Raw genomic sequence first — 55117 nt, forward strand, 5'->3', positions numbered from 1 at the left:
GTCGAAGACGGTGACGCCGTCGCGAACCACCTGCATGCGATGGCTCGGGGCGTTGGCGATGACGATCTGGCTGCGGCCGATCGTGAAGTCGGAGGTGAGGTCGGAGTCGCCGTACGCGCCGCCGCCGAGGTCGACGCCGTACAGCTTGGCCGCGACGTGCACGGTGGTGCCGGGGGTCCAGTAGTTCTTCGGCCGCCAGTGCACCCGCGAACCGCCGTCGTCGGGCAGCCACGCCCACGAGCCCTCGGTGCCCGGGTCGGTGGTGACGGTGAGCGCCTTCTCCACCGCTGCCTTGTTCGTCACCGGGCCGGTGAACTTGATGATGATCGGAGCGGCGATGCCGACCTCCTGGCCGTCACCGATATTGATCGTGGCCGGGATCGTGGACTTCGGTGTCAGCGTGCGGAAGGTGCCGTCGATCGGGACGGGCTTGCCGTCGGTACCGATCGCCGTGCCGGTCCAGGTGTAGGTGGCGTCGTAGCCGAGCGGCTCGGTGACCTGGTAGCTCGCGCGATCGGGGCCGAAGGTGCCCGCGACCTGCTTGCCGTTGGCGTTGGTGAGCGCGATCTGGTCGATCCGGCCGCCGTCGACTGTCACCGACACCGGGGTGACCGGCGCGACATCGGTCGCCCCCGCCGCAGGCGTCATGGTGACCCGCGCGACCGGCCCCGCCGGCGCGGCGTCGCCGCCGGACCGGTCGATCGTGCAGCCGGTCAGCACGACCAGCGCCGCCAGCAAGATCACCGCAACCACGGGGCGCCCGCGCCGAACACCCACGCCACCGCTGTCGGCGGCCAACGCGCGCCGGACATGCCGAACTGCCGTCCCGCGCGCACGCAACGAGGCGGTTACCGAAGGTTTGCTCACGGCATCGAATGTACGCCGGGCTACCGACCGCACCGCGGCGCCGCCGGGCTCAGAGGGTGAGGCCGACCGTCACCGGCTCCGGTTCCAGCGTCACGCCGAAACGGTCCTCGACGCCGGCGCGGACCGTGCGGGCCAGCGCGGCGATGTCGGCGGCGGTGGCCGCGCCGCGGTTGGTCAGCGCGAGGGTGTGCTTGGTCGAGAGCCGGGCCGCGGCCTGCTCGCCGGGGAAGCCCTTGGCGAATCCGGCGCGTTCGATCAGCCAGCCCGCCGAGAGCTTGGTGCCGTCGGGCGCGGGGTAGGTCGGCACCGACACCTCGCCGAGGTGCGCGGTGATGGCCGCCAGGACCTGCGGCAACCGGTCCTCGGCGACGACGGGGTTGGTGAAGAACGAGCCGGCGCTCCAGGTGTCGTGGTCGGCGGAGTCGAGCACCATGCCCTTGCCGGCGCGCAGCCGCAGCACCTCCGCGCGCACCGCCGCGGCCGGGCGGGACTCCCCGTCGCCCGCGCCGAGCACCTTGGCCAGTTCGCCGTAGCGCAGCGGCGCGCTCAGCCCGGACGGGTCGAGCCCGAATTCCACCGCCAGCACCACCGCGACGTCACTGTGCTTGAGCACGCTGGTCCGGTAGGCGAAGCCGAGTTCGCCCGGCTCGGCCCAGCGGACCTCACCGGTCGTGCGGTCGAGCAGCCGCACCCGGCGCAGCAGCGTGGACACCTCGGCGCCGTACGCGCCGACGTTCTGCACCGGCGTCGCCCCGGCCGAGCCGGGAATCCCCGACAGGCATTCCAGTCCGCCCAGGCCGGCCGCCACCGTCGCCGCGACGACCTCGTCCCAGTTGGCGCCCGCCTCCGCGAACACACTGTCGGCACCGATCCGCACGTCGGTGGTCGCCACCCGGACGACGACCCCGTCGAAGCCGGCGTCGTCGATGAGCAGGTTCGACCCACCCGCGATCAGCAGCACCCGGATACCGGCCGTGTCCAGCGCCGACACCGTGGCGATCAGCGCCTCCGTGGTGCCGCACTCGGCGACCAGCGCCGGCCCGCCGACCCGCAGGGTGGTCAGTTCGGACAAACGCACCGATTCCCGCACCACCGCGCCGGTATCGGCGAGGAGGTCACGCACCTGATCGGCGGACACCACCTGTGTTGTTCCCACGTTTGAAGACGGTAGCCTGTCGCGCATGGCTACACCTCTGGCGTACACGGCTCGCTACACCAAGCCGGTCGCGGCCGTGCGCGCGGCGTTCTCCGACGAGCAGTACTGGAAGGCCCGTATCGAAGAGGTCGGCGGACCCGGCGCCCGGCTGGATTCCTTCAGCGGCACGGGTGACCAGGTGCGCGTGCAGATGGTCCAGTCGATCCCCGCCGATCAGCTGCCGCCCGCGATCACCGCGGTCCGCCCCGGCGACCTGGTGATCCCCCGCACCGAGAGCTACACCGGCACGACCGGCACCATCGAAGCCCACGTCGACGGCGCGCCCGCGAAGGTCAACGCCACCGTCACCCTGACCGACGAGGGCACCGGCTCGGTCGTCACGATCAGCGGCACCATCGAGGTGAAGATCCCGCTGTTCGGCGGCAAGATCGAGGCCGCGATCTCCGAGCACCTGCTCGAGCTGCTCGGCAACGAGGCGGGCTTCACCGAGCAGTGGCTCGCCACCCACTGACCCGCGCAGCCACCGGCCCGGGGCGCCCGTTTCGAGCGCCCCGGTAACCTGTTCCCTCATGGCACGTCGACTTGACTACTCCGCCCGCTACCCGCTGCACACCACCGAAGAGCTCTACGCGGCGCTGCAGAGCAGGGATTACTGGGAAGCGCGCGTCGCCGAGATGCGGAAGTACTCCCCGCACAACGAGGTGATCAGCCACGAGGTGAGCGACTCCGGCATCGAGGTGGTGCTGGCGCACACCCTGCCGCGCGAGATGCTCCCCGAGATCGCCCAGACGGTGATGCGCAAGGACATGGTCATCACCCGCAAGGAGAGCTGGGGCCGGTTCGACCACGACGAGACCGAGGGCCGCTTCGCCGCGTCCATCCCGGCCGGTCCGGGCAGCCTCACCGGTGACATCCGGCTGTTCCCCACCGAGACCGGCGCCACCATGCGGTTCTCCCCCACCGCCAAGGTGTTCATCCCGATGGTCGGCCCGCGCCTGGAGCAGCTGATGCTGGTGAACCTGGTCGACCTGTTCCGGGCCGAGCAGGAGGAGACCTCGCGCTGGCTGGAAGAGGCCGCCGCGAAGAAGTCGGTCTGACCCACCCGCAGGAGAGACGACCGCCGTGGACCGCAAACGACCGGCACCGGTCGGCACGATCACCCGCGGCACCACCGGCGTCAACCGCCTGCGCCGCAGCGACCGCTGGCTGACCAACGACGACCTGGTGACCGACCGCCTGCGCGCGGCCGCCGATCCGCTGGTCGTCGACCTCGGCTACGGCGCCGCGCCATGGACGACGTTCGAACTGGCCGCCCGGCTGCGCACCGTCCGTCCCGATCTGCGGGTGGTCGGGCTCGAGATCGACCCGGCCCGGGTCGTCGACGGCCGCGACGGCGTGCGCTTCGCCCGCGGCGGCTTCGAGCTGGCCGGGCTGCACCCGGTGCTGGTCCGCGCGTTCAACGTGCTGCGCCAGTATCCGGAGGACGCCGTGCCCGACGCCTGGGCGCGGATCCGGTCGAACCTCGCGCCCGGCGGCCTGTTCGTCGACGGCACCTGCGACGAGCTCGGCCGCCGCTGCGCCTGGGTGCTGCTCGACCGGCAGCGCCCGCTGTCGCTGACGCTGGCCTGGGACCCGTTCACCGTCGAGCGTCCGTCCGATATCGCCGAGCGGCTCCCGAAAGTGCTGATCCACCGCAACATTCCGGGCGAACCGGTGCACGCGCTGCTCACCGCGGCCGACCGCGCCTGGGACCGGGTGGCGGCGCTGGCGCCGTACGGTCCGCGCGTCCGCTGGCGTGGCGCGGCGGAGCTGTTGCGCGAGAGCGGGTTTCCGGTGCGGGCGTACCGGCGCCGGATGCGCGACAACGTGCTGTCGGTGCCGTGGCCCGTGGTCGCGCCGAACGGCTGGTCAGACGCCGGTTAACGCCCGGCGCACCCGGGCGGCCGCGCGCGGGGCGAGTTGCTGTCCACCCCACCAGATCTCGTCGATATCGCAGCGGTGGATGGCGATCGCGTCGGCCACCACCTCGTCCAGCGCCGACTGCGAGATCTCGGTCTCGGCCAGATCGAGCACGGTACGCACCGGCGTGGTGACCAGGAACGGCCCGGCCGATTCGACATCGGGCCCGTCCAGCTTGCGCCGGGTGAGCACCAGGCGCGGCGTCACCGGCGGGCGCCCCGCCGACACCGACAGATGCAGGAACCGCGGCTGCAACCGGCCGATCCCGTGCAGCTCGGCCGCGCTCTGATACGACACCGCCGCGGCGCCGTCGAACCAGGCCGCCCACATCGCGTACTCGTCGAGCGGTCCGGCCCGCCACTGCGCCAGCCGCATCATGCCGACGCCGGCCCTGGTCACCGATCCGTCCCCGAGCGCCGCTCTGACCTGCAGTTCACAGCCGGTTCGCAACACCTGACGGGTCGTGAAGAAGCCCGCGTGCCGACCGGCGAGCCGCCGCAGCACACGCCACCGATGATCCGCCGTCCCCTGCACCCGGCGCACACCCTCGCCAGTCATGGATCAAGGCTACGCCCGGTGAAGTGCTCCAGGTCACACTTTGCTGCGAAGGCTTTCACGCCCTCCTCAGAGCAGACACAGAAAGATCCGGAAGAATCCGATGCCATGACCACGCAGACACCCCAACGCCCCAAGGTAGGTCGGCGCACGCTGGTGATCGCCTTGGTCGTGGTCGCCGCGCTGCTGGTGGCCGCGATCGTGGGCACCGAAGCCTATGCCCGCCATCAGATCTCGCGCTGCATCAGCAGCTCGTTCGAGCAGCAGATGGGCTCGAGCATCGACGTGGGCTTCGGCCCGAAGCCGATGCTGCTCACCTACCTCGACGGCAAGGTCGGCTCGGTCACCATCGACAGCGAGGACAACAAGTTCGGTCCCGCGGTCGGCATGGTGGTGCACGCGGAGTTCGACGACATCGAGCTCACCGACCGCGGGCGCGGCGGCGGCACCATCGGCAGCTCCTCGGCCGAGGTGACCTGGAACAACGACGGCATCCAGCAGACCCTCGGCGGCATGGTCAGCGGCGTGACCTCCTCTCGCACCACCGGCGTGCTCACCCTCGACGTGATCGGCGGCCTGGCCCAGCTGCAGGTGCAGCCGATGGTCCGCGACGGCAATGTCGTGGTGGAGACCAAGTCGGCGCAGCTGCTCGGCATCGGCCTGCCCACCGACCTGGTGCAGGGCATCGTCGAGACCTTCACCCAGAGCCTGCAGAGCTACCCGCTCGGCCTGCGGGCGCAGGAGGTGCGGGTCACCGACGACGGCGTCACCGTGCTGCTCGCGGGCGGCAAGACCACGCTCGAGTCCGCGCCCAACGGTCAGCAGGCCGAATTCACCTGCTGATGGCGTCAGCCGGGGAAACCGTCGAGCACCGCGGCGGACTTGGACAGCCCGAGCCGGGTGGCGCCCGCCGCGATCATCGCGGCCGCGTCCTCGGCGGTGCGGATACCGCCACTGGCCTTGACCCCGAGGCGGCCGCCGACGGTCTCGGCCATCAGCCGCACCGCGTGCACGCTGGCCCCGCCCGCCGGGTGGAAGCCGGTGGAGGTCTTCACGAAATCGGCGCCGCCCTCCTCGGCGGCCCGGCACGCGCCGACGATCGCCTCGTCGGTGAGCGCGGCCGATTCGATGATCACCTTGAGCACCGCGCCGCGATCGGTCGTCGCCTCGCGCACCGTGATGACGTCGGTGAGCACGGCGTTGAAGTCACCGGCCAGCGCGGCGCCCACGTCGATGACCATGTCGACCTCGGCCGCCCCCTGCTCGACCGCGAAACGCGCTTCAGCACCCTTGACGAGCGAATGGTGTTTGCCGGACGGGAAGCCGGCGACGGTCGCGACGACCAGCCCGGGAGCCCGCACCGGCAGCATCGAGGGCGACACGCAGATCGCGTACACGCCGAGCTTGCGCGCCTCGGCGATCAGCTCCTCGACCTGGGCCGGAGTGGCTTCGGGGGCGAGCAGGGTGTGATCGATCATCGCGGCCACGTCGGCCCGGGTCAGCGGTGTCGAGACGGTCATGGACTCGAGCATGACACACCGCAACACGGCGGCCGCCGCGCAGGCCGCCACGTAAACAGCGTTGCGCGGGTCTACCCAAATCCGGGAGACTTAAGCGTGGCGGTTTTCGACCGGCGCCGGCCGCCGAGGATACGGAGACGATTGTGCTGATCCGTCGAGAGACCCCTGCGGACGCCGCGGCCATCGCCGCCATCCACCGCGACGCCTTCACCCCCCACTACGCCGACGACCCGTCGATCACCGAACCACCCGAGGTGGCACTCGTCGACGCGCTGCGCACCGACGAATCGTGGATGCCGACGCTGTCACTGGTCGCCCTCGAATACGAGACGGTCGTCGGGCACCTGTGCCTTACCAGGGCCGGGATCGGCCCGTTCCCGGTGCTCGCGCTCGGCCCGCTCGGCGTCGATCCCGACCATCAGAAGACCGGGGTCGGTTCGGCACTGATGCACGCCGCGCTCGGCGCGGCCGACGCGCTCGACGAATCGGTGGTCGGCCTGGTCGGCAACCCCGACTACTACGCCCGCTTCGGATTCGTGCCCGGCGCTCGGCTCGGCATCGTGCCGGACGAGGCCGACTGGGCCGAGTTCTTCCAGGTGCGCCCGCTGACGGCCTACGACCCGGCCGTCACCGGCGAATTCCGTTACCCGGCACCGTTCTACGACCTCTGAGGACTACTCGAAGACGACCGTGCGGCGGCCGTGCACGAGCACCCGGCCCTCCAGGTGCCAGCGCAGGCCGCGGGCCAGCACGACCCGCTCGATATCGCGGCCCTGCCGCACCATGTCGCGCACGTCGTCGGCGTGGTCGACCCGGATGACGTCCTGCTCGATGATCGGCCCCGCGTCCAGCTCGGCCGTGACGTAGTGGCAGGTCGCGCCGATCAGCTTCACGCCGCGGGCATAGGCCTGGTGATACGGGCGCGCGCCGACGAACGACGGCAGGAAGCTGTGGTGGATGTTGATCGCCCGGCCCGCCCAGTGCTCGCACAGCTCGGCGGGCAGCACCTGCATGAAGCGGGCGAGCACGACGGCGTGCGGATCGTGCCCGTCGACGAGGTCGCGAACCTGCTCGAAGGCCGGGCCGCGCTCGGCCGGGTCCTTCGGGAACGGCACGTAGTGGAACTTCACGCCGTGCGCCTCGGTCATCCCGGCCAGGTCGGGGTGGTTGCCGATGACGGCCTCGATGGTGGCGGGCAGCTCGCCCGCGGCCGCGCGCCCGAGCAGGTCGTGCAGGCAGTGGCCGTCCTTGCTGACCAGCAGCACCGCCCGCCGCGGCGCCCCGGAGTCGTGCAGCTGCCAGTCGGTCTCCGGACCGAACTCGGCGGCCACCTCGGCGAAGCGGGCGCGCAGCTCGTCGATGCCGAACGGCACCGTCGCGGCCTTGACCGCCTGCCGGGTGAAGAACCAGCCGATGTCACCGTCGGAGTGGTAGCCGGCCTCCACGATCGAGCCGCCGAATTCGGCGATGAACGAGGAGATCCGGGCGATGATGCCCGGCCGGTCCGGGCAGCCCAGGGTCAGCACGAACCGGCGGTCATCCGAGGTCACAGGGGCAGAACTCATGCCTTCGCCTCGCTGGCGCTCGGCTTCGGCATTCGCTCCGCGCGCTGGCACATGATTCGCTCGCTGCGCTCACTCATGCGCCCATCCTCGCAGGCGCTCAGCTCACCGCGTACACAGGCTCACGCACGGCGGCCATGACCCCGGCCAGTTCGGCGTTGAAGAGGTCGTGCCGTTCGACGTTGCCGAGATGGCCGGTCGGCAGCACCTTGTGCCCGGCCAGCGTGCCCGCGCGGCGCAGCAGCGTGGCGATGCGCTCGGCGTGCAGCGGCGGGGTGAGGTCATCGCGGTCGCCTGCCAGCACGGTGGTGGGCACCGAGAGGTTGGCGGCCGCGTCGCCCAGGTCGAGTTCGGTGAGGACCAGGCCCCAGCGCGAGCGTGACAGCGACGGACAACCGCGGACCACCGAGAGCGCGTAGTCGAGCGTCTGGCGCGGGGTGTCGAGGGTCATCACCTGGCGGGCGAAGATCCAGCGCACCGGCCTGATCGGCGGGAACAGCACAGGGGTGCCGAGGATGACCTTGCCAAGCCAGTCCGGCGTCGGCAGATGCCTGCCGCCGAGCAGCCGCAGCGGCCGGTTGAGGCCGGGGACCATGGTGGAGACCTCGACGAGCGAGTGCGCGCCGGTGTTGGTGAGCACCACCGCGGCGGCCTGGTCGGCGACGCGCTCGGCGTAGCGGCCCGCCCAGGAGATGAGCGTCATGCCGCCCATGCTGTGGCCGACGAGCACGGCCCGCTGGCCGGGCAGCAGCACGGCGTCGAGGACGTCGGCCAGGTCGTCGGCGAGCAGGGTCTGGCTCGGCTTGGCGTAGCCGTTGGTGCTCTCACCGTGGCCGCGCTGGTCGTAGGCGACCACGCGGTACTCGCCGGCGAAGGCGTTGATCTGGGCGTTCCAGTACTCGATGGAGCAGGTCCAGCCGTGCACCAGCACCATGACCGGCGCGTCGACGGGCCCGTAGGCGTGCACCCGCAGCCGGGCGCCGTCGGCGGTGACCACGGGGATCACCTCGGCGGGCACGGTCGGCGGATCGAACGCCGCGATCCCGTGGGTTCGGGTCCGCAGATCGGCCCGGTGGGCCGCCAGGGTGGTCTTGACCACGAGGGACGCGGAATCGACCAGGTTCAGCAGAGCCGTCGGCAGCTTTGCACGCATCGGCACACTCCTTTGTGTTACTGCCAGATACAGTAACACCGCGTACCGCTAACCGCGAGGGATCGGCGCCGGGAATCCGGCGCGCGTCGTCACCAGCGCGGGCCGCGCTGCACCTCGTCGACCTTGGGGCGCACATCCGCGAGGTAGACACCCGTCGCGATGATCGCGATGAACGAGGTCAGCATGCCGAAGCCGGCGATGCCGAGCAGCAGGAAGACCAGCGCGCCCGCGAGGATCGCCAGCCAGATCGGCTTGGTCATCTTGTCGACCGCCGTGAAGGCGTCCGCGCGCTGCCGCACGGCGTGGATCAGCGCGAAGACCGTCGCGCCGAAGGCCGCCACCCACAGGGCCAGCAGGATCAGCGACGTCAGACCGTTCACCATGTTCACTCCCCCATCATACGAACAGCGGCCCCGCTCACCACTGGTGCGCGGGGCCGCTGTTCGCGGTAGAAGATCAGGCCTTCTTGGGGGCGGCCTTCTTCGCGGGGGCCTTCTTGGCCGGGGCCTTCTTGGCGGCGGGCGCCTTGGCGGCCGGAGCCGGGGCGGGCTCCTCGGTGCTCACGGCGACGACCTCGGCGTCGACGACAGCCGCGACCTCGTCGGCGACGGTCTCGGCCTCGGCCTTGCCACGGCCCAGCAGGTCGGTGACCTTGGCGAGGGCATCCTCGGCACGGGCGGAGGCGTCCTTGTACAGGCTCTCCACGCGGCCGATCTGCTCGTCGACGGCCTGGTTGGCGCGCAGCCGGTCGACGGTCTCCTCACCGCGGACGGCGAGGTCGGCGTAGATGTCGAGCGCCTGGCGGTAGTACTGCTCGGCCAGCTTGCGCAGCTCCTCCGGGGTGAACTTCTCGCGCAGGTCGGCGAGGTCCTCCGGCAGCTCCGACGGCAGGCCGGCGATGCGCTCGCGCAGGGTCTCGAACTGGGCCTGCACGTCGGCGGGCACGTTGGCGATGCGCTCACGGGCCTCGTCGACCCGGGCCTGGACGTCGGTGGCGCCGACGCGACCACGGACGTCGGCGACGACGTCGTTCACGGCGGTGTAGAGGGCGTCACCCGCGCCGACGGTGGCGAACAGCGGCTTGGTCACGGTAGCGGTCTTCTCGGTCATCAGTCTTCGTTCTCCTGGCGTGGCGGAGTGTCAGTTGTCGTGAACGAAACGTCGCTGTCCCGTTCGATCCCCCCTGAGCCGGTTTCTTCCCCGTTTTCCCGGCGAAACGACTCATAGATTTCCAGCAACACCTGTTTCTGCCGCTCGGTCACCGAAGTGTCCGCGAGCAGGGCGTCCCTGACCGGGCTGTGCGGACGCTGCTCGAGATATCCGGCCCGCACATACAACACCTCCGAGGACACCCGCAGCGCCTTGGCGATCTGCGCGAGTACTTCGGCGGAAGGGTTGCGCAATCCGCGTTCGATTTGGCTCAGGTACGGATTGCTCACCCCCGCCAGTGCGGCGAGCTGACGTAAGGACACCTGCGCTGCTTCACGCTGGGACCTGATGAACCCTCCGATGTCTTGTGCCGCGTGCGCTACACGTCCCTCGGGCTGGTCTGCCATCACTCACCTTCTGGCGGTTGTACGGTCAATACTAAATCAGGGTGCTAGCTATTGCAAGCACTTCTGTTAGCACAGGTTCGGCTAACGGTTCGGCTCAGTGGAACAACAACTGCGAGATCGTGTAGATGGCCAGGCCTGCCAGCGCGCCGACGACCGTTCCGTTGATCCTGATGAACTGCAGATCCCGGCCGACCTGCAGTTCGATCTTGCGGCTCGCCTCGTCGGCGTCCCAGCGCGCGACGGTGTCGGTCACCAGGGTCGTGATCTCGGCCGAGTAGTTACCGACCAGATAGCGGGCGCCGCGATCGATCCAGCCGTCCACCTTGCCGCGCATGGCCGGGTCGTCGCGCAAGCGTTCACCGAGCTGCTGCACATTCTCGGCCACCTTGCGGCGCAACGTGGAATCGGGGTCCTCGGCCGACTCCAGGATCAGCCGCTTGGCCGCGCGCCACGTCGCCTCGGCCATGCCGGTGATCTGCTCGCGGCCCATGATCTCGGCCTTGACCTTCTCCGCCTTGGCGATCATCGCGTCGTCGTGCTGCAGGTCGTCGGCGAAATCCTGGAGAAAGCGATCGGCGGCCTTGCGCAGTTCGTGGTCGGGATTCGAGCGCACCTTCCAGGTGAACTCGACCAGCTCCCGGTAGATCCGCTCGGACAGCAACGTGTTGACGAACTTCGGCGCCCACTGCGGCGCGTCCCGCAGCACGATCCGGTCGATCGTCTCCTGCGAACCCAGCGCCCACTGATGCGCGCGCTCGGCCAGCAGATCGATCAGCGGCAGCTGGCGATTGTCGGCGATCATCTCCGAGAGCACCCGGCCGATCGGCGGACCCCACAGCGGTTCGGCGATCCGCTTGACGATGGTGTTGTCGATGATCTGCTCGACGTCCTCGTCGCGCAGCACGCCGACCACCGCGGTCAGGATGGTCGCGCTCTCCTGCGCCACCCGCGCCGCGTGGCCGGGGTCGGCCATCCAGGTCCCGACGCGCAGCGAGATCTGCGCCGAGTCCAGGCGCGCCGACACCACGTCCGGCGCGAGGAAGTTGGTGCCGACGAAGGCGCCCAGGCTCGACCCGAGCTGGTCCTTCTTCTTGCGGATGATCGCGGTGTGCGGGATCGGCAGCCCCAGCGGGTGCTTGAACAGCGCGGTGACCGCGAACCAGTCGGCCAGCGCGCCGACCATGCCCGCTTCGGCGGCGGCCCGCACATAGCCGACCCACTCGCCACCGCCGCCGCGCGATTCGAGCCAGCGGCAGAACAGGTACACGACGCTGGCCACCACGAGGAACCCGGTGGCCAGCGCTTTCATCTTGAAGAGGTCACGTTTCTTGCCCGCCTCGTCGGTCATGACCGCGAAACCCGCTGGTCGCGCGGCGGGCTCGGTGCGCGGCGCGAGAACCGCCGTGTTGCCGGGAGCTTTCTCCATAGCCCCCATTCTGCTGTGCCCGTCGCGAGCGCGCCGCCGCGAACCCGCGTGGCGACCACAGAACCGCCCGGTTTGTCTTACGCGCGGGTAGACCAGCGGTGTGGTAAATGCCGCAACCTCGGCCAAACGAGCGCTACCCCACACCGGCGCGCCTAAGCTGTAGAACCAGAGACGCCACATCGATTAAGGGGGCTGTTCTGTCCACCGAAGACCTTGTCGAGATCGGCGAGCAGACCGGTCGCGCCACCGTACGCGGCGGCGGTCCTGTCGACGGCCGCAAACGGCGGTGGCGGCAGCACAAGATCGACCGGCGCGAAGAGCTGGTCGACGGCACGCTCAACGCCATCCGCGCGCGCGGCAGCCAGGCGGGCATGGACGAGATCGCCACCGAGATCGGCGTGTCCAAGACCGTCCTGTACCGCTATTTCGCCGACAAGAACGACCTCGTGCACGCCACCATGCAGCGGTTCATCGAGACCACGCTGCTGCCCCGCGTCTACGGCGCGATCAACCTCGACGCCGACGAGTACCAGCTGGTGCGCGCCGCGATGACCCAGTACGTCGGCACCGTCGACGACGACCCCGAGGTCTACCGGTTCATCATGAGCAACTCCGCGGGCGACAAGTCCTCGCTGGCGGAGTTCGAACGGCTCTTCGCCGAGGTGGTCGCGGCCGTGCTGGTGGATCGGGCCGGCGCCAAGGGCGTCCGCACCGACGGCGCGATGCTGTGGTCGTATGTGCTGGTCGGCGGCATCCAGCTGGCCACGCACTGGTGGACGACCACCGAGAAGGCGATGCCGCGCCAGGACGTCATCGACTACCTGACCATGATGGCGTGGTCGGTGATCGAGGGTGTCGCCAAGGCCGGCGGGTCGCCCGAATACTTCACCTCGCAGGACCACCAACTCCCCGAGAGCCCCGTTCAGCCCTCCTGACCGGGCGATCCGCGCGTTCGCCGGAGCCGGGCTCGACATCGCGGCTCGGTTCGTTACGCTGAACCGAGCGGGGCGCTGTGGCTTGCGTCACCGCGGGTGGTCGCGCGCGCTGTAGGGGCGGTGACCGCCCTGCGCGTCGGCACCAACGGAGGTACCTCGATGGCGAAAAACGTGCCGACATCCCGGCTTGCTCGCGGGACGAAGCTGGGGGCAGTAGCGGCGAGCTCGGTGATCCGCTCGAAGAAGACCAGGCTGTCCATGCGCGGGCGGTCCGAGGCCGTGCGCGCCCGGATGGCCGAGGAGTCGATGATCCGCACCACCGAGCAGGTGGTCATGGTGCTGGGCACCATGAAGGGCGTGGCCATGAAACTCGGCCAGATGATGTCGGTGCTCGATCTGGACCTGGTGCCGCCGGATCATCGCGACCGGTTCCAGCAGCGGCTGGCCGTCCTGCGCAACGCCGCCCCGACCGTCTCGTTCGAGGCGATGCGCGCGGTCGTCGAGGAGGACTTCGGCCGCCCGCTGACCGAGGTGTTCGCCGAATTCGACCCCGAGCCGATCGCGGCCGCCTCGATCGGCCAGGTGTACCGGGCCACCCTGCACGACGGCCGGGCCGTCGCGGTGAAGGTCCAGTACCCCGGCGTCGACGTCGCGGTGCGCGCCGATCTGAAGAACCTGACCATGTTCCGCCGGGTGCTGGCCTCGGCGATGCCGTGGATCACCCCGGCCGTGCTCGACGAGCTGAAGCTCAACATGGAGGCCGAACTCGACTACGTGGCCGAGGCCGTCACCCAGTCCGAGATCGCGCACCTGTACCGCGACCACCCGTTCATCGTCGTCCCCGACGCGGTGCGCGAGCTCACCACCACCCGCGTGCTGGTCAGCGAGTTCATCGAGGGCACCGGCTTCGAGGACATCCGGAATCTGCCCGCCGCCGAGCGCGATCGGGTCGGCGAGATCATCTACCGCTTCTACGTCGGCTCGCTGTTCACCTTCAACGAGTTCTGCGGCGACCCGCATCCGGGCAATGTGCTGCTGGCCCGCGACGGCCGGGTGGCCTTCCTCGACTTCGGGCTGTTCAACCGCATGGACCCCAAGCTCGTGCACTTCGAGATCCTGTGCCTGCGCGCCGCCGCCGAGGACCGCGCGGAAGACCTGCGGCAGTTGATGATCGACCGTGGCGTGATCGATTCGCCGGACGAGATCGGCGCCGAGGAGTGTCTCGAGTACGTGCTCGCCGCCTCCGAATGGTGCCTGGTCGACGAGGAACTGACCATCACCCCCGAGCTCGCCAGCGGGGCGTTCCTGCTGGCCGTCGACCCGAGGGCCAGCGAGTTCACCGGCATGAAGCAGCAGAACCTGCCGCCGGAGCACCTGTTCTCCCGCCGGGCCGACTTCCTCACCTTCGGCATGCTCGGCCAGCTCGACAGCACCAACAACTGGCACCTGATCGCCCGGGAATGGCTCTACGACGAGCCGCCGGTCACCGAACTCGGTCTGGCCCACCGCGATTGGCTCGCCACCCATCCGCCGAAACCGGCGAAGAAGCCGCGCGCCCGCAAGGCGAGCACTCGATGAAAGGCGCCCCTGTGCCGCAGTCCCGCGAATTCGACCTGATCCTGTTCGGCGCGACAGGTTTCGTCGGCAAACTCACCGCCGAATACCTGCTCACCGCCGCCCCCGCCGACGCCCGGATCGCGCTGGCGGGCCGCTCGGCCGACAAACTCGCCGCCGTGCGCGCCGACCTCGGCCCCGCCGCGGCCGGGTGGGAACTGGTTCTCGCCGATTCGAACGATCCGGCCTCGCTCGCCGCGATGGCCGAGCGGACCAAGGTCGTGGTGACCACGGTCGGTCCGTACCTGCGCTACGGGCTGCCGCTGCTGGGCGCGTGTGCCACCGCGGGCACCCACTACGCCGACCTCACCGGTGAGCCGCTGTTCATCCACGACGCCATCGAGCAGTTCGAGCAGGTCGCCGTGGACTCCGGCGCCAAGATCGTGAATTCCTGTGGCTACGACTCGATTCCGTCGGACCTGAGCGTCTACGAGCTCTACCGCGCCACCGTCGCCGACGACACCGGCGAACTGGAGGACACCACCCTGGTGGCCTACCTCAAGGGTGGGATGAGCGGCGGCACCATCGATTCCGGCCGCGCCATGATGGAGGACATCGCCGCCGATTCCGGCCGCGGCAAGATCCTGGCGCACCCGTACTCGCTGAGCCCCGATCGCTCGATGGAGCCCGACGTGGGCCGTCAGTCCGATCAGGCGCTGGCCCGCGCCGACAGCATCGATCCGAGCCTGGACGGCTGGGTCACCACGTTCATCATGGCCTCGCACAACACCAAGGTCGTGCGCCGCACCAACGGCCTGCTCGGCTGGGCCTACGGCAAGCAGTTCCGCTACCGCGAGGTGATGAACGCGGGCCGCTCGGCGGCGGCGCCGCTGGTAGCGGCGGGTATCGCGGGCGGCATCGTGGCGGGCATGGCCTCGGGCGCGGTGCTCTCGCGGGTCTCGTTCGGCCGCAAGCTGCTCGACCGGATCCTGCCCAAGCCGGGCACCGGCCCCAGCGAAAAGGCCCGCCTCAGTGGCTGGTTCACCATGAAGACCTTCGCCCGCACCAGCTCCGGCGCCAAGTACCAGGCCACCTTCTCCGGCACCGGTGACCCCGGCTACCAGGCCACCGCCGTGCTGCTCGGCCAGGCGGGCCTGAGCCTGGCCTTCGACGAACTCCCGCCGCGCGCCGGCATTCTCACCCCCGCCTCGGCCATGGGCGAAGCACTCACCGAACGGCTGCGCGGCGCCGGCATGACCATCGAGGTCGCGCGGCAGTGAACCTGGCCCGCAAGACCATGAACGCGCCCGCGCTGGCCGCGGTCTACGAGCACGCGTGGCGACCCACGCTGTTCTACCTCGCCAGCGGCCGCACCACCGGCAGCGATCGGCGCGAGGCCGTCGACACGCTGCGGCTCGGCGGCAGCAAGAAGGTGCTCGACCTCGCCTGCGGCCCCGGCAATTTCACCCGGTACCTGAGCGAGTTCCTGGCCGGTGACGGCTTCGTCACCGGCCTGGACTACTCCGAGCCGATGCTGACCAAGGCCGCCGCCGACAACGCCGGCCCCCGGGTCGGCTACGTCCGCGGTGACGCGCGGGTGCTGCCCTTCGCCGACGGAACCTTCGACGCCGTCTGCTGTTTCGGCGCCCTGTACCTGATCCCGGATCCGATCGCGGCCACCCGCGAGATGATCCGGGTGCTCGCGCCGGGCGGCCGGATCGCGATCACCACCAGCTACCGCGAGGACAACCTGTTCGGCCGGGCCAGCACCATGGCCGCGGGCCTGAGCGGGCTGCGGCTGTTCGACCGCGATACCTTCCCGCGCCTGTTCGCCGAGGCCGGATTGATCGAAATCGACCAGCGCGTGCACCGTTTCATGCAGTACGTCGACGCCACCCGGCCCGCCTGAGCCTGATCGGGGTTGCCCGGCGGTAGCCTTCGCCGCATGGACACGCTGAACTCGGTCGTCGTCGATGTCAACGACGTGTTCTGGAACTGGCTGCTGATCCCGCTGGTGATCGCGGCGGGGCTGTACTTCACCGTGCGCAGCGGTGTCGTGCAATTGCGGATGCTGCCGGAGATGCTGCGGGTGGTCGCCGAGAAGGGGCAGCCCGCCGCCGACGGCAAGAAGTCGGTGTCGGCGTTCGGCGCGTTCAGCATCTCGGCGGCGGCGCGGGTCGGCACCGGCAATATCGCCGGCGTCGCCACCGCGATCAGTGTCGGCGGACCGGGCGCGGTGTTCTGGATGTGGGCGATGGCGACGCTCGGCGCCGCGTCGGCCTTCGTCGAATCCACGCTCGCCCAGCTGTACAAGCGGCCGGAGCACGAGCCGGGCACCTTCCGTGGCGGGCCCGCCTACTACATGGAGTACGGGCTGCGGCGGCGCTGGCAGGGCCTGATCTTCGCGGTCATCATCACGGTGACCTTCGGTTTCGTGTTCAACGCGGTGCAGTCCAACACCATCGTGGCGACCACGCGGGCATCGCTGTCGGGCCTGGACGGTGACTGGTTCCCGCTCGCGGTCGGGCTCGCGCTGATCATCCTGCTCGGCGTGGTGATCTTCGGCGGGGTGCGCCGGATCAGCCACATCACCGAGGTGCTGGTGCCGATCATGGCGATCGTGTACCTGCTGCTCGGCATCGCGGTGGTGGTGCTGAACATCGACGATCTGCCGCGGGTGATCGCCGATATCGTCGGCGGCGCGTTCGGCCTGCGCGAGGTGGTCGGCGGCGGGATCGGCGCCGCCATCGCGCAGGGCATCCGGCGCGGCATGTTCTCCAACGAGGCGGGCCTGGGCTCCTCGCCGAACGCGGCGGCCGCCGCCGACGTCTCGCATCCGGTGAAGCAGGGGCTGGTGCAGTCGCTCGGCGTCTACTTCGACACCCTGCTGATCTGCTCGATCACCGCGTTCATCATCCTGACCAGCGATCCCGACCTGTCCGAGCGGCGCAGCGCCGACCTCACCCAGAGCGCCCTGCAGCACAGCCTCGGTACCTGGGCCGGACACGTGCTGACCGCCGTGGTGTTCCTGCTCGCGTTCAGCTCGATGATCGGCAATTTCTACTACGGCCGGGCCAATATCGAGTTCATCACCGACCGGCCGCAGGTGCTCACCGCGTTCCGGGTGGCCGTGCTGGTGGCCGTGTTCGGCGGCGCGCTCGGCTCGGTGAGCCTGATCTGGAACCTGGCCGACGTGTTCATGGGCGTGATGGCGCTGGTCAACCTGGCCGCCATCATCCCGCTCGGCGTCGTCGCGTTCCGGCTGCTGGCCGACTACCGCGCGCAGCGGGCGGCTGGCGCCGACCCGGTGTACACGCACCGGCCCGAGATCGCCGACCCGGCCGGTGTGGCCTGCTGGCAGGCAACGATTGCGTCGAGCTTGCCGGTCGATCGCGCGCAGTAGTGGTAGGCATGGGAAATGGCGAAACACTGGGCCGAACCCGTCACCACCGCGCTGCGGGCCGACGGCCAGCGGATCATCGACCTCGACACCTCGGCGACGCCGGGCTTCACCGGTGACAAGGCCCGCGGCAAGGAGCTGCTGACCGAGCGCGCCGCCGTGCTCTCGGACCTGCAGGAGAAGCTGTTCGCGCACGGCCGCACCGGCGGCAAGCACAGCGTGCTGCTGGTCCTGCAGGGCATGGACACCGCGGGCAAGGGCGGCATCGTGCGCCACGTGATCGGCTCGGTCGACCCGCAGGGCGTCGACCACGCGTCCTTCGGGGTGCCGACCGAGGAGGAGAAGCAGCACGACTTCCTCTGGCGCATCCGCAAGCGCCTGCCCGCGCACGGACAGATCGGCGTGTTCGACCGCTCGCACTACGAGGACGTGCTGGTCGTGCGCGTGCACGACCTGGTGCCGCAGTCCGAATGGGAACAGCGATACGGCCTGATCAACGCCTTCGAACACGAGGTCGCCGACGCCGGAACGACCATCGTGAAGGTGGCCATGTTCGTCTCGCTCGAGGAGCAGAAGCGCAGGCTGCGCGAGCGGCTGGAGCGCCCCGACAAGTACTGGAAGTTCAACCCCGCCGACATCACCGAGCGCGGCTACTGGCCCGAATATCAGAAGGCCTACCAGGCCGTGCTGGAGCGCACCAACACCGATTACGCACCGTGGTACGTGCTGCCCGCCGACCACAAGTGGTACGCGCGCCTCGCGGTGACCGAATTGCTGATCGACGCGCTCAACGGCCTGAAACTGGATTGGCCGCCCGCCGATTTCGATGTCGCCGAGCAGCTGCGCAGGCTCGACGAGTCCTGATCGGATCGTTGAAGAAACTCTCAGGTTCGGCCCGCATGATGTCCCCGGTGGGGAGACCACGAACGAAAGGCGTGTGACGACGGTGAGCACGGGCAAGCAGAATCCGCTGGCGGCGGCCGAAGCAGCCGACAGGAAGCGCAAGATCGCGATCCAGGTCGGCGTCGCCGCCGTCCTAGTGGCTCTGGTGGCGGCGATCGGCATCGGCATCGCCGTCAAGAAGTCCGACTCCGACAGCAGCACCACGTCGGCGGCCCAGCTGCCCGCGACCGGCGGTTCGGTGACCGACTCCGGCGCGGTGCGCATCGGCAACCCGGACGCCAAGGTGAAGGTTCGCGTCGTGGCCGACCTCCAGTGCCCGGCCTGCAAGCAGTTCGAGGCCGCCAACGGCGAGGCGCTGGCGCAGGCCGCGGCCGACGGCACCGCCGTGATCGACTACCAGATCATCTCGTTCCTCGATCGCGCGTCCACCACGCAGTACTCCTCGCGCGCGGCCAACGCCTCGTTCTGCGTGGCGAAGTCGGACGCGAGCAAATACCAGAACTGGCTGCAGACCATGTTCGCCAAGCAGCCCGCCGAGGGCACCGCCGGGCTGAGCAACGAGCAGCTGATCCAGATCGCGACCGAGGTGGGCTACACCGATCCCGCGGTGGCCACCTGCATCAACGACAAGCCGTACAACGACTACATCACCCAGGTCACCAAGGAGACCTTGAACAGCGGCGTGCAGTCGACGCCGTCGGTGTTCGTCAACGGGCAGCTCATCCAGTCCGACGCCCTCTTCACCGAGAACGGCATGGCGTCCGTGATCGCCGACGCGGCCAAGTGATCACCGCCCCCGCCCGCTCGGCGTGGCTGCTGCTGATCGCCGGGCTGGCGGGGTGGCTGGCCTCGTTCACACTGACCGTCGAACGCTTCAAGCTGTTCGTCGACCCGAACTACGTGACCTCGTGCAGCATCAATTCGGTGCTCTCGTGCGGGTCGATCATGAAGACCGACCAGGCCGCGGTCTTCGGTTTCCCCAACCCGCTATTCGGCATCGTCGGTTTCTCGGTGGTGGTGACCCTCGGCGTCCTCGCCGTCGTCGGCGTCGGCTTCCCCCGCTGGATCTGGGGCGGCCTCTGGCTCGGCACCGTCCTCGGCGTCGCCGCCATCTGCTGGCTCGTCTTCCAGAGCCTCTACCGCATCAACGCCCTGTGCCCGTACTGCATGGTCGTCTGGGTCGTCACCCCCCTCCTGTTCGCCGTCACCACCCAGGAAACCTGGGGCCGCTCCCGCGGCATCATGGCCATCCTCGCCGAATGGCGCTGGACCCTCGTCGTCGTCTTCTACGCCGTCGTCCTCCTCCTCGTCTTCCTGAAGTTCCAGGACTACTGGCTGAGCCTGGTCTAGTTCGGGGTGCCTTCGGCGAGGACTACGTCGATGGTGCGGGTGGTGCCGTCGGGGGCGGTGATGTCGAGGCGGATGCGGTCGGCGGGTTTGCGGGTGTTGATCGCGGAGCTGAGGGCTCGGGCGGTGGTGATGGGGCGGCCGTCCAGGGCGGTGATGATGTCACCGGTGGTGATGCCTGCGGCGCGGGCGGGTTGGCCGTAGAAGGCCCAGTTGACCTGGGCGCCCGCGGGTTTCGCGTCGACGACCTGGACGCCGAGGGTGGCGGTGGGGCCGATGTGGACGGTCTCGGTGGGGGTGCCGGAGCGGATCTGGGCGACCACTCGCATGGCCGTGTCGATCGGGACCGCGTAGCCGTTGGCCTGCTTCGGTGGCTCGCCGTCGGGGCGCTCGCCGGAGGCCGCGGTGATCACGCCGACGACCGCGCCCGAACTGTCGGCCAGCGCGCCGCCGGACTGCCCGCCGACGACGGGCGCGGCGATCTGCACCATGCCGCGCAGCGATTTGCGGGTCAGGTCGGCGGAGTTCATCGCGACGATGCTCGCGTCCAGGTCGGTGATCGGCCCGGTGACCGAGGTGGGTGCGCCGCCGTCGCCGCCCGCGTCGCCGATGGCCAGCACGTCCTGGCGGATCCGCAGCTCGGCCGACGACCCGAGCCGTGCGGTCGGCAGGCCGGACGCCCCGGTCAGCGACAACAGCGCGATATCGGCGGTCGAGTCGTACCCGAGCACGGTGGCCGCGTAGACCAGCCCGTTCCCGATATCGGTCACCGAGACCTCCTCGGCGCCTTTGATCACGTGATGGCTGGTCAGGATCTGCCCGTCGGGGGTGAGCACGATCCCCGAGCCTGCGGCGGCGGTCCCGAACAGCGTGGCGTCGACGGAGATATTCACCAGCACGGGCTGCACCTGGGCCGCGACCAGCGCCGGGTCCAGCGGAACCTGCGGCGGCGCCTGCACGACCGCGACATAGTCCTCCGCGTGCGGCTTCCACGGAAGTACCAGGTCACCGCGGTATCCCAGAAACGCGCACACGCCGATCAGCGCGACGACCAGCGTCGCGAACACCCGTCCGACAGCGTGCACGCGCCCGTCCTCTCTCGCGAGCCGACACTTCCATTGTGACCCGGATACACAGTCATCCGGTATCGATCCGGCCGCGCCTGTTGGCAAACGACGCATGCGGCGGTAGGCATGACTCCATGAGTACCGCAGCCGCCTACGCCATCCCCGCCCCCGACGGGTCCTTCGAGAAGGTCACGATCGAGCGCCGTGAACTCGGCCCCGACGACGTCCTGATCGACATCAAGTACGCGGGTATCTGCCATTCCGACATCCACACCGCCCGCGACGAGTGGGGCGGCAGCAAATACCCGTGCGTGCCCGGCCACGAGATCGCCGGCATCGTCGCGGCCACCGGCTCCGCCGTGCGCAAGTACAAGGTGGGCGACCGGGTCGGTGTCGGCTGCCTGGTGAACTCCTGCGGCAAGTGCGTGCCGTGTCTGGCCGGCGAGGAGCAGTACTGCACCAACGGCGCCACCTGGACCTACAACACCCCGGTCCCGGAGTCCGTGCAGCCCGGTGGGTACACGATGGGCGGTTACGCGACCCAGATCGTGGTCGGCGAGAGCTTCGTCGTCGCCATTCCCGAGGGCATCGGCCTCGACGTCGCCGCGCCGCTGCTGTGCGCGGGCATCACCCTGTACTCGCCGCTGCGGCACTGGAACGCCGGGCCGGGCAAGAAGGTCGCGATCATCGGCATGGGCGGGCTCGGGCACGTCGGGGTGAAGATCGCGGCGGCGCTCGGTGCCGAGGTGACGGTGCTGAGCCAGTCGCTGCGCAAGCGCGACGACGGCCTGCGGATGGGCGCGCACCACTACTACGCCACCAGCGACCGGGAGACCTTCCGCCAGCTGCGCGGCTCGTTCGACCTGATCATCAACACCGTCTCGGCGAATCTGCCGATCGACCATTACCTGCGCCTGCTCGCGCTCGACGGCACCCTGGTGATCCTGGGCCTGCCCGATCAGCCGATGAGCGTCACCGGTCGCAACCTGGCCGCGTTCCGCCGGTCGCTGGCCGGCTCGATGATCGGCGGTGTCGCGCAGACCCAGGAGATGCTGAACTTCTGCGCCGCGCACGGCATCGGCGCGGAGATCGAGCTGATCTCGGCCGACGAGATCGATTCCGCCTACGAGCGCGTCGTCGCGAGCGACGTGCAGTACCGCTTCGTCATCGATACCGCGACCATCTGAGCCCCGCGCGCCAGCGCGCGGAAATCGGCGCGTCCTCGGTACCGTGACGTGGTGGCCGACGACGAATCGACTTCTGGTCCCGCCGCACCGGCGACCGGCCCCGCGCTGCCCGCGTTCTGGACGGTCCGCACGCCGCCGCGCTGGCTGCCGCGGTCGCTGCTCTACGCCGCGCTCGCCGTCGCCGGGCTGATCGCGGCGTTCTGGATCCTCGGCAAACTGCAGGGCCTGCTGACCGTGCTGCTGGTCTCGCTGTTCCTGGCGTTCGCGATCGAACCCGCGGTGAATTGGCTTGCCGCCCGCGGTGTTCGGCGCGGCGCGGGCACCGGCGCGGTGTTCGGGGTGCTGCTGCTGGTGATCGTCGCGTTCGTGTGGACGCTGGGCGCGCTGCTGATCAGCCAGGTGACGATGCTGGTCGCCAACGCGCCCGGCTATGTGCAGGACGTGGTCGACTGGATCAACAAGACCTTCGACCAGGACCTCTCCGGCGACGACCTGACCAAGTACGCCTCGGAGTGGAGCTCGACGATCGAGGGCTACCTGGTCGGGCTGGCCGGAAACGTCTGGGGCATCGGCACCGTCGCGATCGGCGCGATCTTCCAGCTGCTCGGCGTCTTGCTGTTCACCTTCTACTTCGCCGCCGACGGCCCGCGCTTCCGCACCTGGGTGTGCTCGCTGCTGCCGCCCAGGCAGCAGAAGCACGTGCTGCGGGCGTGGGACATCGCGGTCGAGAAGACCGGTGGCTACATCTATTCGCGCGCGCTGCTGGCACTGTGTTCGGCGATCGCCCACTATGTCGCGCTGCGGGTGCTCGATGTGCCGTCGGCGTTCGCGCTCGCGCTGTGGGTCGGCGTGGTCTCGCAGTTCATCCCGACCGTGGGCACCTATCTGGCAGGCGCGCTGCCGGTGCTGGTCGCGCTGGTGCACGATCCGATCAGCGCGCTGTGGATCCTGCTGTTCATCGTCGGCTACCAGCAGTTCGAGAACTACGTGCTGCAGCCACGGATCACCGCGACCACCCTGGACATGCATCCGGCGGTGGCCTTCGGCGCGGTGATCGCGGGCGCGGCGCTGCTCGGGCCGACGGGCGCGCTGCTGGCCATCCCGGTGACCGCGACGATGCAGGGTTTCGCTGGCGCCTATGTGCGGCGCTACGAGGTCGCCGAGGACGCCGAGACCCCGGCGCCGCCGAAGAAGAAGCGCAAGTCCAAGCAGCCGGAGCCCACCGACCAGGCCGAGGAGTAGGCCGGTCATGGCGATCCTGCTGTCTCTGGTGTCGATGCTGTCGACGCTGTTCGGCGGCTTCGTCGCCATGCGGATCGGCGACCGCAGGCACCTGGTGCTCGGGCTGGCCGCGGGCGTCATGCTCGGGCTGGTCGCCTTCGACCTGATCCCGGAGGCGCTCGAACAGTCCGCGGGCGAGGTGTACGGCGTGCCGGTGGTGCTGATCGCGGCGGTGGCCGGATTCCTCAGCATCCACATCATCGAGCGCGCGGTCGCGATCCACACCGGCCACGAGAGTGAATTCGGCTCGCACCACCACGGATTCGAGTCGGTCGGGTTGCTCGCCGCGGCCGGCCTGATCTTCCACAGCACCCTGGACGGTTTCGGCATCGGGATCGGTTATCAGGCGGGCGCGACCGTCGGCCTGTCGGTCGCGATCGCGGTGATCTGCCACGACTTCGCCGACGGCTTCAACACGTTCACCATCCCGACGCTGTACGGCAACGCCCGCAAACGTGCCCTCACCCTGCTCGGGCTGGACGCCATCGCCCCGGTCGTCGGCGCGATTCTCGGCACCCTGATCCACGTGCCCGAGGAATGGATCGGCCTGTACCTCGGCTATTTCGCCGGTTTCCTGCTCTACCTGGCCACCGCCGACATCCTCCCCGAGGCGCACGCCGAGCATCCGTCCCGGCTGACCCTGCTGAGCACCGTCACCGGCGTCGCCGCGATGTTCGGTGTCGCCGCGATCAGTCACTGAACCAGGCGCACAACGGCTTCCACCGAGGAATCGACCAGGGCATCGTCGAGCGGCAGGTGACCGAACAGCGCGCGGAAGTAGATCGGCGCGGCCACCACGTCGAGGACGAAGTCGAGATCGATGTCCGGGTCGACCTCGCCGCGCGCCATGCCCGCGCGCAGGGCGGCCGCGGTGCTCGCCCGGCGCGGTTCGAAGACCGTCGCCAGGAAGTGCGCGCGCAGCTCGGGGTCGTTGGCGAGGTCGGCGACCAGCGCGGGCAGTACCCGATCGAGCGAGGTGTCGCGCAGCGCCGCGACCAGATCACGCAGGGCCACGGTGAGATCCGCGCGCAGGTCGCCGGTATCGGGGGTCGGACGCACCCCCAGCGCGTCGGCCACCACCGCGACCACCAGGTGCCGCTTCGACGGCCAGCGCCGGTAGATCGCGGGCCGGTGGATCCCCGACCTGGTCGCCACCTCGCCGATGGACAGGTCGGCGTAGCCGTTGTCGTCGAGCACCTCTCGGGTCGCGGCGAGTACCGCGGTGTCGATCCGATCCTCGCGCGCGCGGCCCGGCATCAGAACACCGGCCGCGGCACGAGCATGACGATCCAGCCGTCCGGATCGGGAAAGGCCATGCCGCCGTTGGCCGCCCAGTACGGGTTCTCGGCCGGAACCGGCTCGGCGCCGAACTCGCCGAGTCGGCGGACCGCGTCGAACATCGCGGACTCACCGTCGAAGTAGAGCACCAGCAGGTTCTCGGCGCTCGGTGCGGCGCCGGGGCTGCCGTCGACGTGGGTGGTGAATTCGAGGTGGTAGTCGGTGCCGGGCAGGCCGAGCATCACCCCGTCGTAGCCCGCGTGGTTCTCGAAGCGGTATAGCTCGCGCAGCCCCAGCCCGTCGACGTAGAAGCGCACCACCTCGTCGAGCCGGTCCGTCGGGCGGGCGATCCGGACCTGCGCGACGCGCAGGGAATCCGGCCAGGTCGTGGCGTCCATGCCAAAACAGTACAGTACGTACCGTATTGAAACCAGGGTTCAGGTCAGATCGTGCAGCAGCTCGGTGAGGGTGAGGCGGAGCTTGTCCATGCGGGAGCGGCTGTAGAGGGCGGTGTCGTATTCGAGCTGGAGGGTGAGGCGGCCCGCGATGGTGAAGACGGTGAGCTTCGGCGGCATGGCCGGGCCCATGGCGAAGACGTCGTCGCGCAGGAAGGCGAGGTCGTCGGGGAACGAATGTGGCCGCAGGCGGCCGATATTGGAGATGGCCAGGGTCGGCGGGGTCGCCAGCAGGGCGGCGGTGAACTCGTCGGCGACCCGCTGGACGGCGAGCGGAAAGCGGGCGGGTTCGCGACGATCCAGTCCGGCGCGCAAGCCGTCGTCGACCAGCCGGGCCAGTTCGAGCGGACCGGCGTCGTCCGCCGCGCGCACGAGCAGGCCCGAGCCCGAGGCGTAGTTGACCATGGTCTCCACCGGCACCGGCGGCCGCACCGCGCCGCGCACATCGGCCGCGTAACCGAAGAACAGCGGCAGCGGGCCCGGCTCCGCGAACCGGGTGCGGACGGCGGCCAAGGCCACGCCGCTGACCACACTGTTCACCGAAACCCCCTGCTCGCGAGCCACTGCCACGAGATGGGCGGTCGCCTCGGCGGTCAGCTCGATGCGCTGCATGGCGAATCGGCCCAGCGGGTCGGCGCCCGTGCCGTCGCCGTCGCGGGGCAGCATGCGCGGGGCGTCGCCGGGCCCCATCGTCGTCGCGCCCGCCCGCAGATCGTCCAGCCACGCCTCCGCGTCGGCCGCCGTCACCACCTCGGCCAATCGGGTGTCCATCGCGGCGGGCAGACGCTGGTCCGGGTCCGCCTGCGGCACAACACCTCCGGTCACATGCGCGGTGTAGTGGCGCCACAGCCGATCCAGCAGCGCGAATCCCGATCTGCCGTCGGAGATGCCGTGATGGACGACGAGCACGATCTGCTGCCGCACCCCGGCTCGCAGCAGATACGCGCGGAACAGCCCGTCGCGCCAGTCCTGCGGCGTGTTGAGCAGCGCGAGGTACTCGGGCTCGTCGCCATCGAGCACATCGAAGCGGGGACGGAAACCGTCGTCACGAACGAGCCGGCCGTCCGCCACCCGGCTGCGCAACAGCGGGTGCGCGGCGGCGAGTTCGTCGAGCACCCGGCGCAGGACCGCGAGGTCCAGCGTGCCGTAGACGGTGGTGCCGAGGAACAGCGGCATGCCCGCGGTGGGCACGGTGCCGAGCGTGGTGCCGGTGCCGAAGTAGGTGGATTCGAGGAAGGAAATCGGGCGCTGAGCGGTCATAACGCCAACATACAATCGTTTCAAACACTTGTCACTGACGTCTGTTTGAAACCGATGTCACAAACAGGCGTATGCCCACCTTGCTATCGTGCCCGGGTGGGAACCCGAGAAGATCTGCTCGACGCGGCCAAGCGCTGCCTCGCCGAACGCGGCTACGCCCGCACCACCGTGCGCGATATCGTCGCCGCCTCCGGCACCAACCTGGCGGCCATCAACTACCACTTCGGCACCCGCGACAAGCTGCTGCAACAGGCGATGCTGGAGTCCAGCGCCGCCGCGGTGCAGCACATCCTGGACTCACTGCCCGCCGACGACCCAGCCGACCCCACCGCCCGCCTCGAGGACTTCTGGCAGCGCCTGATCACCTCGTTCGGCGAAGACCGCGCACTCTGGCAGGCCAACGCCGAATGCCTCAACCAGGCCCTGCACTCCCCCGAACTGCGCGCCGAGCTCGCCACCGCGCAGGAACTGGCCCGCACCGGCCTGTCCCAGTCCTTCGGCGCCGACAGCGATATCGGCGCGGTCCTGCAGACGATGATCGGCGGCCTGCTCCTGCAATGGCTGATCGACCCCGACCACGCCCCGACCCCCACCCAGCTCACCGCGGGCGTACAGGCCCTGCCCCCCCGGACATGACACGGGCGCACCGAATTCCGGCGCACCCGTTCGGTATTCGTCCCATTCTGCGGCGGATCCGGACTCGGCGGCCAGTGCCCGCCTGCGGGCAGTAGATCGCCTGTACCTACCGCCATGTTCGTGGTACCACCCTCATCTATTGACCCACCTTGTCTGTTGCAGCCCCATCCTCGCCGCGTATAGGCTCGCTTCGATGGCGTGAGGTTGGGGGGACGCGTGGCGGGTGAGAGTGATACGCCTGGAACAGTTTTCGCGATGGTTCCAGCCGAGGTGAGCGATGCCGGTGTCTATATCCAGCAGGTCGCGGAGTCGCTGATCAACGGACTCAGCACGCTCGACCGCGAGGTATCGACCGTCCTGGACAACTGGAGCGGTGCGGCAGCGGAGGCATTCGAGGACGGCTGGACTGAGACCAAAAAGGGTGCCACAGACGTACTGAACGCCCTCACAACGATGGGCGAACTACTGGGCACCGCCAGCAAAACCATTGTTGGCCAAGATATCTCGAACTCAGATGCTTTGAGCTCGCTCAACCTACCGCAATTGAACATGTGATGGCCGACGACTCCCGCGACTTCACCTTCGACATCGATGAGTTGGACCAGCTGATCAGCCGCGCCAATGGATTCATCGGCTTCCTCACCGAAAGCCTCGACGCCATCAACGACCGAGTCGCCGCCATGCAGCAGAACTGGCAGGGGACCGCTGCGGAGGCTCAAGAGCAAGCCTACCGAGAATGGGCTACCGGGGCTGCAACGGTATTTGAAGGACTCACCCAGATGTACAACGCCACGGTCACCGCCCGTGACGCCTACAGTGCTGCAGCGGCAGCCAACCTGAGAATGAGCGGTGGCTGACTTCTATGGGGGCAATTTCGCCGCAGTCCTACGAAAGCGCGGCCACGGCGTGCTACGACTTATCGAAGAAATTCCAAACCGTCTACGCAACGCCGCAAACCGTACTCTTGGAAACAAATGCGATGGCCGGCGGCTACGAAGCGGTCAAGGCGTGGTCGAAATCCTACGACGACCGTGCTGCCGCGTTGACAATGGTTGCGACCAACTTCGCGCGAGCGCTGCAACACTACGGAGACATACTGACCGCGTCCAGTTACAACTGGAAGTCCGCAGAACACACAGCCAACCGCGACCCCAACAAAGGTGCCCCACCGTCAGCGCCAACCGGCATCCCGACCGAACTCCCCTACGGCGCGGGAACAGTAGTCGGTATCGCGTCATCAGGAGCCTACACCAACGGACTTCAGACAGACTGGACGGAGCTGCAGGACAAGGTCACAACCCTCGTCACCGGGGGCCAAGTTCCGGACGGAGATACCGACAAGCTCGCACGCGCAGCAACAATGTGGAAGACCTTCGCCAATTCAGACCCTCTTGAATATGGCGTGGCACGACTTCTAACCGTTTCCTCCGGACTGGAACAAGGCTTCGGCACCAAAGTCCCAGAAGACATCCCGAACCATACGGCCAATCTTCGCAAGCTCGCCGAGAAACTCCGCGAGATCCGCACCGCCTCCCAAGACATCGCCAACGCAGTTGAAGCCCACAACACAGCCTTGACGAAAATGCGTTCGGATATCAATACTCAGTTCGCGGCGGTGGTTACCGTCACCGCGATATCAATCGGGCGTTCGGCGGTAGACGTCAAAGAGCAACCAGCGAAGGAAAAGGCGCCGAGCAAGCAGCAGTCGCCCAACGAAAACAAAATCGAGATAGACATCGACTTCCTCAACGACGCCGCCTGGGCCATAGCCGGGCCCGCCAACACATTCCTCACCACCCTCAGCACCCTCAGCTTCTCCACGGCCGAGCTACTAAACGGCGACCTACTGACCATAGTCGGGTTGGAGATTGTGATAAACTCCCCCGATGACGGCACCCTCGGCGGGGATGACCCCGTCACACAGGACGCCGCAAGAAAAATTGCCGAACATGCGAATGGGCGCGCGCAACAAGGAGATGGGACACACTACGTCTCCGGCGTTTCAGCAACAGGGTTGGCCGAGTACGTGCGCAAAGTTCTCGATGGCGAAATAGCAACCGAGCAGAGATATCTCAGAAATGGCCGGACTGCATACTGGGATAACGAAAGGGGTGCGCTGATAATCGAGGACCCACCCGCCGGAACTGTATTCACGCCGACAGATGGCAAAGATGCATTCGATGATCTCAAATAGAAACAAGGATATCGATAAAATGCAATCCGGCTCCAATTTCACCATTGATGCACCGACCTTCGAGATCATCTACCAGCTCACAAAAGAGATTCCCAACTTCCGCAAACCTCTAATGTCCGAGCCAGGTTGGACATCTGAAATCGAGAAGTTTCTATTAGATGTCGTGCGCTCAGTACCCAGGGATCTCGATCCGACGTCACGGGTAAGAATCGCGATCGTCGAGGGCACCGGAACCTTCCCCGCACAGCCGCCCAGGCCGGACCTGCCACTGGCGGCAGGCGAGGAGGCGGTTCGAGACGTTCCCCGGCAGGTCAGTGCGCTGTGGCCACGCCTTCTCGATGTCGTATGGGCAAAATTGGGCCCGTTGGAAGCTCGCTACCGTACCGGCTACCGTGAACCAGAAATAGTCGGCGCTTTAGCGACCTTCACCGCAGGGATCAATTCGGCTTTGGAAAGCTGAACAAGTCGCACACAACGAACGGGCGCACCGGAAACCCGGTGCGCCCGTTGACAGTTCGCGGTTACTCCGCAGCCGCGGCGGATTCCCCTTCGGCGGCCAGGGTGCGGCGGCGCACGCGGCGGGCGGCGGCGACCATGTTGCGCAGCGAGGGCTCGAGCTGCCAGTAGTGGCGGGTCTTCAGGCCGCCGTCGGGGTTGGCCCAGAGCCGTTGCGGGGTCACCGCTTCGGCGGCCTGGGTGAGCAGTTCGTCGAGCTCGTCGATATCGGGGATGCGGGCCGAGCGGCTCTCGTAGACGCCAGGGCCGACGCCGTGGCTGAGGCCGTGGCCGGTCGCGGCGTCCTCGGTGAGGGCCTGCATCACCCATTCGATCGAGCGGGTGGCCACGATCGCGGTGACGTCGGCGTCGAGCTGCTCGATCGCGTCGACCACCTCGGTGCGGCCGGAGTAGCCGATGTGGGTGTGGATCTGGGTGTCGGCCCGCACGCCGGAGGTGGCCAGCTTGAAGGCGGCGACCGCCCAGCGCAGGTACTCCTCGCGGCCCTGCGGACGCGGCGGCAGCAGCTCGCGGATGGCGGGCTCGTCGACCTGGATGATCGCGATGCCCGCCTTCTCCAGGTCCACCACCTCGTCGCGGATGGCCAGGGCCACCTGGTCGGCCGTCTCGTAGAGCGGCTGGTCCTGGCGCACGAACGAGCGGGCCAGCATCGTCACCGGGCCGGTGACCATGCCCTTGACCGGCTTGTCGGTCAGCGACTGGGCGTAGGTGGTCCAGTCGACCGACATCGGCGCGGGCCGCGACACGTCGCCGTAGACGATCGGCGGGCGCACGCAGCGCGAGCCGTACACCTGCACCCAGCCGAAGCGGGTGGTGGCGAAGCCGTCGAGCTGCTCGGCGAAGAACTGGATCATGTCGTTGCGCTCGTGCTCACCGTGCACGAACACGTCGAGGCCGATGTCCTCCTGGAGCCGGATCGTCGCCTCGATCTCGGCCTCGACCTGCTTGCGGTAGTCCTGCTCGGACAGCCTGCCCTGGGCCACCTCGTGGCGGGCTTGGCGCAGCTTGCCGCTCTGCGGGAACGAGCCGAGCGTGGTCGCGGGCACCACCGGCAGGTTCAGCCGTTCCTGCTGGGCGGCGCGGCGCTCGATGTAGGGCTCGCGCTCGCGCATCTCCGGGGTCACCGCGTACACGCGCTGACGCACGGCGTGCTTCTGCTTGAAGTGCACCTCGGTCGGGCGCTTGCGCCAGTTGTCCGACGGGCCCTCGGTGAGCGCCTTGGCCAGCGAGACCACCTCGCCCACCTTCTGCTTGGCGAAGGCGAGCCGGTCGGCGACATTGCCGTCGATGTCGTACTCGGCGAGCACGTCGTAGGGCACGTGCAGCAGCGTCGTTCCGGTCGACACGACCAGGTCGGGGCAGACCTCGGCGATCGAGTTCAGGTAGTTCAACGTGACGAAACGATCGGCACGCCAGACATTGGTGCCGCCGATGACACCGGCGTACAGCCGCTTGCGCTTGATCCCCGGGATCGCGGCCAGCTCCTCCGGCGTCATCCGGTAGGACGCCAGGTCCAGGCCGATCGCCTCGACATTGCTCGCCGCCAGGATGCGCAGCGCCTCACCGAAATCGCCGTACTGGCCGGTGACCAGGATGCGCGGGCGCAGCGGGGCCTTGGCCAGCCGCTGGTAGGCCTTGTCGAAGGCGGCCAGCTCGGCGGCCGAACGCTCGCCGGTGAAGCAGGGTTCGTCGAGCTGCACGCAGGTCGAGCCGCGCTTGGCGAGGATCTCGAACAGTTCCTCGTAGAACGGCAGCAGCTTGTCGAGCAGGCTCAGCGAGTCGAACTCGGTCTCGCCCGGCACGTGACCGGCCTTCGACAGCAGCAGCAGCGACACCGGGCCGAGCACGACCGGGCGCAGCTCGATCCCGCGCGCGATCGCCCGGTCCCACTCGTCGAGCAGGGCCTCGGGGTGCAGCGAGAACGTGGTGTCGGCGTCGAGTTCGGGCTGGCGGTAGTGGTAGTTGGTGCCGAAGAAACGCACCAGCTCCAGCGGCGGCAGGTCCGGGTTGCCGCGGGCCATCAGGAAGTAGAAGTCCAGGGGGTGCATGCCCTCCTGGTGCTCCTTGAACCGCGACGGCACGGCGCCGAACAGCAGCGCGTTGTCCAGGATGTGGTCGTAGAAGGAGAAGGTGTTGCCGGGGACCTGGGTCAGCCCGGTCGCGGCCAGCTCGTTGAACTGGCGCTCCTGGATGTCACGGCCTACCGCGAGCAGTTCCTCGCGCTCCAGCGATCCGCGCCAGTACGCCTCGAGCGCACGCTTGAGCTCGCGGTGCGGACCGATCCTCGGGTATCCGAGAACGCTCGACCCGAATCCATCGGTGACGTTGACCATGACCGGGATACTCCCTTTCGATCACCTGCGCGGTCACCCGGACGCTCGCCGGTCCCCGCGCATTGCTGCGCTCGACATATCGCCGGGCCGCGCTGGCGCGTCCGGCTACAGCAGCTTAGGCCGCGAGCGCGACCCTTCGCTGTTCCCCCTGCAAACACCCCCGAAATGGCCGAAGGCCACCGTCATCGGGTCGTTGGTGATGACGGTGGCCTCCGGGGAGCAAACCCCTACTTGCCGTACTGGTAGAAGCCGGCGCCGGTCTTCTTGCCCAGCAGGCCCGCCTCGACCATCCGCATCAGCAGCGGCGGAGCCGAGTACAGCGGCTCCTTGAACTCGGCGTACATCGAGTCCGCGATCGACTTCACGGTGTCCAGGCCGACCAGGTCGGTCAGCGCCAGCGGGCCCATCGGGTGGGCACAGCCGAGCACCATGGCCTTGTCGACGTCTTCCTTGGTGGCGAAGCCCGACTCGACCATCCGGATGGCCGAGAGCAGGTACGGCACCAGCAGCGCGTTGACGACGAAGCCGGAGCGGTCGGCCGAGCGGACGACCTGCTTGCCCAGGATGTCGGCGGCGAACTGCTCGGCGCGCTTGGCGACCGGCTCGCTGGTCTTGAGGGTGGTGACCAGCTCGACCAGCGGCAGCACCGGCACCGGGTTGAAGAAGTGCAGGCCGACCACGCGCTCGGGGTTCGCCGTGGCGACCGCGATCTTCATGATCGGGATGGAGGAGGTGTTGGAGGCGAGCACGGCGTCGGGGTCGGTGACGACCTTGTCCAGCTCGCTGAAGATGGCCGTCTTGACCTCTTCGTTCTCGACAACGGCTTCCACGACCAGCTGACGGTCGGCGAAGTCGCCGAGATCGGAGGTGAAGCGCAGCCGCCAGGCCGCCTGCTCCCGCTCGCGCTCGGTGATCTTGCCGCTGCTCACGCCACGGTCCAGCGAGCGCAGGATCCGAGCGCGGCCCGCAGCGGCGAGTTCGCGACTGGTCTCGTAGACGAGGACGTCGACGTGCGCGCGTGCGCACACTTCCGCGATGCCCGCGCCCATTTGTCCGGCGCCGATGATGCCGACGCGCTGAATCTTCTCGCTGCTCACGTCCCGCTCCTGCTGTGTGTCTGGCTCTGGGGTGGCTGGGGTGGTCATGACGACCAAGTTATAGGGATGCCCTCCCACGCCGGGGCTGTTCGGCGTGGGAGGGCGTACACCCCTACCGAGGTAGAGGAATGGTGTTGCTAGTCAAAGCAACCCCGGCGGATCAGTGGAACTGACCCTCTTCGGTGGAGCCCTTCAGGGCAGCCGTCGAGGTGTTCGGGTCCACGGTGGTGGCGATGGTGTCGAAGTAGCCGGCACCGACCTCACGCTGGTGCTTCACGGCGGTGAAGCCACGCTCGGCGGCAGCCTTGAACTCGCGCTCCTGCAGGTCGACGAACGAGGTCATGCCGTCGCGGGCGTAGCCGTACGCCAGGTCGAACATGCCGTAGTTCAGCGAGTGGAAGCCGGCCAGGGTGATGAACTGGAACTTGAAGCCCATCGCGCCGAGCTCACGCTGGAACTTCGCGATGGTCGCGTCGTCCAGGTGCGCCTTCCAGTTGAACGAAGGCGAGCAGTTGTAGGCCAGCAGCTGGTCCGGGAACTCGCTGCGGACGGCCTCGGCGAACTTGCGCGCGACCTCGAGGTCCGGCACGCCGGTCTCCATCCAGATGAGGTCGGAGTACGGGGCGTAGGCCTTGGCACGCGCGATGCAGGGCTCGATGCCGTTCTTCACACCGAAGAAGCCCTCGGCGGTACGGGTGCCGTCCAGGAACTCACGGTCGCGCTCGTCCACGTCGGTGGTGAGCAGGGTGGCGGCCTCGGCGTCGGTGCGGGCGATGATCACCGACGGCACGCCGGCGACGTCGGCGGCCAGGCGCGCGGAGGTCAGGGTGCGGATGTGCTGCTGGGTGGGGATCAGCACCTTGCCACCGAGGTGGCCGCACTTCTTCTCCGACGCCAGCTGGTCCTCCCAGTGGACACCGGCGGCACCAGCGGCGATCATCGCCTTCTGCAGCTCGTAGGCGTTCAGCGCGCCACCGAAGCCGGCCTCGGCGTCGGCCACGATCGGGGCCAGCCAGTTGGCGACCGAGTTGTCACCCTCGACCTTGGAGATCTCGTCGGCGCGCAGCAGCGCGTTGTTGATGCGACGGACCACCGACGGGACCGAGTTCGCCGGGTACAGCGACTGGTCGGGGTAGGTGTGGCCGGACAGGTTCGCGTCACCGGCGACCTGCCAACCCGACAGGTAGATGGCCTTCAGGCCGGCGCGGACCTGCTGCACGGCCTGGTTACCGGTGAGGGCACCGAGGGAGTTGATGTAGTCCTCGTTGTTGACGAGGTCCCACAGGATCTCGGCACCACGACGGGCGAGGGTGTGCTCCTCGACGACGTTGCCCTGCAGGGCGACGACCTGCTCGGCGGTGTAGTTGCGGGTGATGCCCTTCCAACGGGGGTTGGTGTCCCAGTCGTTCTGGATCTCCGCAGCGGTCTTCGGGGTGCCGACAGTCGACATCTCTGACTCCACTTCCTCGGTGTGGTCGGTGCTCCTACGGTCCAGCCGTGAAACAACCGGCGGCTTAACGCTTTCGGTTGCGCGACTCGTACTGCTGAAGCAATTTGCAGGCTTGCTAGGACTAGCTAGGGCCTGAGGGGTGTACTTCCACACGATGGCACACCAGGAAATAGCCGTCTACCTGTTGCTTATGTGAATCTCAGCTAGGTTTGCCGCCGCGTTTGCTAACTTTGCGAAATTTGCGGGCTAATTGCAAGCACCCATCCTACCGACCGGTAGCGCTGACCAGGAGTTTTAGCATAACGCCCGTACTGTTAGCGCCGTCCGCCCGGGCACTGCCCGACACGCCCAACTCTCGCACCCTGTGACCTGTTTCACACACCACGCCGGGCAGGAATGGTGTGCGTGTCGTCACTGAATATCGCCCCACCCCGGAAGTAGGGGCAGCCGACGGCGTCCTGGACACTCGTCCGCGAAGACGAGAGGGTGACCCCATGAGGATTTCGAGGATCGCGGCGACGTCGAAGGTCGCGCTGGCGGTGGTCGCGGCGACGGCCGCGGTGAGTCTGGTGCCGACGGCGGCGGGCGCGCAGCCAGGACAGCGGGCCGGGAGTGTCGTCGGCGTCGAGACGCTGTCCGCCGCGGCGACGCTGCCCGGCGCGGCGCGGGCCGAGCGGCTGATCTACCGGTCGACGACGGCGGGCGACCAGCCGACCACCACCAGCGCGGCCGTGTACCTCCCGGCTGGCGCGGCGCCTGCGGGTGGGTGGCCGGTGATCGCGTGGGCGCACGGCACCGTCGGCCTCGGGGACGACTGCGCGTACAGCGTGGCCGGACCCGCCGCGGTCGAGCGCGACTGGGCCTACCTCGGCACCTGGCTGAACCAGGGGTACGCGGTCGTGGCGGCCGATTACGCGGGCCTGGGTGGTCCGGGAGCGCATCCGTACCTGAACGGCGTGGTGGAGGCGCACAACGTGGTCGACGCGGTGCACGCGGCCACCGCGCAGTACCCGGCGCTGTCGAACAAGTGGGCCGTGGTCGGCCAGTCCCAGGGCGGCGGCGCCGCGGTGTTCACCGCCCGCTACGCCACCGAGTTCGGCGGCCCCGCCCTCGACTATCGCGGCGCGGTCGGCACCGGCGTGCCCGCCTACATCGAGGACGTCATCCAGCTGCTCGGCCCCGGCATGCCGCCGATGGCGCTCAGCGCGCACCTGTCGGCGTACGTGCTCTACATCCTCAACGGCCTGCGCACCACGTTCCCGGAGCTCGGCATCGACGGCCTGCTCACCGAGTCCGGCCGCGCGTGGGTCGCGCGCGCCGAGACCGGCTGCATCGGCCCGCTCGGCGACGAACTCGCCGCCGCGAAGCCCAGCCTCGGCAGCCTGTTCGCCCGACCGATGTCATCGATCCCCGATGTACACGGCCTGCTCTCGCGCTACATGGGCCTGCCCGAGTCCGGCTACGACCGGCCCGTATTCCTCGGCCAGGGCCTGCGCGACACCGATGTCGTCACCCCCGAGACCCTGCGCTTCGCCGCGGTCCTCACCGCGAACCGGCAGCCGGTCACCGTCCGCACCTACCCCACCGACCACGACGGCACGGTCAACGCCTCCCTCGTCGACTCCCTCCCGTTCGTCCGCGCCCTCTTCGCCTGAGCACGAGCCCCGGCCCCACCGGTCAGGGCCGGGCCTAGGCCAGCACCGCGCGCACAACGGCGGCATACGCGGCCGGGTGGGTGAGGTTGCCATTGTGGCCGCCGGGGAATTCGACCAGCGGCGTGGCGCGCAGGTCGGCCAGTTCGCGTGCGCATTTGTGGTCGAACACGTGGTGGCCGGTGGTGCGCCCGGTCGCGGGCACGATGCGTACCGGTGAGTCCCGGAGCGCGGCGACGTCGACCCGGTCGGCTCGCACGGCGGTGAAGTCGTGCGCTAGGAAGTACTCGAAGTTGCGCGCGCGGTCGGCGTCGATCGGCGCCAACCGCACGCCCGGCTCGACTTCCTGGTTCGCCGGATCGATGCCGAGCGTGCGCACCATCGGCGCCAGTGCCGCTCGCCAGCCCTGCGCGCGGAAGACCTCCTGACATTCGGCCAGCTCCGCGAGGTGATGCGCGCGCTCGGTCGCGGCGAGCAGCCACGGACTCACCGGCTCGTGGGCGATCAGTGCGCTCAGCTGTCCCGGGTGGGTGACCGCCAGGTGCAGCCCGATCGACGCGCCCATGCTGCACCCGAGCATCGCCACCGGCGCGTCGGTGAGCGCGGCCAGCAGCCGGTGCGCGTCGTCGGCGTGGGTGGCGATCGATCCGCCCGGCGCGCCGTGGATCCGGCTGCGCGAGAGCCCGCGCCGGTCGTAGGTGATGACGGTGAAGTCCGCTTCCAGCTCCCGCACCAGCGCCTCGCTGCGCCGCGCGTCCCCCTCCCCGCTCTGCGAGATCAGCAGTGTCGGCCCGCGACCGCGCACCTCGTAGTACAGCTCGGCGTCCGGAACCAGCAGGGTGTCGGCGTGAATCATGCTCATGCCGTCCACCGTAATTCATCAAATTTGATTCATCAATAGTGATGCATCAACTGTGATGTACCTTGGCGGCATGGATGGAGTCGAACTGTTCCTGCTCGGCCGGACGCTGATGAAGATCGGCGAGGAGGCCCTGCCGACCGAGGGACTCGGCGGCGGGCACCGGCCGGTACTCGTCGTGACCAGCGATATCGTCGCCCATCCGGACAGCACCGTTGGCGAGATCGCGCGCCGCACCGGACTCCCGCAGAGCGCGGTGTCCACGGCCGTCGCCCGGCTCGAGGAAGCGGGCTCGATCACCACCGACACCGATCCGCGCGACCGCCGCCGCACCGTCATCCGCCCGGCCGCGCGAATCTCCGCCCGGGTCGCCCAGATCCGCGCCTCTACCATCGACGCCGCCGTCACCGCGGCGCTCCCCACCGACGACCCGGCCGCGACCGCCGAGGTGCTCAACGCCCTCGACATCCTTGCCCGGCACCTGCGCCCGAGAGCCGCCACAGCGCAATAGAAACGGCACGCCCCGAGTTCGCGACAAAAGACCGGCCGCGCCCCCGAATTCGAGAGCGCGGCCGGACTTCTCACACCATCGGCGGGTGGACCTTGCGCCAGTGTTCGGCGATATCGATCCGCCGGGCGACCCAGACCCCGTCATGCGCTTGCACGTGATCGAGGAACCGCTCCAGCGCCGCCGTCCGGGCGGGGCGGCCCGCCAGTCGGCAGTGCAATCCGATCGACAGCATCTTCGGACTGCCCTCGGCCCCTTCGCGATACAGCACATCGAACGCGTCGCGCAGATGCGCGAAGAACTCGTCGCCGTTGGCGAAGCCGGCCGGGGAGGCGTAGCGCATGTCGTTGGTGTCGAGGGTGTACGGGACGACCAGGTGGTTCTGGCCGCGCACCTCGGTCCAGTACGGCAGATCGTCGGCGTAGGAGTCGGAGTCGTAGACGAAACCGCCGTGCTCGACCACCAGTTCCCTGGTGCTCGGCGAATCGCGCCCGGTGTACCAGCCCAGCGGTGCCGCGCCGGTCAGCTCGGTGAGCACGCGCACCGCCTCGGCCATGTCGGCACGCTCGATATCGCGATCGATGAGCTGGTAGGACTTCCATTGCAGCCCGTGACAGGCGATCTCGTGGCCGAGCTCCCGAAAGGCCGCCACCGCTTCGGGATTGCGCTGCATGGCCCGCGCCACCGCGAAGACGGTGAGCGGCAGCCCGCGCCGCTCGAAGGCGCGCAGCACCCGCCACAGCCCGGCGCGGGAACCGTACTCGTAGAGCGATTCCATGCTCATGTGCCGGTTCGGGAACGCCTCGGCCGGGGTCATCTCGGAGAGGAACGTCTCCGAGTGCGGTGACCCGTCGAGGACGTTGTTCTCTCCGCCCTCTTCGTAATTCAGCACGAACTGCACGGCCACCCGCGCGCCGTCGGGCCACTGCGGGTCCGGCGGATTCGGCCCGTAGCCGACGAAGTCCCGGATATCACTCATGCGCCCAGCTCCCCGAAGAGCCGCAGCCGCGCGAGCCCGCCGTCGGGATAGATGTCGAGGCGCACCTCTTCCACCGAGGCGGCGGCCGGGGCGAGCGCGAAGCGGTGCCTGGTATCGGGCAGCAGGTCGGTGTGCGGCAGCAGTTCGACCTGGGTGCCGTCGTTGGTGAAGCCGGTGAGCGCGGCGGCACCGGGGCTGTTGCCGAGGAAGCAGGAGGTGTCGATCTCGGCGAGCCGGATCGCGCCGGGGCCCGCCAATCTGATGCGCACCCAGTCGTTTCCGTCGTCGCGGCGGCGGGCGGTTTCCCAGCCGTCGCCCATGACCCTGGCCAGGCCGGGGTAGAGCAGCTGATTCGGTGAGCTGTAGAAGCGGTTGGAGCAGTCCAGGACCAGCGCGCCGTTCTCCAGCGCGGCCAGGTCGAGCGGACCGAGGCCGAGCAGCGCCGGGTCCGGCCTGCCCTCACCGTGCACGCGCAGCCGGGCGACGCCGCCGTCCGGGTGCATGGTGAGTTTCACGTGGGTCCAGCGATTCTCGTCGACGACGGCGAAGGGGTTGCGGCTGTCGCCACCGACCTTGACCCGGTCGAGCAGGGTGACCCAGTCGGTGCGGGCGGCGATCTCCTCGGCGGGCGGATAGCCCTCGATCGCCAGTGCCGAGAGCGACACCTCGGGCGGGTAATTACCCTTGAACCAGGCGGTGTCGACCACGACGCCGCGGATCACGCCCGGCACGCCGAGCCGCACGATGGCGCTGTCGTCGCCGGGCCTGCCCCGGTGCCGCCGGGTCTCCCAGCCGTCGTAGACCTGCCCCTTGTGCCCGAACGTGGCGGGCTGGTACTCCGACGGACCCGGGTTGACCAGGTTCTCCTTCTCCGCGAAGAACTCGTCGTTCGCCCAGATCACCGAACCACCGAGCGATCGAACTGCCAGGTCGGGGAGCAGCGTGAAATCGTCGCCGCCGAGGTGTGTGGTCACCGTTGCCTCCTATGCCTCAGGTGCTGCGGGCTCTCGCCCGCCATGGGGGGTTGCTGCCTATGCGTATCGCCGCGCTCGAATCAGCCTCGTGCCGCGGCCGATTCGGTCGCGACATCGACCGAGCCGCATGGCATTGGCCTGCCGATGCCCAGGCACTCCCCGGTGTGTCATCGCGGGTCCGGTGCCGAGTAGGTGCGCGCGGCCAGCGCCTCGAGCACCGGGACGGTGAGTTCGGTGGCCCGCGTGGCGAGTTCGTCGGCGATGACCGCGCCGCAGCGCAGGCCGCGCAGCACGGTGGTGGCGAGCGCTTCGGCGGTGGCCGGCTCGTCGATCACCCCGCCGGAGCGCCGGTCCAGGTAGGCCTGCAAGCGCGGGACGGCGACGTCGGTGGCGGTGCGGAAGAAGTCGTAGGTGGCCAGCCAGCGGGTGACCAGGTGTCCGGGATGCATGTCCCAGCCCTGGTAGTAACCGCGCCGCAGGGCCCGCTCGACCAGGCGGTGGTGATTGCGGAAGGCGCCTTCGGGGTCGGCGTCCGGCACGATCTGGGTGGAGCCGTCGCAGATCCACACCCCGGTCTGGGCGGCCGCGACCTGCATCACGGCCTTGGCGTGGTCGGCCGCCGGATGATCGAGGGCCTGATCGGTGGCGGCGATGCCGCAGGCGGCGGTGTAGTCGTAGGTGCCGAAATGCAGCGCGCTGCACCGTCCGTCGGCGAGGGTGATCATCCGGGAGATCGGCGCGCTGCCGTCGGGCGCGATGATCGCCTGTGGGCTCTCGATCTGGAGTTCGAAGCGCAACGTCCGCTCGGGCAGCCCGTGCACCGCCTCGATCCCGGCGCACAGGTCGACGATCGCCGAGACCTGTTCGGCCGCCCTGATCTTCGGGACAGTGAGCACGAACCCGGGCGCCACCCCACCCGCCGCGTCGAGCACGAGTTCGAGGGTGCGCAGGGCCCGCCTGCGTTCGCCTGCGGCCAGGCCCTTGGTCCGGACGCCGAACGAGGTGGGAGCGCCGGGCCGACCGGCCCAGCTCGCCAGCGCCTTGCCCGCGGCGGTGGCGGCCGCGTCCTCCTCCGCGTCGGCGCGGAAGCCGTAGCCGTCCTCGAAGTCGATCCGCAGGTCCTGCACCGGCTGCTCGGTCAGCCTGCGGCGCACCGCCGACAGCGCGTCGGTGACATCGAGGCCGACGAGGAAATCGGCGTGCCGGTGCAGCAGTTCGAGCGCGGCAGCGCCCCACTCGGCCGGGGTGTCGGCGGTGGCGCGGTCGGCGCCCACGTAGGCGGTGTGCACCGGCTGGATCCGGTCGCCCGCGCCCGGGTAGCGCGTCCGCAGACCTGCGTCGACGGCGTCGAGGGTGGCGTCGATGCGGGCGCGGATATGTTCGGGTAGCTGGGAGTTCACCCGGCGGCTCCTTCCTTGATGATCCGCCACACTCGGTCGGCGGTCATCGGTAGTCGGTCCGGTCGGGCGCCGACGGCGTCGCGGATCGCGTTCGCCAGTGCGGGCGCGACCGGGTTGTAGGGGGACTCACTCATCGATTTGGCACCCAGCGGGCCCAACTCGTCACTGGTTTCGGCGAAATACACCTCGGTGCGGGGCAGATCGGCGAACTGCGGAATGTGATAGTGCCGCAGTGTCCGGGTGGTCACCACGCCCGCGTCGGTACGCATGTCCTCGTAGAGCGCGGTGCCCAGCGCCTGGGCGACGCCACCCTCCACCTGGCCGCGCAACTGCACCGGGTTGACCACCGTGCCCGCGTCCGCCACCTGGATCGATTGCAGAATCCGCACCTCACCGGTGCTCGGCCGGACCGCCACCCGGAACGCGTGCACATTGAAACTCACCGAGCGTGGCGTCCCCGCGTGCGTGCCGTGCGCGACCAGCTCGCCGTCGGGGAGCAGTTGTTCGGCGGTCATGAGGTCGGTGCCGCACCGCACTCCGCCCGCCTCCAGCACACAGTCGCGTTCCGGGTGCCCGCTGACCTTCGCGGCCCTGGCCAGCAGCATCGCGCGCAGCTCCAGGGCGGCCGCGTAGGCGGCCTTGCCCGCGACCATCGTGCCGGTGGACCCGAACGCGCCGGTGTCGTGCCCGACGACATCGGTGTCGGACTGCCGGATCCGGATCCGGTCGGCGGTGGTGGCCAGCGCGGTCGCGGCCAGCTGCGCGTGCACCGTGGTGGTGCCGTTGCCGAATTCGGCGGTGCCGACGCCGATCTCGTAGGTCCCGTCGGCCAGCAGGCGCGCGGTGGCGTCGGCGTGGTGGCCGCGCGGTGGCACGGTGGCGATCATCGCCACCGCCATGCCCTCGCCGATCCGCCACTCCGGCGCCGGCGCGGCGACGCCGTTGCCCCGGCGCAGGGCCCGCTGGGCGGTGTCGAGGCATTGGTCGAGGCCGTAGCTGCCGAAGGTCAGGTCGCCCTCGTCGACCTCGGCGCCGGTGAACCGGTCACCGGGCACGACCACATTGCGGCGGCGGAATTCGAAGGGGTCGATGCCGAGTTCGCGGGCGAGTTCGTCGATGGCCGACTCCACGCCGAAGATCACCTGGCCGAGCCCGTAGCCGCGGAACGCGCCGGAGGGAATGTTGTTGGTGTACACCGCCTGTGCGTCGACCCGCTTGTTCGGGCAGCGGTACACCGCCACGGATTCGCCGACGGCGTGGAACATCACGCCCGCGCTGTGATTGCCGTAGGCGCCCGCGTCGGTGAGCACGTCGACCGCGAGCGCAGTCAGCAGGCCCGCCGCGTCGGCGGCCGCGGTGACCGCCACCCGCATCGGATGACGGCAGGTGGCGGAGGTGAATTCGTCGGTTCTGGTGAACTCGTACTGCACGGGATGCCCGCTCCGCAGCACCGCAAGCGCGATCAGGTCCTCGGCCAGCATCTCCTGCTTGGCCCCGAATCCGCCGCCGACCCTGGCCGCGAACACCCGCACCTCGTCCCGGTCCAGCCCGAACACATGGCACAGTTCGTCGCGCACCAGGAACGGGACCTGGGTGCTCGTGCGGATGACCAGCCTGCCCGCGTCGTCCAGCCAGCCGATCCCGCCGTGCGTCTCCAGATGCACGTGCTGCACGCGCGGCGAATGCCACACCCCGCTGACCACTTTCGCGGCCCGCTCGATCCCCGCCTCGAAATCTCCGACCCCACCGTGGATCTCGGCCACCAGATTGCGTTCCGGGTCGGCGATGCGCGCCGACTCCGGTTTGTCGGCGTGGAGCTTCGGCGCGTCCGCGGCGAGTGCGGCCGCTGGCTCGAAAACAGCGGGGAGCACCTCGTAGTCGACCCGCAGTGCCCGTACTCCGGCGCGCGCGGCGTCGAGCGTCTCCCCCACCACCGCGGCCACCCGCTGGCCCGCGAACCGCACCGTGCGATCGAGGACGAAGGTGTCGTCGGGATCGTCCTCCCGCAGTTCGTGCCGGGCCGTCGAGAAGGCCGTGGTCGGCGCGTCCGCGTGCGTCAGCACCAGCCGGACACCTGGAACAGCCTGCGCCGCAGCGGTATCGATGGTGACGACGCGCGCGTGCGGATGCGGGCTGGCCAGCACCGCCAGGTGCCACGGCGCGGTCGGTGGCATCCGCTCGCCCGCCCCTGGCACCACATCGAGTGTGAACGCCTCGGCACCGCGCACGATCCGCGTGCCCGCCGGTGCCCGCACGCCGTCGCCCATCTGCCCCGGACCGTGCCTACCCCGCATTGCCGCCTCGACCGCCCCCACCGCGGAACCGCTGACCTCCGGGCCCTCCGCCGCCGACACGACGGTGACCTCGGCCTCCCCCAGCCCCGACCGCCCGGCGGACGCCGCGAGCGCGGAGCCAACACCCTGATCGCCAGGAGCCGGAGCGTGCACCGCCGACCTGCGGGGTTCGGGGGTGGACGTAGTTGTGCACAATGCTGCACAGGATCCCGTCAGCGCGTCGGCGATGGCGCGGTATCCCGTGCAGCGGCACAGGTTTCCCTTGAGCAACTCGGCCCGTTCGGCATCGATGACGGCGGAGTGATCGGCCGGTGCCGCGGAGTCGCCATCGCCGGTCCGACCGGCCGCCAGACCCGTCGCCGTCACCACCATTCCTGCAGTGCAGAAACCACACTGGAACCCAGCGTGCTCGACGAAGTTGCGCTGCACCGCGTTCGGTCCGTCGTCGTCGGCCAGCCCGGCGGCCGTGGTGACGCTGCGGCCGTCGGCGCGATGGGCCGGGATCAGGCAGGAATGCACGGCCGCGCCGTCGAGCAGGACCGAGCAGGCGCCGCAATCGCCGGAGTCGCACCCCTTCTTGACCGCGAGTTCGCCCTGGTCGCGCAGCAAGGTGCGCAGGCATTGCCCGGGCCGCGCGGTCGCCTCGACCGCGCGTCCGTCGATCTCCAGTCTCATGAACCACCTCCTGGTGCCGTGGTCAGCACGAGCCGGCCGCGCAGGCCGCCCTCGGCGAGCCGGGTGTGGGCGCGCGCCGCGTGTTCCAGCGGCAGCGTGTCGGCCACGCGCAACGTGAGGTCGTAGGCGGCGAGGGTGGCCAGGGCGGCACCGTCGGCGCTGATCCAGGTGTGGTGAACGCGGATGCCGCGCAACGGGATCGGGTCGGCGCCACCGACGACGGTGACGAAGGAGCCACGATTGCGCACGGCGGCCAGCGCCCTGGTGCTCAGGCCCGCGGTGTCCAGCACGGCGTCGACCCCGCCGGGCACCAGCGCGCGCACGGCCTCGGCCAGGTCGGCGACCTCGCGCGACACCACCCACTCGGCGCCCAGTGCCCGGACGAGATCGGCGTCGGCGGCGCCCACCTGCGCGACCACCCGCACCCCACGCCACCGCGCGGCGATCTCCACCGCGAACCCGCCGACCGCACCGGCCGCGCCGGTCACCAGCAGGGTGTCACCCTCGGTGAGGTCGAGCAGGTCCAGCGCCTGGAAGGCGGTGAGCCCGTTCAGCGGCAGGGTGGCCGCCTCGATCGCGGACCGTCCGGCGGGCGCGGGCGCCACGGCCGACGCGTCGAGCACCAGATAGTCGGCATAGCTGCCCAGCGACCGGTCGAGCAGATCCCGCAGCCCGATCACCCGCTGACCGGCGGCGAACCCGGCCACCCCGGCACCGATCGCGTCGATCTCGCCCGCCACGTCCCAGCCGATCCCGGTCACCGCGCGCGGCGCCATCAGCCCGGCCTCGACCAGGGCTCCCGTCCTGGTCACCGCGTCCACGGGATTCACCGCCGCCGCCGCTACCCGGATCCGGACCTGCCCCGGTCCCGGTGCGGGGACGGGAACGTCGACGAGTTCGAGTGCTTCCGGTCCGCCGAAACTGTGGACGACCACTGCGCGCATGATGCTGTCTCTCTCTTCCGTAGGTACTTGTCGAACCTAGGGAGAGCTACTCTCTATCGGGAAGTACGCACCGCGAAGTGCGTACCGCACGCGAGGGAGAGCGATGACCACACGCACCGCCGCCGAGCGCCGCGCCGAGGCGGGCGCGGCCTACAACGCCTACGTGGCCGAGTGCCCGGCCCGGCAGCTGCTGGACCGGATCGGCGACAAGTGGGTCAGCCTGGCGATCAACGCGCTGGCCGACGGCCCGCTGCGCTACAGCGAGATCAACCAGCGACTGGCCGGGGTGAGCCAGAAGATGCTCACCCAGACCCTGCGCAATCTCGAACGCGACGGCCTGCTCACCCGCACCGTGCTGCCCGAGGTGCCGGTCCGGGTGGACTACCGGCTGACCCCGCTCGGCCTGGAACTGCTGCCGGTCATGCGGACCATCAAGGGCTGGGCCGAGCAGCACATGGATCAGGTGCTGGTCGCCCGCGCCGCCTACGACGCGCGGTCCTGAGGTCACGCCGTCCCCCTGAGTTCGGCGGCCACCTCGGCGGCCAGCAGTCCGGTGACGTGCGCGCGCCAGTCCGGCGCGCCGTGTGGATCGTCGAACCACACCTCCGGTTCCAGCTCGGTCAGCGCGACCGCGAGATCGAATTCGGTGGGGACCGTGTCGAAGTCGAGCACCACCGGCCGCACGGTCGACGCGGTGACGGTGATCGCGCACCGCCCGTCGGCCTCGCGCCTGCCCATCACCACCGCGCCGGAGCGCCCGAGCGGGGCCAGCGCGATCTTGCGGAAGCTGGTGCGCGCCAGCAGACTCGCGGTCGGCACCAGGAAGGACCGCACGACCGCTCCGGCGGCGAGGATATTCTCCCCCGGCCCGGTCACGAAGTCGCGCAGTGGAATCCGCCGTTCGCCACCGCCACGCGGCCAGATGACGGCGGTCGCGTCCAGCGCCACCAGCGCGCCGAGGACCGCACCGGCGGGCAGCGACAGGCAGACGTTCCCGCCGACGGTCGCGGTGCGCCAGATCTTGTGCGAGGCGAGCAGCGCCCGGCAGGACTGCGCGAACAGCGCCGTCCCCGGCCACCCCGGTCGCAGCACGTCCGACCCCAGTTCCCGGCCGGGATGCGCGCCGGCGAATTCGGCCAGCGTGCAGGTCGCGGCGATCTCGAGCCCGTCGCAGCGCTCCAGCAGCGGCGCCCAGCCGAGCGTGGTGATGTCGACGAGCCGATCGAGCCGATCGTGCGGTTCGGAGAACAGGAAGGTGCCGCCCGCCAGCACCGCGCTACCGGCGCCGACCTGTGCCAGGTCGGCGCGGTCACGGGCGAGAACCACCTCTCGAACAGTGTCCAGATCCACGTTCACCTCGCTTACCTCACCGGCCACAGTAGGGGCCGGGAGTTGCCACGATGTTGCGCGAAACCCGCGCCGGATTGCGGCGCGGTTAACCCGGTGTACGTCATCCAGTGTGCGCCGAACTCGGCGTAATCGCAGTTCAGCGCACCGACCGGGGGAACGGCCAGATCTTCGGCCCGCCCGTTCGCGCTCACGCACCGGCCAGCAGCGTCGCCTGCGCCTGGGCGACATCGGCACCGACTGCCGCCTCGTCCACCGTGGTGACGACACCGTCGCGCACCACTTCACGCCCGTTCACCAGCAGCGCGGCCAGCGGCGGCGCCGACCCGAGGACCAGCGCGACGACCGGATCCTCGATCCCCGCGTGCGCGGGCGTGTCCAGCCGCCACAGCGCCAGATCGGCCAGCTTGCCCGGCTCGATCGACCCGATCTCCGCGGCCCGGCCGAGCACCCGTGCCCCGCCCATGGTCGCCAGTTCCAGCGCGGCGCGCACGGTCATCGCGCGCGGCCCGCCGACGGCCCGCGCGTACAGCAGCGCGTTGCGCGGTTCCTCGATCATCGAGCTCGACTCGTTGCTGGCCGCGCCGTCCACACCGAGACCGACCGGCACGCCGGCGGCCACCAGATCCGCGGTCCGCGCGATGCCTGCGCCGAGCCTGCCGTTGGAGGTCGGGCAGTGCGCGACGCCGGTCCCGGTGCGCGCCATCGCGGCGATCGCCGGATCGTCGAGGTGCACGGCGTGGGCGTACCAGACGTCGTCGCCGAGCCAGCCCAGCTGTTCCATGTACTGCGCCGGGGTGCACCCGAAGGTCGACTGACAGAAGTCCTGCTCGTCGATGGTCTCGGCCAGGTGCGTGTGTAGCCGCACCCCCGCAGACCTGGCCAGCGCCGCGGATTCCCGCATCAGGTCGGCGGTCACCGAGAACGGTGAGCACGGCGCGAGCGCGATCCGCACCATCGCGTCGGCGGACGGGTCGTGCCACCGCTCGATCGCCGCGCCGCTCGCCGCGAGGATGTCGTCGATCGATTCGACCACGTCGTCGGGCGGCAGCCCGCCCTTGCTCTGGCCCAGATCCATCGACCCGCGCGCCGGATGGAACCGCAGCCCGACCGCCGCGGCCGCGCCGATCTCGGCGACGAGCAGGTCACCGCCGCCGCGCGGGAAGACGTAGTGATGATCCGACGACGTGGTGCAGCCGCTGCGCGCCAGCGACACCAGCGCGCCGGTGGCGGCCACCCGCACCGACTTCTCGTCGATCCGCGACCACACCGGATACAGCGTGGTCAGCCACTCGAACAGGGTGTTGTCGGCGGCCAGCCCCCGGGTGATCCACTGGTACAGGTGGTGGTGGGTGTTGACCAGCCCCGGCGTGAGGACACACCCGCGTCCGTCGATCCGCGCCACCTCGGGCCCGAACTCCGGCGGCGCGCCCGCGCCGACCGCGTCGATCCGGTTGCCCCGCACCGTGACCCAGCCGTCGCGGTATTCGGTGCCCGCCGCGTCGACAGTCACCACCGCGCACCCGGCGATCAGCAGATCGGGCGCGCTCACGGCTGCCATGCGATCCCCTCCTCCGGTGCGTCCGCGCGCCGCAAGGTCGCGTGGATGGAGCCGTAGGGGCGGTCCGCCGCCCAGAACACCTCGCCGGAGTTCTCGATCCCGAAGCGGGCGAGGTCGTAGTCGAAGTGGTGCTTGTTCGGCGCCGACAACCGGATCTCGGCGAGCACCGGGAACCGTTCCAGCGCCGCTGTTCCCATCGCGTGCAGGGTCTGCTGGAGCGCCTTGGAATAGGTCGCCGCGAACAGTTCGAGCAGCGTGGCCCGGATACCGTCGTAGGTGTGGTCCCAGTCGAATCCGCTGGTCTCGGCGAAGCGCCACTGCACGCTCAGCGAGGTGGCCAGCACCCGGTCGTGGGTGGGTGCCAGGGTCGTGTACTCGTCGGTGAGGAAGTCCGCGAACTCCGACCCGGTGGACTTGAGCACCACCAGGTCCTTGATCCCGCCGATCACCCAGGTTCGCTGGTCGGCGCCCTTGCCCGCCACCGTCACCGCGGCGGTGCGCACCTCCGGCCCCTGCCGCACCCAGGTGTGGTCGTGTTCTTTCCCGTCGATCGATACCCGCTGCCACCCATAGGACTCCACATCGATCCGCGCACTCGACACGGGCTCCACGGTGTCGGTGAAATGCTTCGCCAGCGCGATCGCGTAGTCCTCGACGGTGTCGAGTCCCGGCTGCTTCGCGAAGACGAAGGCCATGTTCTTCTGGGTGTCGGTGGGCAGGACGTGACGCTGGTCACCGTCGGTGTAGGCCGCCGCGAAATCACCACGGAGGGTGGTCGAGACGTTCACATCGCGGATCTCGTGGCGCGCGTTCTCCTTGTAGAAGCGCACCACCCGGTTCTCGGCCTTGCCGTAGCGGTTGTCGACCAGCTCGATCGGACCACTCAGTGCCATCTGGTTGCTCAGCTCCCTCGGTAGGTGGAATAGGCGAACGGCGACAACAGCAGCGGCACATGCAGATGCGGCTGCTCACCCACCGTGAAAGCGACGCAGACCTCGGGATAGAAGGTCTCGACTCCCTGCGCCGCGAAATAGCTGCCGGTATCGAAGAACAGGCGGTAATCGCCCGGATTCAACCCGGCGGCAAGCTCTTTCACCCGGCCGTCGGCATCGGTCAGCGCCTCGGTGAGCCGCTGATCGCCGCGGGTCAGCCAGACGGCGACGCCCGCCGCGGGCACCCCGCGCACGGCGTCGAGCACGTGCGTGCTCAGCCCGGTCACGACGACGCCACCAGTCGGGCGAGCCGAAGCCGATTGATCTTTCCCAGTTCGGTGCGCATGACCTGCCTCTCGGTCGACGGATCGTTGTCCAGCCGCGCCCGCAGGACGGCGAGCAACTCCTCGCCGTCGCGCCCTGCCGCGCAGACCAGATAGATATGGCCGAACTTGGCCTCGTAGTCGCGGTTGCCCGCGGCCAGCGCGGCCTTGACCTCGGCGCCCGCGACGCCCGCCTGCTCGCGGGCCGAGGCCGCCGAGGTCGGGCGATCCCCGATCCGCGGGTGGCCGGCCAGCGCCGCGTCGAGCGAGGCGTCGTCGAGCGCGGCCGAGGCGGCATCGGCCGCCGTGAGCAGCGCGTCCGTGCTGGCGTAGGGCCGCGCGGCGGCGATCGCCCGCGCCCAGCCCGGTGCGGAGCAACAGGCGAGCAAGGCCGCTTCGGCGGCCGCGGCGGAGAGCGCGTTGAACTCCGCCAGGCCGATCGATTCGCTCGTCATCGATCCAGCATCTCCCCATCACCGACCGCGGGCCACCGATGTGCGGTCGGTCACGTCGGCGTGTCGTCGTCCTTGCGCTCCCCTGCTGTAATCGAGCGGCAACATTGCGCAATTACCTTCACCGTCATGCCCCCGATCGACCCTCCCGTGCCGTCGGCGTGCACGGGTGTCGTCCTCGCGGCGGGCGCCGGCACCCGCTACGGCAAACCCAAGGCACTCGCCGAAGACGGCGCCTGGCTGCGCGCGACGATCACCGCCCTGCGCGACGGCGGCTGCGCTCCGGTGATCGTTCTGCTCGGTGCCACCGGCCCCGATCCGGCCGCCGTGCACCTGCCGCCGGAGACCGAGTGGCGGTGGGTCGCGGACTGGGCCACCGGCCTCTCCGCGACCGTGCGCGCGGGCCTGCGCGCGGCCGCCGAGGCGGGCACCCGGTATGTGGCGTTCCTTCCCGTCGACACCCCCGATATCGGAGCCGATGTGGTCGCCCGGGTACTCGCCGCGGCCCGCGCGAGCGAGAGCGGACTGGCTCGTGGTGTGTTCTCCGACACACCTGGCCATCCCGCTGTGATCGAGAACAAGCACTGGGACGCCATTTCGGCGGAAGCCGTAGGTGATGCGGGAGCTGGTTCCTATTTGGGCGCCAGTCAGGATATGGTGTGCGTCACGTGCGACGACTTGGCGACAGGGAACGATCGCGATTTCCCGGTAGTCGGCGCACGGTGATCGGAGTTTTGAGATATGCGCGATATCGTCGATGACCTTCTGCGAGTGTGGCATTCGGGCCGTACCGGCGGCCTCGCCACCGTGGTCCGTACCATCGGCACGAACGCGCTGCCGATCGGGTCGGGAATGCTCGTCACCCCCAATGGCGGAGTCTTCGGATCCATTGCTTCCGGGCGCCTGGAGGAGACGGTCTACGAGGCGGCGCTGGAAGCCGCGCAGACCGGCATCCGGCAACTACGTCGCTACAGCCTGATCACCGGAATGGAATCGGGATCCGACGACGGCGAACTGGTCGATATCTTCATCGAGCCGTTCTCCTGCCGCGATTTCCCGGAATTCCCCGCTATCGCCGCCGATATCCAGGCCCATCGCCGGGTCACCGTGTTCACCGTGGTGTGGAACCAGGATCCCGATGTCATCGGTCAGCATCTGGTCACCGATCGCAAGCACGCCACCGAGCTCGTCGCCCTGCCCGAGTCGGACCTGTTCGTCGCCTCCTACTGCCCGCCGCCGCGCCTGATCATCTTCGGCGCCAACGCCTATGCCGCCACCCTGGCCGCCCAGGCCAGGATGATCGGCTACCGGGTCAGCATCTGCGACTCACGCCCCGAGTTCGCCGATCCCGCGTCGTTCCCCGGCGCCGAGGTCGTCGTGGACTGGCCGCACCGCTACCTCAACACCCTCTCGGCCGCGGGCGAGATCGACAGCAGCACCGGCATCGTGGTGCTGGCCAACGAGCCCCGCTTCGAGATCCCGCTGCTCACCGTCGCCTTACGACTACCCGAGCTGGGCTACCTCGCCGCGCTCGGCTCGCCCGCCGACCAGGCCCGTCGCCTCGACGACCTGCGCGCGGGCGGCTTCGACGAGCCCACCCTGGCCCGCCTGCACGTGCCCGCCGGCCTCGAATCGGGCCCGCGCACGCCGGCCGAGACCGCCGTGTTCGTCACCGCCGACTTCCTCGCCTCGCGCGCGGGCCTGCGCCTGGCGGCCCGCCGCGACTACGGGTCGGCGGCGGTCGGCCTGGCGATCTAGGACTACTTCAACCCGGGGTTCTCCGCGTAGACCTCGCGCAGGATCGACAGGTCGAACAGCTGCTCGGCCTTGATGTCGATCTTCGCCGTGCGCAGCGCGGCGATGTTCTGCTCGATCAGCGAGTCGGTCATCGACAGCAGACCGTCGGTCTTGGTCGAGGCCGAGACGACCAGGTCGTTCTGCGCGATGGCCTCCTTGGTCTGCTCGCCCAGCTCGAGCTTCTGGTCCTTGCCGTACACCTCGACGGCCAGCCGGGCCGACTCGGCGGGATCGGCGACCGCGTCGCGCCAGCCCTTGATCTCGGCGATCAGGAACGCCTTCAGCTTGTCGCGCTCGTTGTCGATGGTGTCCTGGGTGACCGTCAGCGTCTCGGCGACCAGCGGCAGGCCGAAATCGGCGAACAGGAAGTGGTCGTTGGCGAAGCCCTTGGCGGCCAGGGTGATCGGCTCGTTGGTCACGTAGCTGACCCAGCCGTCGACCTCGCCGTTGGCCAGCGGGGTCGGGTCGAACTGCGCGGGCACCACCGTCACCTCGCCCGGCTTGATGCCGTTGGCGGCCAGCAGGGCGCTGAAGATCAGCTGGTTGGTGTCCTGCACGCCGATCTTGCGGCCCTTCATGTCCGCGGGTGACTTGATCGGCTTGCCCGCCGAACTGACGATCGCGAACGGATTCTTCTGATAGGTCGCGCCGACGATCTTGGCGGGCAGTCCCTCCAGGATCGCGGGCGCGGTGGTCTGCGGCGCGGACAGCCCGATCCACACCTTCCCGGTGTCGAGTCCGGCCTCCACCGAGGTACTCGCCGCGCCACCCGCGATGAGGTCTACCGCACCGAATCCCGCATCCTTGAAATATCCCTTCGAATCGGCGAAATACTCACCCGCGAATTCGATGTTCTTCAGCCACGACAACTGCACCGCGACCTTGCCGTATTTCGAGCCGTCGGCGCTCGAACCGTTCGACGAACTCCCCGAACCGCTTCCGCACGCGGCCAGCAGTCCGGCCCCGCCGAGCGCGGCCCCGGTCAGCGCGGAATAGCGGAGAAAGGAACGACGGTCGATACTGTTCATGCGCCGAATGTAGTTTCGGTGCGTTTCGTTCTCTTTGCGTCTGCGTTCCGCCGCTATTCCTTCCCGATCAGGCCCGCCCGGCGCTCGGGCCGAACCGCGCGAGCACCAGATTCTCGACGACGCCGACGATCGCGTAGAGCAGCACCGACACCACCGTCACCACCACGATCGAGGCCCACAGCCGGTTGTACTGGAACATCGGAATGGCGCGCACCAGGCTGGCGCCCAAACCCGTTCCGCTGCCGAGCCATTCACCGAGCAATGCGCCGATCAGCGCGCCCGGCACCGAGACCCGGGCCGCGGCGAACACCGAGGGCAGCGCGGCGGGAACGGCGACCATCCGCAGCCGGGTCCACCGCGAGCCGCCGTAGGCGGTCACCAATTCCATGGCCTGCCTCGGCGCTTGGCTCAGCCCGGTCATGATCATCACCAGCGCCGGGAAGAACACCACGATCGCGGCCAGTACCGCGACACCCACCGTGCCGCGACCGAAGACCAGCACCACGATCGGGCTCAGCGCCACCAGCGGCACCGAGCGCAGCAGCATCGCCACCGGCATGAACGTCTGCCGCACAGCCGAATACAGCACGAACAGCGCGGCCACCCCCAGGGCGCCGAGCATGCCGACGGTGAAGCCGATCGCGGCGTCGCGCAGGGTGATCGCGAGGTCGTCGAGAATCGCCTGGCGGGCCGTTTCGGCACCCGGCGCGGTCACCAGGTAGCGCCAGATGTCCGACGGCGTCTTGCCGACCCGCGGCCCGATCTGCGGGAACGCCCGCAGGAACAGCGACCAGATGACCAGCAGCAGGATCAGCGAGGTCGCCAGCGGCAGCAGGAATCGCCCGATCCGGCGCAGCACGGTGGTCGTCATCGCCGCTCCTCCGTACTCGCCGTCCACGGCGTGATCAGTCGCGCGGCCACCGCGACGAGCAGATAGCCCAGCCCGGCCAGCGCGGCGGCGGCCAGCGCCATGCCCCAGGTGCGCGGCACGTTGTAGGCGGTCTGGGCGGCCGTCAGCGCGACGCCGATCCCGCTGTCGACACCGCCCAGGTATTCGCCGATGATCGCGCCGAGCACCGCTGACGGCGCGGCGATCTTCAAGGCGGCGAACGTATTCGGCAGCGCCGCGATCGCCCGCACCCGGTACAGCCGCTGCCAGCGACCGCCGCCGTAGGCGCGCACCAGATCCAGGCTCGCCGGGTCGGCCGAGCGCAGGCCGGTGACCGCGCCGACCATGGTGGTGAAGAAGCAGTACATGGCGGCCAGGAACACCGTCGGGGTGCGGCCGCCGAAGACCACCAGGATGATCGGGCCCAGCGCCACCAGTGGCGTGCAGTAGCTCAGGATGGCCAGCTGGGTGGCCAGCGGCTCGATCCGGGGGATCAGCATGATCAGGGCGGCGAGCCCGATCGCGAGCGCGTTGCCCCACAGGAAGCCCTGGAGCGCGCCCGCAGCCGTCACCCGGAAGTTCGGGCCGTACAGGCCCCAGCCGTCCGACCACATGGTCGACAGCACCCGCCAGGGCGTCGGCACCGTGCCACCGGCCACGCCAGCGGCCGCCAGCACCCACCACAGCGCGATCAGGGCGGCGACGCCCAACGCGCCCGCCATCCGGTGACCACGGAATCCCCCTCCGAGCCGCGCGCGAATCGCGCGCACCGGCGGCTGCCCGCCCGTTGCCGCCACCGGCGGCCCCGACCCCGCGAGTGCCTCACTCATGCCACACCTCCGCGGCCGAACAGCAGCTCGGACAGGTAATCGCAGAGCTTGTGGAATTCCGGGGTCCGCATCATCTCGGGCGTCCGGGGGCGCGGCAGGTCGATCTCGACCAATTCGAGCACCCGGCCGGGACGCGGGCTCATCACCGCGACCACATCGGAGAGGAATACCGCTTCCCCGATGCCGTGGGTGACCATCAGCGTGGTCGCGGGCTTCTCGGTCCAGATGCGCAGCAGTTCCAGGTTCAGCCGCTGCCTGGTCATGTCGTCGAGGGCGCCGAACGGTTCGTCGAGCAGCAGCACCGACGGCTGCACCACCAGTGCCCGCGCGATCGAAACCCGTTGGCGCATACCACCGGACAACTGCGCGGGCTTGGCCTTCTCGAAACCCTCCAGGCCGACCAGCGCGATCAGCTCGGCGATCCGCTCCGGTTCGGCGGGCAGCCCGGCGACCTGCAGCGGCAACCGGATGTTCGACTCGACGCTGCGCCAGGGCAGCAGCGCGGAATCCTGGAACGCGATCCCGAGCTGATGGCCGCCGCGCAGCCGCTCGGGCGTCAGCCCGTTGATCGTGGCGGTGCCCGCGGTGGGTTCGTCGAGACCGGCCAGAATTCGCAAAACGGTCGATTTGCCGCATCCGGACGGGCCGAGCAAGGAGAGGAATGCGCCGTTCGCGGTCCGCAGATCGACCGAGTCCAGCGCGCGCACGGTATCGCGACCCACCCGGAACGACTTGCTCAACCCGCTGATCTCGATCCCGGCCGACGCGCCGCCGGGGATTTCCTTACCCATGGCCGTCACCATAAGAGCGGCTGGTTGCGGCGGTATTTCCGATTCGCGGGCAGTATTGCGCGGTCGTTAACCGTGCTCGAGGTCACGGCGAATTGTGAACCAGTAACGATTCTGTCCCGCCGGAGGACATAGAGTGTCGGAGGATCTGACAGCCCCGCAGCCGTCGAGCGCGCATCGTTCGGCCAAGGGGGGAAGCACTGCGATGACGGAGCCGACACGGCCCGTGGACTGGAAC

58 protein-coding genes (1 of these 58 only partly in view) are annotated in these 55117 nt (G+C 69.4%); 26 read left to right on the top strand and 32 right to left on the bottom strand.

Translation table 11 applies throughout. The features are described 5' to 3' along the window. Positions 1 to 753 carry the 5' portion of an Ig-like domain-containing protein gene (locus AB0L91_RS09115; protein ID WP_365008493.1) on the bottom strand. 423 nt of this gene lie to the left of the window's left edge, so the window shows 753 of its 1176 coding nt (coding positions 1–753); it begins with the start codon at positions 751 to 753; its stop codon lies beyond the left edge, outside the window. A gap of 163 nt (positions 754 to 916) precedes the next feature. Beyond that, on the bottom strand, positions 917 to 2008 hold the full coding sequence (locus AB0L91_RS09120) for a UDP-N-acetylmuramate dehydrogenase (RefSeq protein ID WP_365011227.1): 1092 nt from the start codon (positions 2006 to 2008) through the stop codon (positions 917 to 919). A gap of 40 nt (positions 2009 to 2048) precedes the next feature. On the opposite strand from AB0L91_RS09120, the gene AB0L91_RS09125 reads away from it, so the two are divergent. Genes AB0L91_RS09125 through AB0L91_RS09135 form a run of 3 tightly spaced genes read left to right on the top strand, consistent with a single transcriptional unit; the run spans position 2049 to position 3946 of the window. Then, positions 2049 to 2534, top strand: a complete 486-nt coding sequence (locus AB0L91_RS09125) for a DUF2505 domain-containing protein (protein WP_365008494.1) — start codon at positions 2049 to 2051, stop codon at positions 2532 to 2534. Between the two features lie 58 nt (positions 2535 to 2592). Further along, positions 2593 to 3120, top strand: coding sequence for a DUF2505 domain-containing protein (locus AB0L91_RS09130; protein WP_365008496.1), 528 nt, complete (start codon positions 2593 to 2595; stop codon positions 3118 to 3120). A gap of 25 nt (positions 3121 to 3145) precedes the next feature. Next, the gene (locus AB0L91_RS09135) at positions 3146 to 3946 is read left to right on the top strand and encodes a class I SAM-dependent methyltransferase (RefSeq protein WP_355274086.1); all 801 of its coding nucleotides are present in this window, start codon (positions 3146 to 3148) and stop codon (positions 3944 to 3946) included. Here the strand turns inward: AB0L91_RS09135 and AB0L91_RS09140 are convergent. After that, positions 3932 to 4540, bottom strand: coding sequence for a hypothetical protein (locus tag AB0L91_RS09140; protein WP_355274089.1), 609 nt, complete (start codon positions 4538 to 4540; stop codon positions 3932 to 3934). The two genes, AB0L91_RS09135 and AB0L91_RS09140, sit on opposite strands and share 15 nt — an antisense overlap. Positions 4541 to 4645: 105 nt before the next feature. On the opposite strand from AB0L91_RS09140, the gene AB0L91_RS09145 reads away from it, so the two are divergent. Next, positions 4646 to 5380, top strand: a complete 735-nt coding sequence (locus AB0L91_RS09145) for a DUF2993 domain-containing protein (RefSeq protein ID WP_365008500.1) — start codon at positions 4646 to 4648, stop codon at positions 5378 to 5380. A gap of 5 nt (positions 5381 to 5385) precedes the next feature. Here AB0L91_RS09145 and deoC read toward each other — a convergent pair whose 3' ends face one another. Continuing rightward, positions 5386 to 6057 carry a deoxyribose-phosphate aldolase gene (gene deoC, locus AB0L91_RS09150; RefSeq protein WP_365008502.1) on the bottom strand — a complete coding sequence of 224 codons (672 nt, stop codon included), beginning with the start codon at positions 6055 to 6057 and terminating at the stop codon, positions 5386 to 5388. A 143-nt stretch (positions 6058 to 6200) separates the two neighbouring features. Here deoC and AB0L91_RS09155 point away from each other — a divergent pair, with 143 nt between their 5' ends. Then, complete coding sequence (locus AB0L91_RS09155; RefSeq protein WP_355274098.1) at positions 6201 to 6728, top strand: N-acetyltransferase; 528 nt, start codon at positions 6201 to 6203, stop codon at positions 6726 to 6728. A 3-nt stretch (positions 6729 to 6731) separates the two neighbouring features. On the opposite strand, the gene purU is transcribed toward AB0L91_RS09155, so the two are convergent. From purU to AB0L91_RS09185, 6 genes are all read right to left on the bottom strand, one after another. Further along, positions 6732 to 7622, bottom strand: coding sequence for a formyltetrahydrofolate deformylase (purU, locus tag AB0L91_RS09160; protein WP_357342490.1), 891 nt, complete (start codon positions 7620 to 7622; stop codon positions 6732 to 6734). 97 nt (positions 7623 to 7719) lie between these two features. Continuing rightward, positions 7720 to 8772 carry an alpha/beta hydrolase gene (locus AB0L91_RS09165; protein ID WP_365008504.1) on the bottom strand — a complete coding sequence of 351 codons (1053 nt, stop codon included), beginning with the start codon at positions 8770 to 8772 and terminating at the stop codon, positions 7720 to 7722. Between the two features lie 89 nt (positions 8773 to 8861). Further along, a complete protein-coding gene (locus AB0L91_RS09170) occupies positions 8862 to 9155 on the bottom strand; it encodes a DUF2516 family protein (RefSeq protein ID WP_342800085.1) in 294 nt (97 codons plus the stop codon). Positions 9156 to 9228: 73 nt separating this feature from the next. Beyond that, positions 9229 to 9882, bottom strand: a complete 654-nt coding sequence (locus AB0L91_RS09175) for a heparin-binding hemagglutinin (RefSeq protein WP_365008507.1) — start codon at positions 9880 to 9882, stop codon at positions 9229 to 9231. Further along, positions 9882 to 10328 (bottom strand): helix-turn-helix transcriptional regulator, encoded by a 447-nt coding sequence (locus AB0L91_RS09180; RefSeq protein ID WP_071932013.1) that lies wholly within the window; start codon positions 10326 to 10328, stop codon positions 9882 to 9884. Before AB0L91_RS09180 ends, AB0L91_RS09175 begins: the two co-directional genes overlap by 1 nt. 94 nt (positions 10329 to 10422) lie before the next feature. After that, positions 10423 to 11754 carry a DUF445 family protein gene (locus AB0L91_RS09185; RefSeq protein WP_355274107.1) on the bottom strand — a complete coding sequence of 444 codons (1332 nt, stop codon included), beginning with the start codon at positions 11752 to 11754 and terminating at the stop codon, positions 10423 to 10425. Between the two features lie 107 nt (positions 11755 to 11861). On the opposite strand from AB0L91_RS09185, the gene AB0L91_RS09190 reads away from it, so the two are divergent. From AB0L91_RS09190 to AB0L91_RS09225, 8 genes are all read left to right on the top strand, one after another. Then, positions 11862 to 12689: a TetR/AcrR family transcriptional regulator gene (locus tag AB0L91_RS09190; RefSeq protein WP_365008511.1), complete on the top strand. Its 828-nt coding sequence runs from the start codon at positions 11862 to 11864 to the stop codon at positions 12687 to 12689. A gap of 159 nt (positions 12690 to 12848) precedes the next feature. Next, a complete protein-coding gene (locus AB0L91_RS09195; protein ID WP_365008512.1) occupies positions 12849 to 14267 on the top strand; it encodes an AarF/ABC1/UbiB kinase family protein in 1419 nt (472 codons plus the stop codon). Next, a complete protein-coding gene (locus AB0L91_RS09200) occupies positions 14264 to 15523 on the top strand; it encodes a saccharopine dehydrogenase NADP-binding domain-containing protein (RefSeq protein WP_357342485.1) in 1260 nt (419 codons plus the stop codon). Before AB0L91_RS09195 ends, AB0L91_RS09200 begins: the two co-directional genes overlap by 4 nt. Continuing rightward, complete coding sequence (locus tag AB0L91_RS09205; protein WP_365008516.1) at positions 15520 to 16152, top strand: class I SAM-dependent methyltransferase; 633 nt, start codon at positions 15520 to 15522, stop codon at positions 16150 to 16152. The genes AB0L91_RS09200 and AB0L91_RS09205 overlap by 4 nt, the downstream gene beginning before the upstream one ends. A gap of 36 nt (positions 16153 to 16188) precedes the next feature. Beyond that, positions 16189 to 17646 carry an alanine/glycine:cation symporter family protein gene (locus tag AB0L91_RS09210; protein ID WP_365008518.1) on the top strand — a complete coding sequence of 486 codons (1458 nt, stop codon included), beginning with the start codon at positions 16189 to 16191 and terminating at the stop codon, positions 17644 to 17646. A gap of 15 nt (positions 17647 to 17661) precedes the next feature. Then, complete coding sequence (locus tag AB0L91_RS09215; protein ID WP_365008520.1) at positions 17662 to 18507, top strand: polyphosphate kinase 2 family protein; 846 nt, start codon at positions 17662 to 17664, stop codon at positions 18505 to 18507. A 73-nt stretch (positions 18508 to 18580) separates the two neighbouring features. Further along, positions 18581 to 19333: a thioredoxin domain-containing protein gene (locus AB0L91_RS09220; RefSeq protein ID WP_365008523.1), complete on the top strand. Its 753-nt coding sequence runs from the start codon at positions 18581 to 18583 to the stop codon at positions 19331 to 19333. Next, the gene (locus tag AB0L91_RS09225) at positions 19330 to 19896 is read left to right on the top strand and encodes a vitamin K epoxide reductase family protein (RefSeq protein WP_365008525.1); all 567 of its coding nucleotides are present in this window, start codon (positions 19330 to 19332) and stop codon (positions 19894 to 19896) included. Before AB0L91_RS09220 ends, AB0L91_RS09225 begins: the two co-directional genes overlap by 4 nt. Here AB0L91_RS09225 and AB0L91_RS09230 read toward each other — a convergent pair. Further along, positions 19893 to 20978, bottom strand: a complete 1086-nt coding sequence (locus AB0L91_RS09230; RefSeq protein WP_365008528.1) for a trypsin-like peptidase domain-containing protein — start codon at positions 20976 to 20978, stop codon at positions 19893 to 19895. The two genes, AB0L91_RS09225 and AB0L91_RS09230, sit on opposite strands and share 4 nt — an antisense overlap. Positions 20979 to 21094: 116 nt before the next feature. On the opposite strand from AB0L91_RS09230, the gene AB0L91_RS09235 reads away from it, so the two are divergent. Genes AB0L91_RS09235 through AB0L91_RS09245 form a run of 3 tightly spaced genes read left to right on the top strand, consistent with a single transcriptional unit; the run spans position 21095 to position 24128 of the window. Next, positions 21095 to 22147 (top strand): NAD(P)-dependent alcohol dehydrogenase, encoded by a 1053-nt coding sequence (locus tag AB0L91_RS09235; protein ID WP_365008530.1) that lies wholly within the window; start codon positions 21095 to 21097, stop codon positions 22145 to 22147. A gap of 51 nt (positions 22148 to 22198) precedes the next feature. Further along, positions 22199 to 23389: an AI-2E family transporter gene (locus AB0L91_RS09240; protein WP_365008533.1), complete on the top strand. Its 1191-nt coding sequence runs from the start codon at positions 22199 to 22201 to the stop codon at positions 23387 to 23389. A gap of 7 nt (positions 23390 to 23396) precedes the next feature. Further along, on the top strand, positions 23397 to 24128 hold the full coding sequence (locus AB0L91_RS09245) for a ZIP family metal transporter (RefSeq protein ID WP_357342471.1): 732 nt from the start codon (positions 23397 to 23399) through the stop codon (positions 24126 to 24128). Here AB0L91_RS09245 and AB0L91_RS09250 read toward each other — a convergent pair. The 3 genes from AB0L91_RS09250 to AB0L91_RS09260 are packed head-to-tail and all read right to left on the bottom strand — an operon-like array spanning position 24122 to position 26421. After that, positions 24122 to 24685 (bottom strand): TetR/AcrR family transcriptional regulator, encoded by a 564-nt coding sequence (locus AB0L91_RS09250; RefSeq protein ID WP_365008537.1) that lies wholly within the window; start codon positions 24683 to 24685, stop codon positions 24122 to 24124. The genes AB0L91_RS09245 and AB0L91_RS09250 overlap by 7 nt on opposite strands. Further along, entirely contained in the window at positions 24685 to 25104 is a 420-nt protein-coding gene (locus AB0L91_RS09255; RefSeq protein WP_365008538.1) for a VOC family protein, read from the bottom strand. Before AB0L91_RS09255 ends, AB0L91_RS09250 begins: the two co-directional genes overlap by 1 nt. 39 nt (positions 25105 to 25143) lie before the next feature. Then, complete coding sequence (locus tag AB0L91_RS09260) at positions 25144 to 26421, bottom strand: hypothetical protein (protein WP_365008540.1); 1278 nt, start codon at positions 26419 to 26421, stop codon at positions 25144 to 25146. A 96-nt stretch (positions 26422 to 26517) separates the two neighbouring features. Between AB0L91_RS09260 and AB0L91_RS09265 the strand changes: the two genes are divergently transcribed. From AB0L91_RS09265 to AB0L91_RS09285, 5 genes are all read left to right on the top strand, one after another. Further along, on the top strand, positions 26518 to 27057 hold the full coding sequence (locus tag AB0L91_RS09265; RefSeq protein WP_365008542.1) for a TetR/AcrR family transcriptional regulator: 540 nt from the start codon (positions 26518 to 26520) through the stop codon (positions 27055 to 27057). Positions 27058 to 27312: 255 nt separating this feature from the next. Then, on the top strand, positions 27313 to 27612 hold the full coding sequence (locus AB0L91_RS09270) for a WXG100 family type VII secretion target (protein WP_365008544.1): 300 nt from the start codon (positions 27313 to 27315) through the stop codon (positions 27610 to 27612). After that, positions 27612 to 27914, top strand: a complete 303-nt coding sequence (locus tag AB0L91_RS09275; RefSeq protein ID WP_365008547.1) for a WXG100 family type VII secretion target — start codon at positions 27612 to 27614, stop codon at positions 27912 to 27914. Before AB0L91_RS09270 ends, AB0L91_RS09275 begins: the two co-directional genes overlap by 1 nt. A gap of 5 nt (positions 27915 to 27919) precedes the next feature. Next, positions 27920 to 29251 (top strand): hypothetical protein, encoded by a 1332-nt coding sequence (locus tag AB0L91_RS09280; protein ID WP_365008549.1) that lies wholly within the window; start codon positions 27920 to 27922, stop codon positions 29249 to 29251. Further along, entirely contained in the window at positions 29229 to 29711 is a 483-nt protein-coding gene (locus tag AB0L91_RS09285) for a hypothetical protein (protein ID WP_365008551.1), read from the top strand. Before AB0L91_RS09280 ends, AB0L91_RS09285 begins: the two co-directional genes overlap by 23 nt. 61 nt (positions 29712 to 29772) lie before the next feature. On the opposite strand, the gene metE is transcribed toward AB0L91_RS09285, so the two are convergent. From metE to aceA, 3 genes are all read right to left on the bottom strand, one after another. Further along, a complete protein-coding gene (metE, locus tag AB0L91_RS09290) occupies positions 29773 to 32100 on the bottom strand; it encodes a 5-methyltetrahydropteroyltriglutamate--homocysteine S-methyltransferase (RefSeq protein WP_365008554.1) in 2328 nt (775 codons plus the stop codon). A 227-nt stretch (positions 32101 to 32327) separates the two neighbouring features. After that, positions 32328 to 33197: a 3-hydroxybutyryl-CoA dehydrogenase gene (locus AB0L91_RS09295; RefSeq protein ID WP_218722035.1), complete on the bottom strand. Its 870-nt coding sequence runs from the start codon at positions 33195 to 33197 to the stop codon at positions 32328 to 32330. Between the two features lie 160 nt (positions 33198 to 33357). Next, positions 33358 to 34647: an isocitrate lyase gene (aceA, locus tag AB0L91_RS09300; protein ID WP_355274148.1), complete on the bottom strand. Its 1290-nt coding sequence runs from the start codon at positions 34645 to 34647 to the stop codon at positions 33358 to 33360. A 494-nt stretch (positions 34648 to 35141) separates the two neighbouring features. On the opposite strand from aceA, the gene AB0L91_RS09305 reads away from it, so the two are divergent. Beyond that, positions 35142 to 36302: a lipase family protein gene (locus AB0L91_RS09305; RefSeq protein ID WP_365008556.1), complete on the top strand. Its 1161-nt coding sequence runs from the start codon at positions 35142 to 35144 to the stop codon at positions 36300 to 36302. 34 nt (positions 36303 to 36336) lie between these two features. On the opposite strand, the gene AB0L91_RS09310 is transcribed toward AB0L91_RS09305, so the two are convergent. Continuing rightward, entirely contained in the window at positions 36337 to 37161 is an 825-nt protein-coding gene (locus tag AB0L91_RS09310) for an alpha/beta fold hydrolase (RefSeq protein ID WP_365008559.1), read from the bottom strand. Between the two features lie 70 nt (positions 37162 to 37231). Here AB0L91_RS09310 and AB0L91_RS09315 point away from each other — a divergent pair, with 70 nt between their 5' ends. Continuing rightward, entirely contained in the window at positions 37232 to 37669 is a 438-nt protein-coding gene (locus tag AB0L91_RS09315; protein ID WP_365008562.1) for a helix-turn-helix domain-containing protein, read from the top strand. Between the two features lie 70 nt (positions 37670 to 37739). On the opposite strand, the gene puuE is transcribed toward AB0L91_RS09315, so the two are convergent. From puuE to AB0L91_RS09340, 5 genes are all read right to left on the bottom strand, one after another. Continuing rightward, positions 37740 to 38645: an allantoinase PuuE gene (puuE, locus tag AB0L91_RS09320; protein ID WP_357342454.1), complete on the bottom strand. Its 906-nt coding sequence runs from the start codon at positions 38643 to 38645 to the stop codon at positions 37740 to 37742. Then, positions 38642 to 39619: an allantoicase gene (gene alc, locus AB0L91_RS09325; RefSeq protein ID WP_365008565.1), complete on the bottom strand. Its 978-nt coding sequence runs from the start codon at positions 39617 to 39619 to the stop codon at positions 38642 to 38644. Before alc ends, puuE begins: the two co-directional genes overlap by 4 nt. A 167-nt stretch (positions 39620 to 39786) precedes the next feature. Continuing rightward, complete coding sequence (locus AB0L91_RS09330) at positions 39787 to 41019, bottom strand: aldolase/citrate lyase family protein (protein ID WP_365008567.1); 1233 nt, start codon at positions 41017 to 41019, stop codon at positions 39787 to 39789. Then, entirely contained in the window at positions 41016 to 43988 is a 2973-nt protein-coding gene (locus AB0L91_RS09335; RefSeq protein ID WP_365008570.1) for a molybdopterin cofactor-binding domain-containing protein, read from the bottom strand. The genes AB0L91_RS09330 and AB0L91_RS09335 overlap by 4 nt, the downstream gene beginning before the upstream one ends. Beyond that, entirely contained in the window at positions 43985 to 44932 is a 948-nt protein-coding gene (locus tag AB0L91_RS09340; RefSeq protein WP_365008573.1) for an NADP-dependent oxidoreductase, read from the bottom strand. Before AB0L91_RS09340 ends, AB0L91_RS09335 begins: the two co-directional genes overlap by 4 nt. A 103-nt stretch (positions 44933 to 45035) precedes the next feature. Here AB0L91_RS09340 and AB0L91_RS09345 point away from each other — a divergent pair, with 103 nt between their 5' ends. Beyond that, entirely contained in the window at positions 45036 to 45434 is a 399-nt protein-coding gene (locus AB0L91_RS09345) for a helix-turn-helix domain-containing protein (RefSeq protein WP_365008575.1), read from the top strand. Between the two features lie 2 nt (positions 45435 to 45436). Here the strand turns inward: AB0L91_RS09345 and AB0L91_RS09350 are convergent, their stop codons facing one another. The 5 genes from AB0L91_RS09350 to uraD all read right to left on the bottom strand — a co-directional run bounded on the left by AB0L91_RS09350 (position 45437) and on the right by uraD (position 49550). Further along, positions 45437 to 46282 (bottom strand): FAD binding domain-containing protein, encoded by an 846-nt coding sequence (locus tag AB0L91_RS09350; RefSeq protein WP_365011229.1) that lies wholly within the window; start codon positions 46280 to 46282, stop codon positions 45437 to 45439. 187 nt (positions 46283 to 46469) lie between these two features. Next, entirely contained in the window at positions 46470 to 47840 is a 1371-nt protein-coding gene (locus AB0L91_RS09355; RefSeq protein WP_365008578.1) for an 8-oxoguanine deaminase, read from the bottom strand. After that, positions 47828 to 48733 (bottom strand): factor-independent urate hydroxylase, encoded by a 906-nt coding sequence (gene pucL, locus AB0L91_RS09360; RefSeq protein ID WP_365008580.1) that lies wholly within the window; start codon positions 48731 to 48733, stop codon positions 47828 to 47830. The genes AB0L91_RS09355 and pucL overlap by 13 nt, the downstream gene beginning before the upstream one ends. Positions 48734 to 48741: 8 nt before the next feature. Continuing rightward, positions 48742 to 49059 (bottom strand): hydroxyisourate hydrolase, encoded by a 318-nt coding sequence (uraH, locus tag AB0L91_RS09365; RefSeq protein WP_357342443.1) that lies wholly within the window; start codon positions 49057 to 49059, stop codon positions 48742 to 48744. Then, positions 49056 to 49550, bottom strand: a complete 495-nt coding sequence (uraD, locus tag AB0L91_RS09370) for a 2-oxo-4-hydroxy-4-carboxy-5-ureidoimidazoline decarboxylase (protein ID WP_365008584.1) — start codon at positions 49548 to 49550, stop codon at positions 49056 to 49058. Before uraD ends, uraH begins: the two co-directional genes overlap by 4 nt. A gap of 126 nt (positions 49551 to 49676) precedes the next feature. Here uraD and AB0L91_RS09375 point away from each other — a divergent pair, with 126 nt between their 5' ends. After that, positions 49677 to 50273 (top strand): NTP transferase domain-containing protein, encoded by a 597-nt coding sequence (locus tag AB0L91_RS09375; protein ID WP_365008587.1) that lies wholly within the window; start codon positions 49677 to 49679, stop codon positions 50271 to 50273. Positions 50274 to 50288: 15 nt separating this feature from the next. Next, positions 50289 to 51305 carry an XdhC family protein gene (locus tag AB0L91_RS09380; RefSeq protein WP_355274203.1) on the top strand — a complete coding sequence of 339 codons (1017 nt, stop codon included), beginning with the start codon at positions 50289 to 50291 and terminating at the stop codon, positions 51303 to 51305. 2 nt (positions 51306 to 51307) lie between these two features. Here AB0L91_RS09380 and AB0L91_RS09385 read toward each other — a convergent pair whose 3' ends face one another. From AB0L91_RS09385 to AB0L91_RS09400, 4 genes are all read right to left on the bottom strand, one after another. Continuing rightward, positions 51308 to 52372 carry an ABC transporter substrate-binding protein gene (locus AB0L91_RS09385; RefSeq protein WP_365008591.1) on the bottom strand — a complete coding sequence of 355 codons (1065 nt, stop codon included), beginning with the start codon at positions 52370 to 52372 and terminating at the stop codon, positions 51308 to 51310. Between the two features lie 67 nt (positions 52373 to 52439). Then, positions 52440 to 53243, bottom strand: a complete 804-nt coding sequence (locus AB0L91_RS09390) for an ABC transporter permease subunit (RefSeq protein ID WP_357342436.1) — start codon at positions 53241 to 53243, stop codon at positions 52440 to 52442. After that, the gene (locus AB0L91_RS09395; RefSeq protein WP_357344179.1) at positions 53240 to 53983 is read right to left on the bottom strand and encodes an ABC transporter permease subunit; all 744 of its coding nucleotides are present in this window, start codon (positions 53981 to 53983) and stop codon (positions 53240 to 53242) included. The genes AB0L91_RS09390 and AB0L91_RS09395 overlap by 4 nt, the downstream gene beginning before the upstream one ends. A 104-nt stretch (positions 53984 to 54087) precedes the next feature. After that, positions 54088 to 54882, bottom strand: coding sequence for an ABC transporter ATP-binding protein (locus AB0L91_RS09400; protein ID WP_355274212.1), 795 nt, complete (start codon positions 54880 to 54882; stop codon positions 54088 to 54090). Between the last annotated feature and the right edge of the window lie 235 nt (positions 54883 to 55117).

It is taken from the genome of Nocardia sp. NPDC051833 (assembly GCF_040681225.1).
Lineage (GTDB): Bacteria > Actinomycetota > Actinomycetes > Mycobacteriales > Mycobacteriaceae > Nocardia.

Excerpts from the sequence above, each read along its gene's own strand:
- AB0L91_RS09125 (WP_365008494.1), top strand. The coding sequence starts at position 2,049 with ATGGCTACACCTCTGGCGTACACGGCTCGCTACACCAAGCCGGTCGCG.
- AB0L91_RS09130 (WP_365008496.1), top strand. The coding sequence starts at position 2,593 with ATGGCACGTCGACTTGACTACTCCGCCCGCTACCCGCTGCACACCACC.
- AB0L91_RS09140 (WP_355274089.1), bottom strand. The coding sequence starts at position 4,540 with ATGACTGGCGAGGGTGTGCGCCGGGTGCAGGGGACGGCGGATCATCGG.
- AB0L91_RS09145 (WP_365008500.1), top strand. The coding sequence starts at position 4,646 with ATGACCACGCAGACACCCCAACGCCCCAAGGTAGGTCGGCGCACGCTG.
- deoC (WP_365008502.1), bottom strand. The coding sequence starts at position 6,057 with ATGACCGTCTCGACACCGCTGACCCGGGCCGACGTGGCCGCGATGATC.
- purU (WP_357342490.1), bottom strand. The coding sequence starts at position 7,622 with ATGAGTTCTGCCCCTGTGACCTCGGATGACCGCCGGTTCGTGCTGACC.
- AB0L91_RS09165 (WP_365008504.1), bottom strand. The coding sequence starts at position 8,772 with ATGCGTGCAAAGCTGCCGACGGCTCTGCTGAACCTGGTCGATTCCGCG.
- AB0L91_RS09170 (WP_342800085.1), bottom strand. The coding sequence starts at position 9,155 with ATGGTGAACGGTCTGACGTCGCTGATCCTGCTGGCCCTGTGGGTGGCG.
- AB0L91_RS09175 (WP_365008507.1), bottom strand. The coding sequence starts at position 9,882 with ATGACCGAGAAGACCGCTACCGTGACCAAGCCGCTGTTCGCCACCGTC.
- AB0L91_RS09180 (WP_071932013.1), bottom strand. The coding sequence starts at position 10,328 with ATGGCAGACCAGCCCGAGGGACGTGTAGCGCACGCGGCACAAGACATC.
- AB0L91_RS09185 (WP_355274107.1), bottom strand. The coding sequence starts at position 11,754 with ATGGAGAAAGCTCCCGGCAACACGGCGGTTCTCGCGCCGCGCACCGAG.
- AB0L91_RS09190 (WP_365008511.1), top strand. The coding sequence starts at position 11,862 with ATGCCGCAACCTCGGCCAAACGAGCGCTACCCCACACCGGCGCGCCTA.
- AB0L91_RS09195 (WP_365008512.1), top strand. The coding sequence starts at position 12,849 with ATGGCGAAAAACGTGCCGACATCCCGGCTTGCTCGCGGGACGAAGCTG.
- AB0L91_RS09200 (WP_357342485.1), top strand. The coding sequence starts at position 14,264 with ATGAAAGGCGCCCCTGTGCCGCAGTCCCGCGAATTCGACCTGATCCTG.
- AB0L91_RS09210 (WP_365008518.1), top strand. The coding sequence starts at position 16,189 with ATGGACACGCTGAACTCGGTCGTCGTCGATGTCAACGACGTGTTCTGG.
- AB0L91_RS09215 (WP_365008520.1), top strand. The coding sequence starts at position 17,662 with ATGGCGAAACACTGGGCCGAACCCGTCACCACCGCGCTGCGGGCCGAC.
- AB0L91_RS09235 (WP_365008530.1), top strand. The coding sequence starts at position 21,095 with ATGAGTACCGCAGCCGCCTACGCCATCCCCGCCCCCGACGGGTCCTTC.
- AB0L91_RS09245 (WP_357342471.1), top strand. The coding sequence starts at position 23,397 with ATGGCGATCCTGCTGTCTCTGGTGTCGATGCTGTCGACGCTGTTCGGC.
- AB0L91_RS09250 (WP_365008537.1), bottom strand. The coding sequence starts at position 24,685 with ATGCCGGGCCGCGCGCGCGAGGATCGGATCGACACCGCGGTACTCGCC.
- AB0L91_RS09255 (WP_365008538.1), bottom strand. The coding sequence starts at position 25,104 with ATGGACGCCACGACCTGGCCGGATTCCCTGCGCGTCGCGCAGGTCCGG.
- AB0L91_RS09260 (WP_365008540.1), bottom strand. The coding sequence starts at position 26,421 with ATGACCGCTCAGCGCCCGATTTCCTTCCTCGAATCCACCTACTTCGGC.
- AB0L91_RS09270 (WP_365008544.1), top strand. The coding sequence starts at position 27,313 with ATGGTTCCAGCCGAGGTGAGCGATGCCGGTGTCTATATCCAGCAGGTC.
- AB0L91_RS09275 (WP_365008547.1), top strand. The coding sequence starts at position 27,612 with ATGGCCGACGACTCCCGCGACTTCACCTTCGACATCGATGAGTTGGAC.
- AB0L91_RS09280 (WP_365008549.1), top strand. The coding sequence starts at position 27,920 with ATGGGGGCAATTTCGCCGCAGTCCTACGAAAGCGCGGCCACGGCGTGC.
- AB0L91_RS09285 (WP_365008551.1), top strand. The coding sequence starts at position 29,229 with ATGCATTCGATGATCTCAAATAGAAACAAGGATATCGATAAAATGCAA.
- metE (WP_365008554.1), bottom strand. The coding sequence starts at position 32,100 with ATGGTCAACGTCACCGATGGATTCGGGTCGAGCGTTCTCGGATACCCG.
- aceA (WP_355274148.1), bottom strand. The coding sequence starts at position 34,647 with ATGTCGACTGTCGGCACCCCGAAGACCGCTGCGGAGATCCAGAACGAC.
- AB0L91_RS09305 (WP_365008556.1), top strand. The coding sequence starts at position 35,142 with ATGAGGATTTCGAGGATCGCGGCGACGTCGAAGGTCGCGCTGGCGGTG.
- AB0L91_RS09310 (WP_365008559.1), bottom strand. The coding sequence starts at position 37,161 with ATGAGCATGATTCACGCCGACACCCTGCTGGTTCCGGACGCCGAGCTG.
- AB0L91_RS09315 (WP_365008562.1), top strand. The coding sequence starts at position 37,232 with ATGGATGGAGTCGAACTGTTCCTGCTCGGCCGGACGCTGATGAAGATC.
- puuE (WP_357342454.1), bottom strand. The coding sequence starts at position 38,645 with ATGAGTGATATCCGGGACTTCGTCGGCTACGGGCCGAATCCGCCGGAC.
- AB0L91_RS09335 (WP_365008570.1), bottom strand. The coding sequence starts at position 43,988 with ATGAGACTGGAGATCGACGGACGCGCGGTCGAGGCGACCGCGCGGCCC.
- AB0L91_RS09340 (WP_365008573.1), bottom strand. The coding sequence starts at position 44,932 with ATGCGCGCAGTGGTCGTCCACAGTTTCGGCGGACCGGAAGCACTCGAA.
- AB0L91_RS09345 (WP_365008575.1), top strand. The coding sequence starts at position 45,036 with ATGACCACACGCACCGCCGCCGAGCGCCGCGCCGAGGCGGGCGCGGCC.
- AB0L91_RS09355 (WP_365008578.1), bottom strand. The coding sequence starts at position 47,840 with ATGGCAGCCGTGAGCGCGCCCGATCTGCTGATCGCCGGGTGCGCGGTG.
- pucL (WP_365008580.1), bottom strand. The coding sequence starts at position 48,733 with ATGGCACTGAGTGGTCCGATCGAGCTGGTCGACAACCGCTACGGCAAG.
- uraD (WP_365008584.1), bottom strand. The coding sequence starts at position 49,550 with ATGACGAGCGAATCGATCGGCCTGGCGGAGTTCAACGCGCTCTCCGCC.
- AB0L91_RS09375 (WP_365008587.1), top strand. The coding sequence starts at position 49,677 with ATGCCCCCGATCGACCCTCCCGTGCCGTCGGCGTGCACGGGTGTCGTC.
- AB0L91_RS09380 (WP_355274203.1), top strand. The coding sequence starts at position 50,289 with ATGCGCGATATCGTCGATGACCTTCTGCGAGTGTGGCATTCGGGCCGT.
- AB0L91_RS09385 (WP_365008591.1), bottom strand. The coding sequence starts at position 52,372 with ATGAACAGTATCGACCGTCGTTCCTTTCTCCGCTATTCCGCGCTGACC.
- AB0L91_RS09390 (WP_357342436.1), bottom strand. The coding sequence starts at position 53,243 with ATGACGACCACCGTGCTGCGCCGGATCGGGCGATTCCTGCTGCCGCTG.
- AB0L91_RS09395 (WP_357344179.1), bottom strand. The coding sequence starts at position 53,983 with ATGGCGGGCGCGTTGGGCGTCGCCGCCCTGATCGCGCTGTGGTGGGTG.
- AB0L91_RS09400 (WP_355274212.1), bottom strand. The coding sequence starts at position 54,882 with ATGGGTAAGGAAATCCCCGGCGGCGCGTCGGCCGGGATCGAGATCAGC.